General features: G+C 45.0%; 58 protein-coding genes, 9 tRNA genes and 1 other RNA gene (1 of these 68 running past the window's edge). 28 read left to right on the forward strand and 40 right to left on the reverse strand.

Translation table 11 applies throughout. From position 1 onward, the window contains the following. The 13 genes from R7093_RS09250 to mutY all read right to left on the reverse strand — a co-directional run bounded on the left by R7093_RS09250 (position 1) and on the right by mutY (position 5797). Positions 1 to 76 (reverse strand) — tRNA-Thr (locus tag R7093_RS09250). A gap of 52 nt (positions 77 to 128) precedes the next feature. Then, positions 129 to 204: transfer RNA gene (locus R7093_RS09255), tRNA-Phe, on the reverse strand. 233 nt (positions 205 to 437) lie between these two features. Beyond that, positions 438 to 2063 (reverse strand): methyl-accepting chemotaxis protein, encoded by a 1626-nt coding sequence (locus tag R7093_RS09260; protein ID WP_047104530.1) that lies wholly within the window; start codon positions 2061 to 2063, stop codon positions 438 to 440. A 275-nt stretch (positions 2064 to 2338) separates the two neighbouring features. Continuing rightward, a tRNA-Asn gene (locus tag R7093_RS09265) sits at positions 2339 to 2414 on the reverse strand. A gap of 45 nt (positions 2415 to 2459) precedes the next feature. Further along, positions 2460 to 2535 (reverse strand) — tRNA-Phe (locus R7093_RS09270). 7 nt (positions 2536 to 2542) lie between these two features. Beyond that, positions 2543 to 2618, reverse strand: a tRNA-Thr gene (locus R7093_RS09275). Positions 2619 to 2689: 71 nt separating this feature from the next. Further along, positions 2690 to 2765, reverse strand: a tRNA-Asn gene (locus tag R7093_RS09280). 45 nt (positions 2766 to 2810) lie between these two features. Continuing rightward, positions 2811 to 2886 (reverse strand) — tRNA-Phe (locus R7093_RS09285). Between the two features lie 7 nt (positions 2887 to 2893). After that, positions 2894 to 2969, reverse strand: a tRNA-Thr gene (locus R7093_RS09290). Between the two features lie 66 nt (positions 2970 to 3035). Further along, positions 3036 to 3111 (reverse strand) — tRNA-Phe (locus R7093_RS09295). A 100-nt stretch (positions 3112 to 3211) separates the two neighbouring features. Then, positions 3212 to 4351 (reverse strand): membrane-bound lytic murein transglycosylase MltC, encoded by a 1140-nt coding sequence (gene mltC / locus R7093_RS09300; protein WP_005381001.1) that lies wholly within the window; start codon positions 4349 to 4351, stop codon positions 3212 to 3214. Positions 4352 to 4428: 77 nt separating this feature from the next. Then, positions 4429 to 4701 carry an oxidative damage protection protein gene (locus R7093_RS09305; RefSeq protein WP_005381002.1) on the reverse strand — a complete coding sequence of 91 codons (273 nt, stop codon included), beginning with the start codon at positions 4699 to 4701 and terminating at the stop codon, positions 4429 to 4431. A gap of 19 nt (positions 4702 to 4720) precedes the next feature. Beyond that, positions 4721 to 5797 (reverse strand): A/G-specific adenine glycosylase, encoded by a 1077-nt coding sequence (gene mutY, locus R7093_RS09310; RefSeq protein WP_025768825.1) that lies wholly within the window; start codon positions 5795 to 5797, stop codon positions 4721 to 4723. Between the two features lie 203 nt (positions 5798 to 6000). Here mutY and trmB point away from each other — a divergent pair, with 203 nt between their 5' ends. The 3 genes from trmB (at position 6001) to glsB (ending at position 8785) form a co-directional block, all read left to right on the forward strand. After that, positions 6001 to 6720, forward strand: coding sequence for a tRNA (guanosine(46)-N7)-methyltransferase TrmB (gene trmB, locus R7093_RS09315; protein WP_005384506.1), 720 nt, complete (start codon positions 6001 to 6003; stop codon positions 6718 to 6720). 17 nt (positions 6721 to 6737) lie between these two features. After that, the gene (locus R7093_RS09320; RefSeq protein ID WP_005384509.1) at positions 6738 to 7766 is read left to right on the forward strand and encodes a TRM11 family SAM-dependent methyltransferase; all 1029 of its coding nucleotides are present in this window, start codon (positions 6738 to 6740) and stop codon (positions 7764 to 7766) included. A 98-nt stretch (positions 7767 to 7864) separates the two neighbouring features. Next, positions 7865 to 8785 carry a glutaminase B gene (gene glsB / locus R7093_RS09325; protein ID WP_005381007.1) on the forward strand — a complete coding sequence of 307 codons (921 nt, stop codon included), beginning with the start codon at positions 7865 to 7867 and terminating at the stop codon, positions 8783 to 8785. 90 nt (positions 8786 to 8875) lie between these two features. On the opposite strand, the gene hemW is transcribed toward glsB, so the two are convergent. From hemW to R7093_RS09360, 7 genes are all read right to left on the reverse strand, one after another. Then, entirely contained in the window at positions 8876 to 10054 is a 1179-nt protein-coding gene (gene hemW, locus R7093_RS09330; protein ID WP_005384511.1) for a radical SAM family heme chaperone HemW, read from the reverse strand. A gap of 18 nt (positions 10055 to 10072) precedes the next feature. Continuing rightward, positions 10073 to 10675: an XTP/dITP diphosphatase gene (locus R7093_RS09335; RefSeq protein WP_005381009.1), complete on the reverse strand. Its 603-nt coding sequence runs from the start codon at positions 10673 to 10675 to the stop codon at positions 10073 to 10075. Between the two features lie 118 nt (positions 10676 to 10793). Continuing rightward, the gene (locus tag R7093_RS09340) at positions 10794 to 11225 is read right to left on the reverse strand and encodes a DUF4426 domain-containing protein (RefSeq protein WP_005381010.1); all 432 of its coding nucleotides are present in this window, start codon (positions 11223 to 11225) and stop codon (positions 10794 to 10796) included. 128 nt (positions 11226 to 11353) lie between these two features. Further along, entirely contained in the window at positions 11354 to 11644 is a 291-nt protein-coding gene (gene yggU, locus R7093_RS09345) for a DUF167 family protein YggU (protein WP_005381011.1), read from the reverse strand. After that, positions 11644 to 12201 carry a YggT family protein gene (locus R7093_RS09350; RefSeq protein WP_005381012.1) on the reverse strand — a complete coding sequence of 186 codons (558 nt, stop codon included), beginning with the start codon at positions 12199 to 12201 and terminating at the stop codon, positions 11644 to 11646. Before R7093_RS09350 ends, yggU begins: the two co-directional genes overlap by 1 nt. A gap of 52 nt (positions 12202 to 12253) precedes the next feature. Continuing rightward, on the reverse strand, positions 12254 to 13072 hold the full coding sequence (gene proC / locus R7093_RS09355; protein ID WP_005381013.1) for a pyrroline-5-carboxylate reductase: 819 nt from the start codon (positions 13070 to 13072) through the stop codon (positions 12254 to 12256). Positions 13073 to 13231: 159 nt separating this feature from the next. After that, on the reverse strand, positions 13232 to 13933 hold the full coding sequence (locus R7093_RS09360; protein WP_042521292.1) for a YggS family pyridoxal phosphate-dependent enzyme: 702 nt from the start codon (positions 13931 to 13933) through the stop codon (positions 13232 to 13234). A gap of 28 nt (positions 13934 to 13961) precedes the next feature. Here R7093_RS09360 and R7093_RS09365 point away from each other — a divergent pair, with 28 nt between their 5' ends. Further along, entirely contained in the window at positions 13962 to 15002 is a 1041-nt protein-coding gene (locus R7093_RS09365) for a type IV pilus twitching motility protein PilT (RefSeq protein WP_005381015.1), read from the forward strand. Between the two features lie 30 nt (positions 15003 to 15032). After that, on the forward strand, positions 15033 to 16139 hold the full coding sequence (locus R7093_RS09370) for a PilT/PilU family type 4a pilus ATPase (protein ID WP_005381016.1): 1107 nt from the start codon (positions 15033 to 15035) through the stop codon (positions 16137 to 16139). A gap of 61 nt (positions 16140 to 16200) precedes the next feature. On the opposite strand, the gene ruvX is transcribed toward R7093_RS09370, so the two are convergent. From ruvX to metK, 8 genes are all read right to left on the reverse strand, one after another. Further along, positions 16201 to 16626 carry a Holliday junction resolvase RuvX gene (ruvX, locus tag R7093_RS09375; protein ID WP_005381017.1) on the reverse strand — a complete coding sequence of 142 codons (426 nt, stop codon included), beginning with the start codon at positions 16624 to 16626 and terminating at the stop codon, positions 16201 to 16203. A gap of 35 nt (positions 16627 to 16661) precedes the next feature. Next, on the reverse strand, positions 16662 to 17225 hold the full coding sequence (locus R7093_RS09380; RefSeq protein ID WP_005381020.1) for a YqgE/AlgH family protein: 564 nt from the start codon (positions 17223 to 17225) through the stop codon (positions 16662 to 16664). Between the two features lie 128 nt (positions 17226 to 17353). After that, positions 17354 to 18304, reverse strand: a complete 951-nt coding sequence (gene gshB, locus R7093_RS09385) for a glutathione synthase (protein ID WP_318108914.1) — start codon at positions 18302 to 18304, stop codon at positions 17354 to 17356. Positions 18305 to 18317: 13 nt separating this feature from the next. Continuing rightward, a complete protein-coding gene (gene rsmE, locus R7093_RS09390) occupies positions 18318 to 19049 on the reverse strand; it encodes a 16S rRNA (uracil(1498)-N(3))-methyltransferase (RefSeq protein ID WP_025768830.1) in 732 nt (243 codons plus the stop codon). A gap of 113 nt (positions 19050 to 19162) precedes the next feature. After that, a complete protein-coding gene (gene endA / locus R7093_RS09395; protein ID WP_053306786.1) occupies positions 19163 to 19858 on the reverse strand; it encodes a deoxyribonuclease I in 696 nt (231 codons plus the stop codon). A gap of 150 nt (positions 19859 to 20008) precedes the next feature. Continuing rightward, positions 20009 to 20506 carry a SprT family zinc-dependent metalloprotease gene (locus R7093_RS09400; RefSeq protein WP_005381025.1) on the reverse strand — a complete coding sequence of 166 codons (498 nt, stop codon included), beginning with the start codon at positions 20504 to 20506 and terminating at the stop codon, positions 20009 to 20011. Between the two features lie 68 nt (positions 20507 to 20574). Then, positions 20575 to 21372 (reverse strand): DUF2189 domain-containing protein, encoded by a 798-nt coding sequence (locus tag R7093_RS09405; protein ID WP_005381026.1) that lies wholly within the window; start codon positions 21370 to 21372, stop codon positions 20575 to 20577. Between the two features lie 402 nt (positions 21373 to 21774). Continuing rightward, complete coding sequence (gene metK, locus R7093_RS09410; protein WP_005381027.1) at positions 21775 to 22929, reverse strand: methionine adenosyltransferase; 1155 nt, start codon at positions 22927 to 22929, stop codon at positions 21775 to 21777. 315 nt (positions 22930 to 23244) lie between these two features. Between metK and tkt the strand changes: the two genes are divergently transcribed. Then, positions 23245 to 25239: a transketolase gene (tkt, locus tag R7093_RS09415; protein ID WP_171346186.1), complete on the forward strand. Its 1995-nt coding sequence runs from the start codon at positions 23245 to 23247 to the stop codon at positions 25237 to 25239. Positions 25240 to 25330: 91 nt separating this feature from the next. Here the strand turns inward: tkt and R7093_RS09420 are convergent, their stop codons facing one another. Further along, positions 25331 to 26224, reverse strand: coding sequence for a LysR family transcriptional regulator (locus R7093_RS09420; RefSeq protein ID WP_017633561.1), 894 nt, complete (start codon positions 26222 to 26224; stop codon positions 25331 to 25333). Between the two features lie 140 nt (positions 26225 to 26364). Here R7093_RS09420 and R7093_RS09425 point away from each other — a divergent pair, with 140 nt between their 5' ends. The 5 genes from R7093_RS09425 to mscS all read left to right on the forward strand — a co-directional run bounded on the left by R7093_RS09425 (position 26365) and on the right by mscS (position 33331). Next, the gene (locus tag R7093_RS09425; RefSeq protein ID WP_005380999.1) at positions 26365 to 28323 is read left to right on the forward strand and encodes a ligand-gated channel protein; all 1959 of its coding nucleotides are present in this window, start codon (positions 26365 to 26367) and stop codon (positions 28321 to 28323) included. A 135-nt stretch (positions 28324 to 28458) separates the two neighbouring features. Continuing rightward, the gene (epd, locus tag R7093_RS09430) at positions 28459 to 29496 is read left to right on the forward strand and encodes an erythrose-4-phosphate dehydrogenase (protein WP_053306782.1); all 1038 of its coding nucleotides are present in this window, start codon (positions 28459 to 28461) and stop codon (positions 29494 to 29496) included. A 151-nt stretch (positions 29497 to 29647) separates the two neighbouring features. After that, positions 29648 to 30808, forward strand: coding sequence for a phosphoglycerate kinase (locus tag R7093_RS09435; protein WP_005384547.1), 1161 nt, complete (start codon positions 29648 to 29650; stop codon positions 30806 to 30808). A 154-nt stretch (positions 30809 to 30962) separates the two neighbouring features. Then, on the forward strand, positions 30963 to 32039 hold the full coding sequence (gene fbaA, locus R7093_RS09440) for a class II fructose-bisphosphate aldolase (RefSeq protein ID WP_005380996.1): 1077 nt from the start codon (positions 30963 to 30965) through the stop codon (positions 32037 to 32039). A 425-nt stretch (positions 32040 to 32464) separates the two neighbouring features. Further along, positions 32465 to 33331, forward strand: coding sequence for a small-conductance mechanosensitive channel MscS (gene mscS, locus R7093_RS09445; protein ID WP_005384548.1), 867 nt, complete (start codon positions 32465 to 32467; stop codon positions 33329 to 33331). A gap of 46 nt (positions 33332 to 33377) precedes the next feature. Here mscS and R7093_RS09450 read toward each other — a convergent pair whose 3' ends face one another. Both R7093_RS09450 and R7093_RS09455 read right to left on the reverse strand, forming a co-directional pair. Continuing rightward, positions 33378 to 33860, reverse strand: coding sequence for a YbaK/EbsC family protein (locus tag R7093_RS09450; RefSeq protein ID WP_318146635.1), 483 nt, complete (start codon positions 33858 to 33860; stop codon positions 33378 to 33380). A gap of 26 nt (positions 33861 to 33886) precedes the next feature. Then, positions 33887 to 34516: a LysE/ArgO family amino acid transporter gene (locus R7093_RS09455; RefSeq protein WP_025998531.1), complete on the reverse strand. Its 630-nt coding sequence runs from the start codon at positions 34514 to 34516 to the stop codon at positions 33887 to 33889. A gap of 147 nt (positions 34517 to 34663) precedes the next feature. Here R7093_RS09455 and R7093_RS09460 point away from each other — a divergent pair, with 147 nt between their 5' ends. Together R7093_RS09460 and R7093_RS09465 are read left to right on the forward strand one after the other, a co-directional pair. Then, positions 34664 to 35560 carry a LysR family transcriptional regulator ArgP gene (locus R7093_RS09460; RefSeq protein WP_005380990.1) on the forward strand — a complete coding sequence of 299 codons (897 nt, stop codon included), beginning with the start codon at positions 34664 to 34666 and terminating at the stop codon, positions 35558 to 35560. 207 nt (positions 35561 to 35767) lie between these two features. Continuing rightward, positions 35768 to 36460: an oxidative stress defense protein gene (locus tag R7093_RS09465; RefSeq protein ID WP_005384550.1), complete on the forward strand. Its 693-nt coding sequence runs from the start codon at positions 35768 to 35770 to the stop codon at positions 36458 to 36460. Between the two features lie 71 nt (positions 36461 to 36531). On the opposite strand, the gene serA is transcribed toward R7093_RS09465, so the two are convergent. From serA to R7093_RS09490, 5 genes are all read right to left on the reverse strand, one after another. Continuing rightward, positions 36532 to 37764, reverse strand: a complete 1233-nt coding sequence (gene serA, locus R7093_RS09470; RefSeq protein WP_017821632.1) for a phosphoglycerate dehydrogenase — start codon at positions 37762 to 37764, stop codon at positions 36532 to 36534. Between the two features lie 274 nt (positions 37765 to 38038). Continuing rightward, positions 38039 to 38695, reverse strand: coding sequence for a ribose-5-phosphate isomerase RpiA (rpiA, locus tag R7093_RS09475; protein WP_005380982.1), 657 nt, complete (start codon positions 38693 to 38695; stop codon positions 38039 to 38041). A 53-nt stretch (positions 38696 to 38748) separates the two neighbouring features. Beyond that, positions 38749 to 39348, reverse strand: coding sequence for a 5-formyltetrahydrofolate cyclo-ligase (locus R7093_RS09480; protein WP_017633556.1), 600 nt, complete (start codon positions 39346 to 39348; stop codon positions 38749 to 38751). Between the two features lie 5 nt (positions 39349 to 39353). Continuing rightward, a non-coding RNA gene (gene ssrS / locus R7093_RS09485) (6S RNA) lies at positions 39354 to 39538 on the reverse strand. Between the two features lie 8 nt (positions 39539 to 39546). Further along, on the reverse strand, positions 39547 to 39855 hold the full coding sequence (locus R7093_RS09490; protein ID WP_005384553.1) for a cell division protein ZapA: 309 nt from the start codon (positions 39853 to 39855) through the stop codon (positions 39547 to 39549). 249 nt (positions 39856 to 40104) lie between these two features. On the opposite strand from R7093_RS09490, the gene R7093_RS09495 reads away from it, so the two are divergent. From R7093_RS09495 to R7093_RS09505, 3 genes are read left to right on the forward strand one after another with little or no spacing between them, the layout of a single operon-like run. Continuing rightward, positions 40105 to 40683: a YecA family protein gene (locus R7093_RS09495; RefSeq protein ID WP_033907447.1), complete on the forward strand. Its 579-nt coding sequence runs from the start codon at positions 40105 to 40107 to the stop codon at positions 40681 to 40683. 23 nt (positions 40684 to 40706) lie between these two features. Next, on the forward strand, positions 40707 to 41885 hold the full coding sequence (ubiH, locus tag R7093_RS09500) for a 2-octaprenyl-6-methoxyphenyl hydroxylase (RefSeq protein WP_005380974.1): 1179 nt from the start codon (positions 40707 to 40709) through the stop codon (positions 41883 to 41885). Between the two features lie 31 nt (positions 41886 to 41916). Further along, the gene (locus tag R7093_RS09505) at positions 41917 to 43125 is read left to right on the forward strand and encodes an FAD-dependent 2-octaprenylphenol hydroxylase (protein ID WP_047103183.1); all 1209 of its coding nucleotides are present in this window, start codon (positions 41917 to 41919) and stop codon (positions 43123 to 43125) included. 65 nt (positions 43126 to 43190) lie between these two features. Here R7093_RS09505 and R7093_RS09510 read toward each other — a convergent pair whose 3' ends face one another. The 3 genes from R7093_RS09510 to ygfZ form a co-directional block, all read right to left on the reverse strand. After that, positions 43191 to 43397, reverse strand: coding sequence for a DUF1107 domain-containing protein (locus R7093_RS09510; protein WP_005380970.1), 207 nt, complete (start codon positions 43395 to 43397; stop codon positions 43191 to 43193). 639 nt (positions 43398 to 44036) lie between these two features. Beyond that, a complete protein-coding gene (locus tag R7093_RS09515; RefSeq protein ID WP_047103194.1) occupies positions 44037 to 44510 on the reverse strand; it encodes an aminoacyl-tRNA deacylase in 474 nt (157 codons plus the stop codon). Continuing rightward, on the reverse strand, positions 44503 to 45471 hold the full coding sequence (ygfZ, locus tag R7093_RS09520) for a tRNA-modifying protein YgfZ (protein ID WP_047103180.1): 969 nt from the start codon (positions 45469 to 45471) through the stop codon (positions 44503 to 44505). The genes R7093_RS09515 and ygfZ overlap by 8 nt, the downstream gene beginning before the upstream one ends. 189 nt (positions 45472 to 45660) lie before the next feature. Here ygfZ and R7093_RS09525 point away from each other — a divergent pair, with 189 nt between their 5' ends. Next, positions 45661 to 45921: a succinate dehydrogenase assembly factor 2 gene (locus R7093_RS09525; RefSeq protein ID WP_005380951.1), complete on the forward strand. Its 261-nt coding sequence runs from the start codon at positions 45661 to 45663 to the stop codon at positions 45919 to 45921. Beyond that, complete coding sequence (locus tag R7093_RS09530) at positions 45890 to 46351, forward strand: protein YgfX (protein ID WP_235429224.1); 462 nt, start codon at positions 45890 to 45892, stop codon at positions 46349 to 46351. The genes R7093_RS09525 and R7093_RS09530 overlap by 32 nt, the downstream gene beginning before the upstream one ends. A 22-nt stretch (positions 46352 to 46373) precedes the next feature. On the opposite strand, the gene nadB is transcribed toward R7093_RS09530, so the two are convergent. Continuing rightward, positions 46374 to 47987 carry an L-aspartate oxidase gene (gene nadB / locus R7093_RS09535; protein ID WP_005380947.1) on the reverse strand — a complete coding sequence of 538 codons (1614 nt, stop codon included), beginning with the start codon at positions 47985 to 47987 and terminating at the stop codon, positions 46374 to 46376. A 554-nt stretch (positions 47988 to 48541) separates the two neighbouring features. Between nadB and rpoE the strand changes: the two genes are divergently transcribed. From rpoE to pdxJ, 10 genes are all read left to right on the forward strand, one after another. Next, a complete protein-coding gene (gene rpoE, locus R7093_RS09540; protein ID WP_005380946.1) occupies positions 48542 to 49120 on the forward strand; it encodes an RNA polymerase sigma factor RpoE in 579 nt (192 codons plus the stop codon). Positions 49121 to 49146: 26 nt separating this feature from the next. Beyond that, complete coding sequence (locus R7093_RS09545; protein ID WP_005380944.1) at positions 49147 to 49773, forward strand: sigma-E factor negative regulatory protein; 627 nt, start codon at positions 49147 to 49149, stop codon at positions 49771 to 49773. Further along, on the forward strand, positions 49770 to 50729 hold the full coding sequence (gene rseB / locus R7093_RS09550) for a sigma-E factor regulatory protein RseB (RefSeq protein WP_005380941.1): 960 nt from the start codon (positions 49770 to 49772) through the stop codon (positions 50727 to 50729). The genes R7093_RS09545 and rseB overlap by 4 nt, the downstream gene beginning before the upstream one ends. Before the next feature lie 2 nt (positions 50730 to 50731). After that, the gene (locus R7093_RS09555) at positions 50732 to 51202 is read left to right on the forward strand and encodes a SoxR reducing system RseC family protein (protein ID WP_005384575.1); all 471 of its coding nucleotides are present in this window, start codon (positions 50732 to 50734) and stop codon (positions 51200 to 51202) included. A gap of 158 nt (positions 51203 to 51360) precedes the next feature. Next, a complete protein-coding gene (gene lepA / locus R7093_RS09560; RefSeq protein ID WP_005380934.1) occupies positions 51361 to 53154 on the forward strand; it encodes a translation elongation factor 4 in 1794 nt (597 codons plus the stop codon). A 104-nt stretch (positions 53155 to 53258) separates the two neighbouring features. Then, positions 53259 to 54158: a signal peptidase I gene (gene lepB / locus R7093_RS09565; RefSeq protein ID WP_005380933.1), complete on the forward strand. Its 900-nt coding sequence runs from the start codon at positions 53259 to 53261 to the stop codon at positions 54156 to 54158. A 21-nt stretch (positions 54159 to 54179) separates the two neighbouring features. Next, positions 54180 to 54857, forward strand: a complete 678-nt coding sequence (gene rnc, locus R7093_RS09570) for a ribonuclease III (protein ID WP_005380932.1) — start codon at positions 54180 to 54182, stop codon at positions 54855 to 54857. After that, the gene (gene era / locus R7093_RS09575; RefSeq protein ID WP_005380931.1) at positions 54850 to 55812 is read left to right on the forward strand and encodes a GTPase Era; all 963 of its coding nucleotides are present in this window, start codon (positions 54850 to 54852) and stop codon (positions 55810 to 55812) included. Before rnc ends, era begins: the two co-directional genes overlap by 8 nt. Positions 55813 to 55927: 115 nt before the next feature. Continuing rightward, positions 55928 to 56659, forward strand: coding sequence for a DNA repair protein RecO (gene recO / locus R7093_RS09580; RefSeq protein ID WP_006743310.1), 732 nt, complete (start codon positions 55928 to 55930; stop codon positions 56657 to 56659). Beyond that, on the forward strand, positions 56656 to 56870 hold the start of the coding sequence (pdxJ, locus tag R7093_RS09585) for a pyridoxine 5'-phosphate synthase (RefSeq protein ID WP_318146636.1). The gene runs 520 nt beyond the window's last position; only the first 215 of its 735 coding nucleotides appear in the window; its start codon is at positions 56656 to 56658; the stop codon falls past the right edge of the window. Before recO ends, pdxJ begins: the two co-directional genes overlap by 4 nt.

Genomic DNA, 56870 nt, shown 5'->3' on the forward strand with positions numbered 1-56870 from the left:
TGGTGCCGACTACCGGAATCGAACTGGTGACCTACTGATTACAAGTCAGTTGCTCTACCTACTGAGCTAAGTCGGCACATTTTATTCTTTAACATTGTTCGTGCTAAGCACCAACAATTAATAAATTGTGGTGCCCGGAGGCGGAATCGAACCACCGACACGAGGATTTTCAATCCTCTGCTCTACCGACTGAGCTATCCGGGCGACGAGGTGTATTAAAAGGCTTTTCGGCTTTCAGGTCAACAATAAAATTAAAATAAAATATCGTTTGATGAATTTGTGCTCGGAGTGGGCTGTTTTTATGCGTTTTTAGCAGCAATGCGCCATGCTTTAAGCGATGTTTTAACATTGATAGTGTATTCACTTGCAAAATAAAGGCGATAAAAACAAAAAAGCACGTCTGAAAACGTGCTTTTTATTGAACAATTGACTTTAAACTAGTGCTTTACTGAGAACTTGTTTACCCAACCTTCTAGCTCATTCGCTAGTGAAGCTAAACTTTGAGTACTTGATTGACTCTCGGTTACGACAGAGTTTAGTTGGCCTCCGCTTTCATCGATAAGGTTTATGCGTAGCGCAATATCATCGCTAACCTGCGTCTGCTCAGCGGCAGCAGTAGCGATCTGCTGGCTCATTGTGGTGATAGATTCTAACGCCGTTACAATTTGCTGTAGAGCTTCAGAGGCATTCTTAGACTCTGTAACAGTGCTTTCACTGGTTTCTGCACATATTTCCATTGTGTGAATGGCATTGCGAGAGCCTTCTTGCAGATTGGAGATCATATACTGAATCTCTTTTGTGCTGTCTTGTGTGCGTCCTGCTAGGTTGCGTACCTCATCAGCAACGACTGCGAAGCCTCGGCCTTGTTCTCCAGCACGTGCTGCTTCAATGGCTGCATTGAGTGCCAATAGGTTTGTTTGCTCTGCGATATCACCAATCACATCGAGCACTTTTACAATATTATTTACATCCTGATCTAGATCGGCGACCGCTTTACTCGCAGTATTTAATTGAGAAGCTAAACCTTGAATGTTTTTAACCGTGTTATGAATGAGTTTCTGAGTATGTTGGCTTTGTTTGTCTGCCTCGTCCGTATTGTTTGCGGTGTCGCTTGCTGAATTGGCAACATGGTTGGCTGAAGATGCCATTTCAGTCATCGCAGTGGCAATCATCGCCGTTGATTGCTGCTGAGATACGGTAAGATCGGCAATCGTATTTGATCGAGCCTCTACGGCAAACAACTCTGCGCGCAGTGCATGCATAGACTTCTCTAGGTTTGTCACCATAGTAGCTAGTGATTGACTCATATCTTGCACGGCACGATAGATACTTCCTCTCGGTGCCACAGTATCAAAACTGGTCTGAATGTCTCCTTGAGCGACAGCTTGAACTGCTTTGCGCACGTCGTTAGGCTCTCCTCCAAGTAGATTAAGCATTTTGCGAATCGAAATGATCAGGCCACTTAGAATACTTCCCGCGATAATCAGACACAGCGCAAGCTGCCATTGTGCTGTCGACCAAAAACGTGCGTTAACTTCATTAAAGCCAATACCTGTACCGACAACCCAGCCCCAGTGTGGTGTTTTTTCTGCTATCGAGTGTTTTTCTTCAATGCTGCCATCTGCTTGTTTTTGGCTCCAGGTATATTCAACGATCTGACCTGTTTTGTGCCCCAATACATCTAGAATGAGTTGGCCTACGCTATTACCACTGCCATCTCTAAAGTCATGGAAGCTGGTTCCGTGCAGTTGAGGGTCTAGTGGTGCGGCGATGAACATCATATTTTCATCTGCGACATAAACGTATTCGTTGTCTTTGTAGATATTGTTACGAAGTAGGCGAGTGGCTAATGCTTTCGCTTCGTCTTCCGGCATTTTGCCTTCGATAGCCATCTTTTCTACTTCGGTAAGTATGCTGTACGCACTTTTAAATAGCTCAGTAACTCGAGCTTTGTTATCAAGGTTACTTGCGACGCGAAGTGTCCATAAGCCCGTTGCGGTCAGAGCTAGGAGAGCTAGCAATATGATCGCAGATAATAAATAGGCTTGAGTTTTTAGTTTCATATTTAGCTCACAAATAAAGTGTTATCACTATGCAAGGCATAGCTAAAAGAAGAAATGTAATAACTCGGGCATCTTAGTGAAGATAAATATGCTCGGATACTAATGCGTATTGAAATTACGATGAGGATTAAATTTTTAGCGTGAAATAAGTGTTTTTGAAGAAAGGATTTAATGTTCGCTGATGTTTAGAAATGAAGTGCAGATAAATGGGAAAGTGAGAAATGACGTATAAAGCAGATACAAAAAAGCCGCATCAAGTGATGCGGCTTTAAAAGTGGCTCCTCCTGCTGGGCTCGAACCAGCGACCTGCGGATTAACAGTCCGTCGCTCTACCGACTGAGCTAAGGAGGAATTATTCTTTTTTGTGTCTTGCTTATGAAGCAAGTGCACCAAATATGGTGCCTCGAGGCGGAATCGAACCACCGACACGAGGATTTTCAATCCTCTGCTCTACCGACTGAGCTATCGAGGCAAAAGAATGGTGCCGACTACCGGAATCGAACTGGTGACCTACTGATTACAAGTCAGTTGCTCTACCTACTGAGCTAAGTCGGCACACTGTATTCTTTCTAGAAGAGATTATCTCTTCAGTTTTTAAAATCTCACTTAAGTAAGATTCTAGAAATTGGCTCCTCCTGCTGGGCTCGAACCAGCGACCTGCGGATTAACAGTCCGTCGCTCTACCAACTGAGCTAAGGAGGAACTATTCTTTTTTGTGTCTTGCTTATGAAGCAAGTGCACCAAATATGGTGCCTCGAGGCGGAATCGAACCACCGACACGAGGATTTTCAATCCTCTGCTCTACCGACTGAGCTATCGAGGCAAAAGAATGGTGCCGACTACCGGAATCGAACTGGTGACCTACTGATTACAAGTCAGTTGCTCTACCTACTGAGCTAAGTCGGCACACTTTATTCTTTGTGCTTTTGTCCGTGTTATAACATTTCGTTAAGACACCAACAAATCAAATTGTGGTGCCCGGAGGCGGAATCGAACCACCGACACGAGGATTTTCAATCCTCTGCTCTACCGACTGAGCTATCCGGGCAACGGAGCGCTATTAAACGGATTTTCCCGCGTTGCGTCAACCACTTTTTTTAAATAATTTCAAAAAAGTGGTTGTTCGAACGCTTTTTATTCAACTGTCACTACAAAGTTTGCTTCGAGTTAAATTCCTTTTTGAAATTTGTAACTTTTTCTAGGTAGCGACGCGCTTCTGCGTTCGGGTGTTTCTTGGTTAACGCCCAATAAACTTGGTTGGGTTGCAATGAATTAAGATCTTGCATTGCGCGTTTGCGATCACTGCGATGAAATGTGTTTAAAACTCCTCCAGTACCGCCATTGTAAGCTGAAATCATGCTGTACTCGAGAGAGGTAGGGTGGCGGACTTCTCTTAAATAACGATTTTTTAAGATATAGAAATACGCAGTACCAGTATCTATGTTGTTTTCTGGATTAAACAAATATTCAGGGCTTGGTTGGCCCGAGCGCTTTTTCACGAGTTTGAACACATCTCGTCCCGCTGTTTTAGGTACAACTTGCATTAGGCCATATGCATTTGCCCAACTTACCGCGTATGGGTTGAAACTGCTCTCGGTTTTAATAATGGCGTATATCAAGTCTTCTGGAATGTCGTATTTCTTGGAAGCTCGACGCACGATATCGGCGTATTGGTAGCTGCGAGTTGAAAAGTGGTCTTCAACCATGGGAATTTCGACGTAATACGCTTTCTTGAAATCTACATTTTTGGTTTTTATTTTATTTGCGATGAGGTATTCCGCAAATCGGTTTGCCCGCCAAGACCATTGAATTGGCTTATTGTCTTGGTCGACAACTTGTTTATACAGGAATGGTTGCCCCTCTAACGTGATACCTTTAGAGGAGAATAAGTCGACGTGAGCGGGATCGTCTGGTGTTAATAAGGTGGTGACAATCGCGTCTTTTAGGTGTTTTTGGGGCTCTGTCGGTGATACGGTCTCTATCGTGATCACGCCTTTGCGAAAGTCGACCTCGGCGCGGCTAAGGTAGTTATCGATGTACTTAACGTAATTACTCTTGCCAGCGTACTTGATTTCTTTTTTACCCCAGCGCTTTTGAATATTGCCTGAAAAGCTATTGATTAAGGCATCTAGCGCCGCAGTATCTTTTTCAAATTGTCCTGGTAGCTCAGCTAAGTTATTGGCAAAACGGTTTGTTGGCTCGTAGTTGACGTCATAAATCTTTTCGACGAATTCACGGCTACAGCCTGCCATTAAAAGTGCGGCAGCAATAAAGACAATTTTTTTCATAAGTATCAGAGTTATTGAAGGTAATAGAAAAATGACACCACAAATGGTTGTGATGTCATTGTTTAACTCAAGCGACTTTATTCGCTCGGCGGTGTGTAACCTTCGATATGAACGTCTTTTCCTTCGAAGAGGAAATTTACCATTTCTGTTTCGATCAGTTTGCGGTGTTCTGGATCCATCATGTTGAGTTTCTTCTCGTTGATCAACATGGTTTGTTTGTGTTGCCACTGAGCCCACGCTTCTTTCGAGATGTTGTCGAAAATGCGTTTACCTAGTTCACCAGGGTAAAGTTGAAAGTCTAGACCTTCGCCTTCTTTCTTTAGTCGAGCACAAAATACAGTGCGGCTCATAATGACTCCTTGTATTCAATTAACGAAGTTCGTGGGGTAGCGTTTCCAGCAATAGTTTTACTGGCGCGGCTAAACCGACTTCTTCAGGTTTAGATAAGTTATACCAAAGACCTTTGTTGCCTTCCATTATCACGTCCGGTTGCTTTGATAAATCAAACAAAATTGGCGTGATATCTAGGTGGTAATGGCTGAATGTATGACGAAAGGTAATCAGTGTTTGCTTCTGTTTGATATTGCTGGCTTGAATGCCGCGTTGATCCAGTAGCAATTCAATGTCGCTTTCTGCATCCACATGTTCGGTTTGTGGGAAGCAGAATAAGCCACCCCAAATGCCTGTTTGTGGTCTTTGCTCCAACCACACCTCATGACCATTTTCGGTGTTGTGGTGAAGCATCACGAAACGAGTTTGCTTGATTGGCTTATCTTTCTTCGGTTTTTTGCCCGGGTAGTCGAGCACATTACCTTGTTGCTTTGCCACACACAGATCAGCAACAGGGCAGAGGCTACATTTGGGTTTGCTGCGAGTGCAGACCATTGCGCCCATGTCCATCATTGCCTGGTTATACTTATCTACATCCGTTTGTGGGGTATGCGTTTCGGCAATTTCCCACAGCTGGTTTTCAACCTTTTTTTGTCCTGGCCATCCTTCGACTGCGAAACAGCGGGATAGGGTGCGCTTCACGTTACCATCAAGAATCGCGTGTGGTTGTTTATACACAGACGATAAAATGGCGGCAGCAGTAGAGCGACCAATCCCCGGTAGGGCGTTCATTTTCTCTATATCAAGAGGAAACTCACCATTGTATGTAGAGGCGACCTCTTGTGCTGCTTTGTGAAGGTTACGGGCTCGGGCGTAATACCCTAAGCCAGTCCAAAGGTGTAGGACTTCATCTTGCTCAGCATTGGCAAGATCGATCACGGTTGGAAAGCGCTCCAAAAAACGTTGGTAATACGGAATAACCGTAGTGACCTGAGTTTGCTGAAGCATAATTTCAGACAACCAGACACTGTATGCGGTCTTATTTTGTTGCCACGGAAGATCTTTTCTTCCATATGCGTCATACCATTCTAGGATGGCACTGGCGAAAGGTGTCACGACTTGCTCTGTATTCTATTATTGGTTAGGTGCAAAATTGCACCACATAATGGGCAAGAAGTACAACGGATAAACAGTAGGGATATAAAGAGGTGTGTCGTTGCTTTTGGGTTGCCATAGACCAAGAGCTCAACAAATACTTGCACCTAAGTAAATTCTTTGGATAATCCCCGCTTTGATTAATCAATGTGCAGGCAAAATCAATGAGTGAAGTAACCACTAACGAATACAACGAAGACGGAAAGCTGATCCGCAAAATCCGCAGCTTTGTACGCCGTGAAGGGCGTTTGACTAAAGGTCAAGAGAGCGCGATGAATGAATGCTGGCCTACGATGGGTATTGACTTCAAAGCTGAACTTCTCGATTGGAAAGAGGTGTTTGGCAACGATAACCCAGTAGTGCTTGAGATCGGTTTTGGTATGGGTGCTTCATTGGTTGAAATGGCAAAGAACGCGCCAGAGAAAAACTTCATCGGTATCGAAGTTCATAGCCCAGGCGTTGGTGCTTGTCTTGCCGATGCTCGCGAAGCGGGAATTACTAACCTGCGTGTAATGTGTCACGATGCGGTAGAAGTATTCGAACACATGATCCCAAATGGCAGCTTATCGACACTGCAATTGTTCTTCCCAGACCCTTGGCATAAGAAGCGTCACCACAAGCGTCGTATTGTTCAATTAGGTTTTGCGGAAATGGTGCGTGAGAAGCTTATCCCTAATGAAGGTATTTTCCACATGGCGACCGACTGGGAAAACTACGCAGAGCACATGATTGAAGTGATGAACCAAGCGCCAGGTTTCGAAAACATTGCTAAAGATGGTGATTTCGTTCCTCGTCCAGACGATCGCCCGCTAACGAAGTTTGAAGCTCGTGGTCACCGTCTTGGTCACGGTGTTTGGGATATCAAATATAAGCGTATTGCGTAACCAGAGGAGTTCATGGGATGTACCATTACGCGATATTAGCGAATCCGGGTCATAACCGAATTTACTTTGATAGCGCAATGACCATTGCCTGTTCTGAACTAAAAGCAATTTTAGCTTCACAAGGCGTGGATGTGACAGAAATTGGTAGTAAAGACGTTGGCTTACCTGCTGCGTTGGTGTTTTCTTGTCAGGAAGCGCTAACCGATGAGCAGGCGCGAAGAATCGCAGCCTCTTCGATTTACTATGCGCTATTTGAAGTGCGCGAAGATGGTTTACTTCGACCAGTTCAAGCGCCCGTATTTAACACTTTCCCGGAAAGCATGAGCCAGATTTTGCGCTACACCGGGAAAACAAATGAGCAGTTTACCCGTTTGATGGTGAATATCGGCATTAGTGCGTCCAATACGGGAAGTGAACAACTGACCTTAATGGATCCAATGTGTGGTAAAGGTACAACCTTATTTGAAGGCTTGATCCACGGTTTGAACGTGGTAGGGGTTGAGATCAACGCCAAGTGGGTGCAAGAGATCCAGACCTTTATTGTTAAGTTCATGAAGAATGGCCGCTTTAAGCACAAAGTGAGCAAAGAAAAGCGCACTGCGGGTGGCAAGAAAGTGGCGGATGGTTTCGTGGTTGAAGCTGCAGCAAATAAAGAAGATTACAACCAAGGCAATCTTCAGTTTATGAAGCTGTATTCGGCTGATACTCGTATCGCTGATCAAGTCGTGAAAAAGAACTCAGTTGATGTGATGGTGTCTGATCTGCCTTATGGCGTGCAGCACGGCAGCAAAAATGCCAAGGACAGCAAACTGAACCGTAGTCCACTAGAGCTTTTAAAAGAGGCTCTGCCTGCATGGAAAGTGGTATTGAAAAAGCAAGGTTCAGTGGTGTTGTCTTTCAATGAATTCACATTGAAATGGAAAGATGTCGCGGCATTATTTGAAGAGCAAGGTTGGAAGGTACTTTCAGAAGAGCCTTACATCGGTTATCTTCACCGTGTTGATCAATCTATCAACCGCAATATTATTGTGGCAGTAAAACCATAATCGACTTGAGTCGAACGAACCCTATGGAAAAGCCAACGACACGTTGGCTTTTTTTACCTCTGAGCTCAACGAGTTCTCTTGTAAATAGAAGGTAGAGAATGAAACCGACAGTGGAAATTTTGACAGATATTTTGGCGGAAGTACGCCCTTTAATCGGCCAAGGTAAAGTGGCTGATTACATTCCTGCTCTGGCAAAAGTACCCAGCAACAAGTTAGGTATTGCGGTATACACCAACGAAGGTGAGGTTATTAAGGCGGGTGATGCCGATGAACCTTTCTCTATCCAATCTATTTCAAAAGCATTGAGCTTGACGTTAGCGATGTGCTTGTACAAGCAAGAAGAAATTTGGTCTCGAGTGGGAAAAGAGCCTTCGGGGCAGGCATTTAATTCGCTAATCCAGCTAGAAATGGAGCAAGGTATTCCTCGTAATCCATTTATAAATGCTGGAGCGATAGTAGTGGCAGATTTGTTACAAACTCGCTTATCTGCACCTCGTCAGCGCCTGTTGGAATTTGTGCGTCAGCTTTCTGGTGATACCCATATTGTGTATGACAAAGTCGTTGCGGCATCCGAAATGATGCATGGTGATCGTAATGCGGCGATTGCATATCTCATGCGTTCGTTTGGCAACTTCGAAAATGAAGTGATTCCAGTACTACAAAACTACTTCCACGCTTGTGCGCTGAAGATGAGTTGCGTCGATTTGGCTAAAACGTTTAGCTATTTAGCAAACAAGGGCACATCGGTACAAACGGGTAAGCCTGTAGTTTCTCCTGTGCAAACCAAACAACTTAATGCACTGTTAGCAACGTGTGGCTTGTATGATGGCGCGGGCGAGTTTGCTTATCGCGTTGGTATGCCTGGTAAGTCTGGTGTTGGTGGTGGCATTATCGCGGTAGTACCTGGTGAAATGACCATTTCAGTATGGTCTCCAGAGCTTGATCCTTCAGGTAACTCGCTTGCGGGTACTAAGGCGCTTGAGCTGCTCTCAGAGCGAATTGGCCGTTCAATTTTCTAATGTTAGAAATGTGTCAACCTTATTTAGGACGGCACAGTTTCTAAATAAAAAGCCTCTCAATTGAGAGGCTTTTTTTGTTTTTGGGTTGCGTTACTCTTCGCTTTCTTCGGCCATAAAGGCTTCGAGCAAATCATTAAGGAAGAGCTTCCCTTTTTCAGTAATTTGCCAGTGGGTAGGCGTTTCACTCAGGTAGCCCATTTCTATCGCCCAGTTGATGGTTTCTTGAATCGTACTAAGCGGTAAGCCCGTGGTGTCCACGTAATCTTGCTTCGGACAGGCTTCAATTAAGCGGAATCGGTTCATAAAGAACTCGAATGGACGATCTTCATCCGCGACGACATGTTCCGTATGCAGATAAGGTTTGACCATATTTTGATAAGCCGCTAAATAGCCTCGCGGGTGTTTTACCTTTGTCGTTCGAATAATACGTCCGTCGGTAAAACTGAGTTTGCCATGAGAGCCACAACCGATACCAAGGTAATCACCAAAGCGCCAGTAGTTGAGGTTGTGCTGACACTGATAGCCCGGCTTACTGTAACCGGAGATTTCATATTGCACATAACCCGCGGCTGCAAGTTTTTGGTGTCCGAGCTCGAAAATATCCCACAAGTCATCATCGTCAGGTAGCGTTGGTGGCTTGTAGTAGAACATGGTGTTTGGTTCGATGGTCAGCTGATACCAAGACAAGTGCGGCGGTGCCAACTCAATCGCTTTGTCCAAATCTGCCAAGGCTTGTTCGATGCTTTGATCAGGTAAGCCGTGCATGAGATCGAGGTTAAAGCTGTTCAAACCGATTTGGTGCGCCAGCTTAGCAGCATTGACGGCTTCGTCTTGGCCGTGAATGCGCCCCAAACGCTCAAGCTTCTGCTGCTCAAAGCTTTGTACGCCGATAGAGATACGCGTTACACCAGCTTTGCGGTAGCCAACAAAACGCTCTGCTTCGATGGTGCCTGGATTCGCTTCCATGGTGATTTCGATTTCAGGCTTGAACGGAATACGCGCTTCAATGCCCTTAAGTAGACGCTCGATGCCTTCTGCCGAAATCAAACTCGGCGTACCACCACCAATGAAGATTGAATGCAGTGGACGTGGCGCTTCGTTAAGTCGGTATTTCTCAATGTCGGTATCCAAATCTTCTAAAAGGGCACTGATGTACTCTTCTTCTGGAATCTCGGTTTTGAGCGCGTGAGAGTTAAAGTCGCAATACGGGCACTTTTGCACACACCAAGGGATGTGTACATACAAGCTGAGTGCTGGGGGCGTTAACATGGTCTAATTCGCTCGTGATTACTGAGACACTTGCTCAGACAGTTGAGCAAACAACGACTTGAGCGCTTTACCGCGGTGAGACAGTTGTTTCTTACGTGCAGGTTCAAGTTCGGCTGACGCACAGTTGTCTTCAGGAACAAAGAAGATAGGGTCGTAGCCAAAGCCATTTTCACCGTGAGCTTCAGTTAGAATTCGGCCTTCCCATTTACCGTGACAGACGATAGGCGTTGGGTCGTTCTCGTGACGCATGAGGACTAATACGCAGTGGAAACGTGCTGTACGCTCTGCTTCTGGTACGCCTTCCATTGCCGCTAGCAATTTTTCTAGATTCTCTTGATCAGATGCGCTCTCGCCTGCGTAACGTGCAGAGTAAATGCCCGGAGCGCCTTTTAAGAAATCGACTTCTAATCCAGAGTCGTCTGCAATGGCAGGAAGCCCTGTTTCTTGTGCGGCATGGCGAGCTTTAATGATTGCGTTTTCAATGAAAGTTGTACCCGTTTCAGCTACTTCCGATACATTGAATTCACTTTGCGCTAATACTTCAAAGCCGAAGTCAGACAATAAATCTGCCATTTCACGAACTTTGCCTTGGTTACCAGTTGCTAGCACAATTTTTTTCATGGGAATCTCTTTTAATAGTGATAGAGGAGAACAAATCGTTCTCCTCTAGATATTCTTTAACTAATAAGTGGTTTTTAGCCTGCTAAGATCCAAAAGCTTTTGGAACATCACAACCCAATTACTCTTCAACATAAAACTTCTGGGTGAATTTAAGCTTACCTGAGCCTTTGTTTCCAGCTTTTACGTCAATATCGAAAGTAAAAGTTTCTTCGTGGGTAATTGGTAGTTCGGCTAAATAGTATATCGCATTGCCTTCTTTGACTTCACGAAAGGTCAAGGTCTGAGTTTGGCCGATAAGGTTCTTCGCGCGTCCAGCAATTTTTGCTTCTAATGCTGGTTTACCCAATGAAGCTCTATCTAACACGCTAATATTAACCACAGCGAGGTATCCATTACGTTTGATATCGTAGCTACGTGCGACTTTGGGTGTTAGGAATGTTGAGTTAAACGCGACATAGTGTACTTCGATATCTTTCATATTTTTAAACTGATCGGCGAAGCTTGGTAACGACAACAGGCTAATCAGTAATGCGGTAATCCATTTGCTCATTGTTACTTCCTCAAAGCACTTGTTATAAAACAACCATAGCTGCAATTTTACCTTGGTCAGGGGGTAAAAAATGCGTACTCAGTCGTTGGTATTAGTAAGTGTGGTACAAAATCGTAAATAAAAAGCCATCATATGATGGCTTTAATTTCTGTCGGTATCTGGGTAGGCGATTCTATCCGAATTTGTTTGTGCCGTCCTAATTCACCTTTTTCTATGTGAACCAAACCCTTAGCGATTTTAAACTGCTTGGCTAAGAACTTAGTTAGGTGTGCATTAGCTTTGCCATCGACAGGTGGAGCAGTAATGGCGATTTTTAGCTCTTCACCATGCAAGCCAACGATTTTATCGCGGCTAGCTTTAGGTTGAATATAGAGCTTCAGGATGATGTCCTCACCATCTTGCCAAACTGCAGCTGACATTATAGCTGGAACCAAATTGGACCAATGATATCGCCCATTAAGAAGTTCGCGAACTGCAAGCCGATAAATAACACCAGTACGCTTAAATCAAGACCACCAATAGCCGGAAGAATACGACGGATTGGAGCGCACATTGGCTCGGTCAGTTGATGGAATACGTACTCGATAGGGCTGCGGCCTTGGCTTACCCAGCTCAAAATTGCACGGATCAATAGTACCCAGAACAATAGGCCACCTGCGGCTTTGATTAATGATAGTAAGCCCAAGAATAAGAAGTCAGCGCTGAAAGAGACGGAACCGTTCGAAGCTATTAGGATAAGCACGACAAATTTAAGCACACACAACACGTAGGCAAACAACACGGTTGCTAGGTCAATATTCCCCACGGAAGGGATAACGCGGCGCAATGGACCAATGACCGGCTGAGTCGCTTTTACTATGAATTGCGAGAATGGGTTGTAGAAGTCTGCGCGCGCAGCTTGCAACCAAATTCGCAAAATTACGACCATGATGTACAGGTCAAATAGGGTTGAGATGAGAAAACTCATTGAATTCATAAGGTACCCTTAACAAGTGATGGATGATACTAAACGGAGTTCATCCAAATAATTAAAACAGTTTTTCCATTTCTTCCGCGCGAGCCACAGCCGCTTGCATGGCTTTAGCGACAATATCTGAAAGTTGATGTTCGTTGAATGTACGCAGTGCTTCTGCCGTTGTCCCACCTTTCGATGTTACGTTCTCACGCAGGGTCGATAGCTCAGTTTCTGGGTTGCTAACCACCATACTAGCCGCGCCCAGTGCAGCTTGCTGAACCAATAGTCGAGCGGTCTCTTTATCAAAGCCTTGCGCAATCGCTTCTGCTTGCATCGCTTCCATAAACAGGAAGAAGTATGCTGGAGCACTGCCCGCTGCGGCAATCACATTATTGATACCTGACTCTTGCTCAACCCAACATACTTTACCGACCGCTTCCATTAACTCTGCGGCAAAAGCTTTGTCGTGCTCGGTTACATGAGTTGGTGCGAATAACCCACTCATACCCAACCCAAGTTGTGATGGCGTATTTGGCATAACACGAACCAAGTTCAATTTGGTGGCTAGCATATCATCCAATCGAGAACAGTTGATGCCTGCGGCAATAGAAATCACCAGTTTATTAGTGAAATCGATCGATTGCAGTGGTTTACAGACATCAGCCATCATTTGCGGTTTTACAGACAATACCACCACATCCGCCTCGGTCGCAGCTTGGATGTTATCGCTGGTGGTACGGATGCCAAAATCTTGTTCTAGCAGAAGGCGGCGAGCCTCTGAAGGAGCTGTCGCGGTAATGTTTTGCGCTGGGTATCCGTTAGCAACCAAGCCTGAAACAATGGCTCTCACCATGTTGCCAGCACCAATGAAGGCGATTTTTTTATGTTCCATTTGTCTGATTTCCATCATGATATTTAGAATTTGTTGTGCGCCCAGGTGTATAATGGCGCCGCTGTTACTTACTGCTCCTATTGGCGAGTAAGATGATTGCGCATTTACGCTCTAACGATTGACGACATAACTTATGTCGCGAGTGAGCGTTTTGTTGATTTAGCTGTAGTCTCGTGCGCCGAAAATAGCGGTTCCAATACGAACCATTGTACTACCAGCTTCGATTGCAGCGGTCATATCACCACTCATTCCCATTGATAATGTATCGATTTCTGGGAACTGTGCTTCGAGTGTTTGCTTCAACGTAGCCAACTTCTGAAATTCACGGAGTTGTGATTCGTAGTCAGACACGTTGGCAGGAATCGACATCAACCCTCTTAAAGTGAGGTTGGGTAGGCGAGAAATCAACTCCGCCAGCTCGAATACTTCCGCTTCAGTGACGCCAGATTTAGATACCTCACCACTGGTGTTAACCTGAATCAGAACTTGTAGCGGTTTAAGTTCGCTTGGCCGCTGATCATTCAGGCGTTGAGCAATCTTGGTTCGATCGATGGTGTGAACCCAATCGAAATGTTCAGCAACAAGTCGCGATTTATTCGATTGAATCGGGCCAATGAAGTGCCATTCGATTCGATTATCTGGATAATGCTCGGCAAAGTGCTGAACTTTACTGACGCCCTCTTGAACGTAGTTTTCACCAAAGGCGGTTTGTCCCGCTTGGTAGGCTTCGAGAATTGCCTCGACAGGTTTAGTTTTGCTTACCGCTAGAAGTTGCACTGACTCTGGAGTTCGACCACATTTTTGCTCGTCATATCGAATTTGAGAGGTGATATGTTCAATATTTTGTTGAATACTACTCATAGCTGTACTTTAGACTTAAGGATTTTAAATGGATATCACTGAGTTACTGGATTTTAGTGTAAAACATAATGCCTCGGATCTACATCTTTCTGCAGGTGTCCCACCAATGGTTCGTATTGATGGGGATGTAAGAAAACTAGGCATTCCAGCGTTTACACACCAAGAAGTGCATCGTTTGGTTTTCGAAATCATGAACGATGCCCAGCGCAGTGAGTTCGAAGAAAAACTCGAAGTCGATTTCTCTTTTGAGTTGCATAACGTTGGCCGTTTCCGTGTCAACGCTTTCAACCAATCTCGCGGTTGTGCGGCAGTATTCCGTACCATTCCAAGTAGCATTCCAACTCTGGAAGAGCTAGAAGCGCCAGAGATCTTCAAAAAAATTGCGAACGCTGAAAAAGGCTTAGTTCTGGTCACTGGCCCAACAGGTTCAGGTAAATCGACGACCTTAGCAGCCATTGTTGACTACATTAACCGTAATCACAACAAGCACGTACTCACAATTGAAGATCCGATTGAATTTGTTCACAACAACAATAAATGTTTGATTAACCAGCGTGAAGTTCACCGTGACACCCATAGTTTCCAAAACGCACTGCGCAGCGCATTGCGCGAAGACCCAGACGTTATTCTGGTTGGTGAGATGCGTGACAAAGAAACCATCAGCCTTGCCTTAACGGCGGCAGAAACGGGTCACTTAGTTTTCGGGACGTTGCACACCAGCTCGGCGGCAAAAACCATTGACCGTATTATCGATGTGTTTCCTGGTAGTGATAAAGATATGGTTCGCTCGATGCTATCTGAGTCCCTTCGTTCGGTTATCGCGCAAAAGCTTCTGAAGCGTAATGGTGGTGGCCGTATTGCATGCCATGAAATTATGATGGCAACGCCTGCGATTCGCAACTTGATCCGCGAAGACAAAGTCGCGCAGATGTATTCGATCATTCAAACAGGTGCGGCTCACGGCATGCAAACCATGGAGCAAAATGCTCGTCAGTTAATGGCGCAAGGCATGGTTGCTCGTGAAGAGGTCGATAGTAAGATCGGATTAGAAGTGCAGCAATTCTCGTAACGTTCATACAGATAATGGTGAATACGGAAGATGGATCTAGATAAATTTCTCGAAGGCATGCTGGCGCTGAAAGCGTCGGATCTTTACATCACGGTTGGAGCGCCAATTCTATTTCGTGTGGATGGCGAATTGCGTCCGCAAGGGGAAAAACTCACCGAGAGCGATGTGGCTGCATTACTCGACAGCGCTATGGAACCAGATCGGCGTCAGGAATTTCGTAAAAGTCGCGAGTCGAATTTTGCCATTGTGAGAGATTGTGGTCGCTTCCGTGTGAGTGCCTTTTTTCAACGCGAGTTACCAGGCGCAGTGATTCGTCGTATTGAAACTAATATTCCTACTTTTGAGCAGTTAAAGTTACCGTTAGTGTTGCAAGATTTGGCGATAGCTAAGCGTGGTTTGGTGCTGGTGGTCGGTGCTACTGGTTCGGGTAAATCGACCACTATGGCGGCGATGACAGGCTATCGAAACAGTAATAAAACCGGGCACATTTTGACGGTCGAAGATCCGATCGAGTTCGTGCATGAACACAAGCGCTGTATCGTGACTCAACGTGAAGTTGGGTTAGATACGGAAAGCTATGAAGTTGCGCTTAAAAACTCGCTGCGCCAAGCACCAGATATGATTTTGATTGGTGAGATCCGTAGCCGTGAAACAATGGAATACGCGATGACCTTCGCCGAAACGGGTCACCTGTGTATGGCAACGTTGCACGCCAACAATGCAAACCAAGCTTTAGAGCGCATTCTTCACTTGGTACCGAAAGATCAAAAAGAACAATTCTTGTTCGACTTGTCGATGAATCTGAAAGGCGTGGTTGGTCAGCAGCTGATCCGAGATAAAAATGGGCAGGGACGTCATGGTGTATTTGAGATCTTGCTAAATAGCCCACGTGTGTCGGATTTGATTCGTCGCGGAGATTTACATGAGTTGAAGTCAACCATGGCTCGCTCAAATGAGTTTGGTATGCTGACGTTCGATCAATCTCTTTATAAGTTAGTGATGCAAGGTAAGATCAGCGAAGAGGATGCACTACATAGTGCCGACTCGGCAAATGATCTGCGCTTGATGTTGAAAACGCAGCGTGGTGAAGCATTCTCTACGGGCAGTTTGGCGAACGTTAAGATCGATATGGATTAATCCAATCCAGAAACAAAAAAGGTTGGCAGGAGCCAACCTTTTTTCATTGTGCTTGAAGTGTTTACTCACCCCAAAGGGCTTCAAACCAGCTTTCTAGAATCACCACCGCTGACTGGCAGTCAACATTACCTTTCGATAGGGCTTTGTAGCCGCCCATGCTGAACAACTCCGCACGAGCTTCTGCTGTAGATAAACGCTCATCATGCAGTTCAACTGGCAATCCGTATCGGCCTTGCAGACGCTTAGCAAATTTTCGTGCACGAGGGGTTATGGTCTCAAGGTCTTTACCATGCAGATCGGTCGGTAAACCGACCACTAGCAAATCTGGTTGCCACTCTTTGATTTGCTTTTCGATATCGTCCCAGTTTGGAATACCGTCATTGGCTTTAAAGGCTTTTAATGGGGAAGCTGTACCAGTAATTTCTTGGCCAATAGCGCTACCAATGCTTTTGGTTCCAAAGTCAAAAGCCATAATTGTGCGTGACATAAGGTGTCTCTATCTAATGTAACTGTATATTTGGACTAAGCATGTCCAGAGTCTGCTGAAAGGTGACTTGGGTCGATGCCCAGCTTTTCGACCGCTTTCTTCCAACGCTCGTTGATTGGTGTATTAAAGATAATTTCAGGCGTCGCTTCAATGGTGAGCCAAGAGTTTTCGACCAGCTCACTTTCTAATTGGCCTGCACTCCAACCGGAGTAGCCAAGTGCCACTAAGTAATCACTTGGTTCTGCTTCTGTTCCTAACACCGACAGAATATCACGCGAAGTGGTTACCGCGAGGTCATCGGTCATTTGGACGCTGGACTCGTAGTAATCTTTGGGTTTATGCAAAATAAAGCCACGATCTTCCGAGATTGGGCCGCCATTGTAAACTGGTCTATCTAGACTGGCTTCAAATAGGCGCGGGTGTACTGGCTGAACTTCCACCTGCTTGAGCATGTTGCCGACGGTGATATCAACAGGAGCATTGATCATCAGCCCCATAGCGCCGTCTTCGTTGTGCTCACAAACGTAGATCACGCTGTTTTGAAAGTACGGATCTTTCATCCCAGGCATGGCAACCAAAAAGTGATTTGTGAGATTCATACTCATACTGACCCTTAACTCTCGTAAATGTCCTTAAGCAAACATCATACAGTTTACCATCTAGGTATGTGCATGAGTTTGCTTAAGTTAATGTACTACGCTCTCTATTAACTGTAATACAGTTTGAGTTATTCGCCTTTTACTCGACGCTCAATCGCATCCATCAGCTTGCCTGTGATTGAGATATCAAAAGCTGCTTCAATTTCGCGAATACAGGTTGGGCTGGTGACGTTGATTTCTGTTAGCTTGTCGCCAATTACGTCAATGCCAACAAAGATAAGGCCTTTTTCTTTCAGTGTCGGAGCAACGGTTTGCGCAATTTTGAGGTCGGTTTCGCTTAGCGGACGAGCTTCACCAGTACCACCAGCGGCTAGGTTGCCGCGCGTTTCGCCTTTAGCAGGAATGCGTGCTAGACAGTAAGGCATAGGTTCGCCATCTACTACTAGGATACGTTTGTCACCGTTGCTGATGTCTGGCACGAAGGTTTGTGCCATTGCGTAGTTTTGACCGTGGTTAGTCAATGTCTCGATGATCACAGAGACGTTTGGATCGTTTTCCTTCACACGGAAGATGGACGCGCCACCCATACCATCAAGCGGTTTCAGGATGACATCACCATGTTTTTCACGAAATTCTTTAATTTTTTCTGCTTTTCGCGTCACGATCGTTGTAGGTGTCAGCTCTGGGAACCATGCTGTAAACAGCTTTTCGTTACAATCACGTAAGCTTTGAGGCTTGTTAACGATCAGTGCACCTTGTTCTTCTGCACGCTCAAGGATGTAAGTCGCGTAGATGTATTCAGTATCAAACGGAGGGTCTTTACGCATTAGCACCGCGTCTAGCTCAGACAGTTCGATAGTTTGCTCTGATTTGAACTCGTACCAACCGTTTGGATCTTCTTTTAGTTCTACCACTTTAGTATCTGCAATGGCAACGCCTTGATCGAGATGTAGATCATTCATTTCCATGTAGTGGATTTCATAGCCGCGTCGTTGCGCTTCAAGCATCATGGCAAAGCTAGAGTCTTTTTTGATGTTAATGGACGAAATTGGGTCCATTACGATACCGAGTTTGATCATTATTTTTCTCCGTTTAACCAAGATCGCCGAAACGAACTTGTAAGGCTGTAATTGCTGTCAGAGCCGCTGTTTCGGTACGCAGAACGCGAGGGCCGAGTAGCGTTTCTTCAAATTGGTATTCTCGAGTCATCTCGATTTCTTCAGACGATAAACCGCCTTCAGGACCGATCAGTAGGCGCACTTTTTCAACCGGGGTTGGCAAAGTGTTGATTGAGTATTTAGCACGAGGGTGAAGGTTAAGCTTTAAACCATCGTACTCTTCTTTACACCACTCTTCCAAGCTCATAATTGGACGAATTTCGGGCACGACATTACGCCCACATTGCTCACAGGCACTGATGGCGATTTTCTGCCATTGCGCGAGTTTTTTCTCAAAACGCTTTTGGTCAAGCTTGACACCACAACGTTCAGAAATCAGAGGAGTGATGGTATTGACGCCAAGTTCAACAGACTTTTGGATGGTGAACTCCATCTTATCGCCACGTGAAATGACTTGACCAAGGTGCAGATCTAAAGGGGATTCAATACTGTTTTCTACGCGCTCGGTGATGTTAACCAAAACTGATTTCTTGCTGACTTCACTGATAACCGCTGGGAACTCTGCGCCACTGCCGTCAAAAAGGAGAACGTCTTGGCCTTCTTTCATGCGCAAAACACGACCGATATGGCCTGCTGCGTCGTCACTTAAAGCAAGTGAGCCAAGTTGATGAATGGTTTCTGGATGATAAATTCGAGGGGTACGCATGAGATTTCCAGCAAGAGAATAAACTTAAACCCTAACATGGATGCTTTGCACCGAAAAAACAAGGGGCAAGAAGCGTTTCAATATCAGTAATTGAAACGCTTCGAGGTCGGAGGTTACAGTGCGCGGCAGGCTTCTTGAACAAATGGGTTGTGATTGCCCTGTACTTTTGCAATGCGCTCGTCACGCTCACATTCCCATTTATCGACAGGATAGGTTTTGTTCCAAGCACTCATTAATTGCGTTTGCTGCTTCGACAGTTTGAAACCGTACTCTTTGCTCATGTATAGATAGGTACGAGCAATTGAGCCACGCGCACGGTCTGGTGGCATGACTTTACGCTGCTTAAAGTTCACTTGCATCTCACAGCGACCATAACTCACGCCATCCATACCGTTCCATTGGCTGAAGTTGTAGTTCGAACGGTCACCGTTTACTTCACCAATAGCAGGAGTTAGGTTGTGCAAGTCTGCTTCCATCAAACGAAAAGTTTTGTCTTTTTTCTTACAGTTTTTACGTCCGCCATCTTGCCAGCATTGACGCTGGTGGCCAAATTGCCACGCAGGAACCACGTGCTCCCATTCGATTCGTGCAGCCCGTTTTTCTTGTTTACGGACTTGGTAGCCGCAAGAGGCTAAATCGGGTAAGCCTTTCTTGCCTTGCCATTGAATGTTACAGCCACAGTAGAAGCTTGTTGGATGGTCTTGATAAATTTTGACCGCCTCACGTTTGGCAGCTGAGAATGAGCTCGGTGGCGCGGCAATCGCAGTGCTAGAAAGCGCGATAAGCAACAGAGAGAGTAAGTATTTCATGATAAAAGTCTTTATAAAGTATGACTTTATTCATGATAACACGCATAAAATAGCTTTAGTGATGAGTAAGTTAACAATAAGTGGCGAAGGGAAGGTTTTGATCAACTCGATCTTTATTTTGGGAACGCAAGTAACACTATGAGGTAAGGGCTACGATAATTGAATGCCGGTGAAGTTAAGTGGTTGGCGGCATTTTTGACAAGAGTACGTCGCCTCTTTGCGCAGCACTTTATTATGACGGCGAATCGATAGAGGGTAGGTCATACAACCACAACGATACTCAAAGGTTTTACCTTGAACGGATTTTACTTCAAAGCTGTGAGTGGTTTTGGCTGGTACGTTAAATACGGCTTCCATGACGCCTTTCCATTCTTTGCCGTGAGGCCTAACTCGCCCGTAAACCTGATAAGTAATCAGGTGTGCTACTTCATGAGGAATGACTTCATCTAAGAATGCTTGGGTGTTCTCGCGAAATAAAACAGGGTTTAGGCGTACTTGATTTAATTGAAGGTAGGCTTTTCCTGCCGCTTTCCCACGGACGTCGAAGGTGATTGTTGGAATTGGGAAAGAACGTTTGAAAGCTTGTTCCGCCATCGCGATACAGCCCGCCATCACTTGCTTGGCTTTATAGCTGAGTTCTATATCCACAATTCACCTCGATAAATCAAATAAAAAAGCCCCCGCATTTGCGAGGGCCAGATCATAGCATCAGTTAATTATGGTGTGTGTTTTTTCTTGATGGTGGCATGGTAAGCGTGCCATGTACCGTAGCCTAGAATTGGCATGGTAAACAACATTCCGATCCCGTAGGTCGCAAAGCCGATAAGAATACCGCCACAGATGATCGCTGCCCAAACAATCATTGCTGGAATGTTGGATTTCACTGCATTAAAGCTGGTAAATACAGCGGTCATCATGTCTACGCGACGCTCCATCATGAGCGGAATAGAAAAGGCTGAAATACTAAACACCACACAAGCCAAAACAAAGCCAACTAAAGAGCCGATGACAAGGAAGGGTAGAAACTCACTTAAAGGTGCCCCTTGAACAGAAGGGTAGAGCGCATGAAGTAGAGCGGCAATGCGCATCCAAAATATCATACACACTGCGAGTAACACGGCGAACGCCCATTGAGATGTTGAGTTACGACCGATCGCTTTCATTGAATGGAACAAGCTTGCTTTGTGTCCGCGCTCTCTCTCCCAACTGGCATCATACAAGCCGAGCGCGAGAAACGGACCGATTAACATGTAAACAATCAAACTGGGCATGACGACCAAGTGTGTGCCTTGCCACTGTACGAGCAAAACAATGCCTATGGCTGCTGCCATAAAACAGATGCCATAGAAAGCACTAATAAGCGGCATTCGCACGAAATCATGCAGACCTAATGCGAGCCAATGAAAAGGTGCAGAAAGATTGACCGTATTGCACGGTATGGTTCTGGCGTATTCGTTGTCTGGCACTTCCTTTCGCTTGTTGTGGAAGTCCGATGGATTAACAGTTCGAGGCATAACTCCTCCTTGATTTATTCCCACATTATCAGCTTATACCAACTGACAGCGGTTTTTGTTCAGTCAAACTTGAAGCGACTTTTTCAAGTTTACATCTGAGCATTGGCTTAGTTTGGTATCGGCCATAAAGATGCCTGACTCATGTCTTTACTTAAGTGTTGCTTCCACAGTCGCCAGCATCCGACGTCTCTATTTAAATTGGAGTTAACAATATTTTAACTATTGGCGGAGATGGGATAATTTACAAATAATTGCTTAAAATTTATTCGGTATAAAAATGAGGGAGAAACAGGACTGCTTTGTGGGGCAGGGCGGTATGAGCCGAAATGGCTAGATAAAAGTTGCTGAAAATAAAAAGCCCCCACCATAGGCGAGGGCTTGATTGATTCTTGCTTGGCTTGATTATTTGATGCCAGCGAAATCGCGTAGAAGTGCAGCTTTGTCTGTCGCTTCCCACGGGAATTCTTCACGACCGAAGTGACCGTAAGCCGCTGTCTTTTTGTAGATAGGTTGAAGAAGGTTAAGCATTTCTTGTAGACCGTATGGACGTAGGTCGAAGAATTGACGAACCGCTTCAATGATGATGTCGTGAGATACTTTCTCAGTACCGAACGTTTCCACCATGATAGACGTTGGATCAGCAACACCGATTGCGTAAGAAAGTTGGATCTCACAACGGTCAGCCATGCCTGCGGCTACGATGTTTTTCGCTACGTAGCGTGCTGCGTATGCTGCACTACGGTCAACTTTTGATGGATCTTTACCAGAAAACGCACCGCCACCGTGACGAGCTGCGCCGCCGTAGGTATCTACGATGATCTTACGACCAGTTAGACCACAGTCACCCATAGGACCACCGATTACGAAGCGACCGGTTGGATTAATGAAGAAGTTTGTTTCTTTGTTGATCCACTCAGAAGGTAGCACTGGCTTAATGATCTCTTCCATTACCGCTTCACGCAGGTCTGAAGTTGAGATTGAATCACAGTGTTGAGTTGAAAGAACAACCGCGTCGATACCAACGATGTTACCTTGATCGTATTGGAATGTTACCTGAGATTTTGCATCAGGACGCAACCAAGGTAGTGTGCCGTTTTTACGAACTTCTGCTTGCTTTTGAACAAGACGGTGAGAGTAAGTAATTGGCGCTGGCATTAGTACTTCAGTTTCGTTACAAGCGTAACCAAACATGATGCCTTGGTCGCCTGCACCTTGTTCTTTAGGGTCAGCTTTATCAACACCTTGGTTGATATCTGGCGACTGTTTACCGATTGTGTTTAGTACCGCACAAGAATCTGCGTCAAAGCCCATATCTGAATGTACGTAGCCGATTTCACGAACGGTTTCACGAGTTAACTCTTCGATGTCTACCCATGCTGAAGTCGTGATTTCACCACCCACCATTACCATACCGGTTTTAACGTAAGTCTCACATGCAACACGAGCCTTTGGATCTTGCTCTAGAATCGCGTCAAGAACCGCATCAGAAATCTGGTCTGCAATTTTATCTGGATGACCTTCTGATACTGACTCAGAAGTAAACAGGTGCTTAGCCATGTTAGCTCCACTATATCTGGTTTAAAACTGGGGAATGATAAACTCTCCAGCGCAAATTAATACTAATTTTTGTAGGTGTATCTACATCTAGACGTCTATTCTAAATTTGATTGCTCGAATTACAAGCTCTTTTTTGGTTTTTGTTATAACCAAACGTTTGCCTGATTTATTGATAATTTTAAGAACTTCGAACGATTTGGCGCGAAAGGTGCAATATTTGTGAGGTTTTGGACTGGAAAACGTTTGCACACCCAACAGGGCTTTGAGAGAATTATGACCTACTTTTCGTTTCGCTTAATGTACTCAGGAGCAGACATGTCGTCTCGTAAACATCTTGCCAATGCAATTCGTGCTCTAAGCATGGATGGTGTTCAACAAGCTAACTCAGGCCACCCAGGCGCACCAATGGGTATGGCTGATATCGCTGAAGTTCTTTGGCGCTCTCACCTAAACCATAACCCTTCAAACCCAGAGTGGGCCGACCGCGATCGCTTTGTGCTGTCAAACGGTCATGGGTCAATGCTTATTTACTCTCTACTGCACTTAAGCGGTTACGAGCTATCTATTGACGATCTGAAAAACTTCCGTCAATTGCACTCAAAAACCCCAGGTCACCCAGAGTACGGCTACGCGCCTGGTATCGAGACAACAACGGGTCCTCTAGGTCAAGGCATCACTAACGCTGTTGGTATGGCGATCGCAGAGAAAGCACTAGCGGCACAGTTCAACAAAGAAGGTCACGATATCGTTGACCACTTTACGTATGTGTTCATGGGTGACGGCTGTCTAATGGAAGGCATCTCGCATGAAGCATGCTCTCTTGCAGGTACTCTTGGTCTAGGCAAGCTGATTGCATTCTGGGATGACAACGGCATCTCTATCGACGGTCACGTTGATGGTTGGTTCTCTGACGATACACCTAAGCGTTTTGAAGCGTACGGCTGGCATGTAATCCCAGCAGTCGATGGTCACGACTCAGACGCGATCAACGCAGCAATTGAAGCAGCAAAAGCGGACCCACGTCCTACGCTTATCTGTACCAAAACAATTATCGGTTTCGGTTCTCCTAACAAGTCTGGTTCGCACGACTGTCACGGTGCACCACTAGGTCACGATGAAATCCAAGCGGCTCGCGAATACCTAGGTTGGGAGTACGGCCCATTTGAGATCCCGGCAGATGTTTACGCTGAGTGGGATGCAAAAGAAGCGGGCGCCGCGAAAGAAGCAGCTTGGAATGAAAAATTCGAAGCATACGCTGCAGCTTACCCTGCTGAAGCGGCAGAGCTTAAACGTCGTCTAAACGGCGAACTTCCTGCACAATGGGAAGAAAAAGCGAACCAAATCATTGCCGATCTTCAAGCAAACCCAGCGAACATTGCATCACGTAAAGCATCGCAAAATGCACTAGAAGCGTTTGGTCAAATGCTTCCTGAGTTTATGGGTGGTTCTGCTGACCTAGCGCCTTCTAACCTGACCATGTGGTCTGGTTCTAAGTCTCTAGAAACGGAGGACTTCTCTGGCAACTACATCCACTACGGTGTACGCGAATTCGGTATGACTGCTATCATCAACGGTATCGCATTGCACGGTGGTTTCGTTCCTTACGGCGCAACATTCCTAATGTTCATGGAATACGCTCGTAACGCAATGCGTATGGCTGCGCTGATGAAAATTCAGAACATCCAAGTTTACACGCATGATTCGATCGGTCTTGGCGAAGATGGCCCAACTCACCAACCTGTTGAGCAAATGGCGTCTCTACGTGTAACTCCAAACATGAGCACATGGCGCCCATGTGACCAAGTTGAGTCTGCAGTTGCATGGAAACTAGCGATTGAACGTAAAGATGCACCAACTGCACTTATCTTCTCTCGTCAAAACCTAGCGCAACAAGAGCGTACTGCTGAACAAGTCGCAGACATCGCGAAAGGTGCTTACATCCTGAAAGATAGCGAAGGTAAGCCTGAGCTAATCCTTATCGCAACAGGTTCTGAGGTTGAGCTTGCAGTGAAAGCCGCTGAGCAACTAACTTCAGAAGGCAAGAAAGTACGCGTTGTTTCAATGCCATCAACAGACGCATTCGACAAACAAGACGCTGCTTACCGTGAATCTGTACTGCCATCAGACGTAACGGCACGTATCGCTATTGAAGCGGGCATTGCGGATTTCTGGTACAAGTACGTAGGCTTCGACGGTCGCATCATCGGTATGACAACATTCGGTGAATCAGCACCTGCTGGTCAGCTATTCGAGATGTTTGGCTTCACGACTGAAAACGTAGTGAACACAGCTAAAGAATTGCTAGCGTAATTGCAGGACCATCTAAACAGTCGAACGTAAACGACAACTGTTAGATGCTAAAGTTAGAAAGGCCATCATTATGATGGCCTTTTTATTTTTGTCAGGTTTTCCAACCTTGTGGAATGCTTTGGTGAATGCAGTCTAAAAGTACGGATAAGCGCAGTGGTGGTCGTCCTGCTGGTGTATAGCAGTTAATGGAAATAGGCTCAGAAAGCCAACCTTCTAAGCATGGTGTGATTCGCCCTGGGTGATGTTTCTCATAGCCGCATGCTGTCCAAGTCGGCAGCAGTCCAATACCATGACCATTCGCGATACTGTCTATTTGCATTGCTATGTTGTCGCTGTATAAGCGACTAACAAAGGGTTCTAAAAAGAACTCACCGTGTTGAGGGTGTGCTAGCATCAATCCATTTTCTTGCACTGAACCAAAATCGATCCATGGATGTGCTTCAAGTTCTTTGGGGTGCGGTATAGGCCCATGTTGTTTTAGATAATTTGGAGAGGCAAAAGGCGTATAGCGAAATACCCCCAGCACTTCTTTTCGCCAGTCTAGCTCTTTACGTTCACCGAGCCAGATGAACAAATCTGGGTCATGATGCGCCTCAGAAAAGTCACTGGTAAGTTGAACTCTAACATCGGGATTATCAGCAAGAAAACGATTGAGTACGCCGCCGAGCCAGCTTCTAACTAAGGCAGTGTGACAAACAATATGCAGTGGCCCTGAAACTTGGTTCGTTAAACCTTGAAGTGCATCATAACTCTCTTCACTTAACTCAAGAATCTGGCGGCTGTAGTGGGCAAAGATCTCTCCAGCTCTTGTCAGAACTAATCGATTACCTTGTCTGGCGGTTAGAGCCTGACCGAAGTCTTCTTCTAATTGTGCCAAGCGACGACTTAGCGTTGATTTTGGCTGATTAAGGGCTTTAGCAGCGGCTGTCAAACTTTTATGCTGATTGAGCGCATCAAAGGCTCTAATTGATGCTAAGTCGTGCATATTTCTTTTACTCCTTACTGCGTTATGTACGAGTTCCATAAATGGAAAGAACCGTTCCATAACTCTCACTATGCATCTCATTCTATTTGTGAATAATTCACTTTCGAAAATAATAATCATTATCAATTATGGAGATGTAGATGTCTACTCTTAGACTGCCAGTTATTACCGCAACTGGTATTTTAGCCTTCGTCAGTGTCCCTCATGTTTTTGCCAATGATGCAGTTTCTAAAATGGAAACAGTGGTTGTAACTGCATCAAGCTACGAGCAATCTCAAGCGGACGCGCCTGCAAGTATTAGTGTTATTTCACGTGAGGAGTTGGACTCCCGTTATTACCGCGATGTGACTGATGCACTAAAAAGTGTGCCAGGTGTTGTCGTGACAGGTGGTGGTGATACCACCGACATTAGTATCCGTGGTATGGGTTCTAAATACACTTTGATACTGGTCGACGGTAAACGTCAAAGCACGCGTGAAACTCGTCCAAATAGTGACGGTCCTGGTATCGAACAAGGTTGGTTACCTCCTCTTCAAGCGATTGAGCGAATCGAAGTTATTCGTGGCCCAATGTCGACGCTTTACGGTTCTGATGCGATTGGTGGTGTGATTAACGTCATCACACGAAAAGATGCGCTAGAGTGGACAGGTAATGTTCAACTGGGCACGGTACTACAAGAGAATAGCCGCTCAGGGGGAGAGCAGAGCGCGAACTTTTTCGTTAATGGTCCGTTGGCTGAAAATTTATCTCTCCAAGTATATGGTCAGTACACAACCAGAGAAGAAGATGACATCGAATACGGTTATGAAGATAAAGATATGCAGAGTATCTCTTCAAAACTGACTTACCAGATTAATGAGCGCCATTCGGTGCAATTAGAAGGTGGCACGTCGGCACAAAGTCGTCGTGGTAATGTGGGCCTTTCAGTGCCGACCACTGGGTGTCGTGGTGGGTGTGAAGACTCACTGAATGAATATCGTCGTAATTACGTAACGGTAAGCCACAACGGTGATTGGGATTCGATTGGCATTTCAGATACTTACTTACAGCGAGAAGAGAGCGAGAACAAATCTCGTGAGATGACGATCACCAACACCACGTTCAAATCGAGCTTGGTGACTGGTATCGGAAACCATACGTTGACGACGGGTGTGGACGCCACTCATGCAGAGCTTGAGGATTTCACCTCCAACAAAGCGTCATCGAAGACTGAAACATCGAATACGCAGTGGGCTGTTTTCATTGAAGATGAATGGAGAATCGCCGATCCGTTTAGCGTTACGCTTGGTGGTCGTCTAGATCATGACGAAAACTATGGCGCGCACTTTAGTCCGCGTGTTTACGGTGTATGGCGAGTTGATCCGTCTTGGACGGTGAAAGGCGGTGTGGCAACAGGTTTCCGTTCTCCACAATTACGTGAAATTACTCCTGGCTGGGCGCAAGTCAGTGGTGGCGGTAATATCTACGGTAACCCAGATCTTGACCCTGAAACGTCGCTAAACAAAGAAATCAGCGTCTTGTATCAAGGTGATTCTGGCTTAGATGTCTCTTTGACAGCGTTCCATAACGAATTCAAAGACAAGATCACACGTGTTGTTTGTCCAGACACTATCTGTACTGATGGTCCAAACCAATGGGGCGCAGATCCAACGTACCGTATTAACGTGGATGAAGCCGTCACACAAGGTATTGAAGCGACCTTAGCATCGCCGTTAACGGAAACCATTTACCTTAGCTCGAGCTACACATTTACCGACTCAGAGCAAAAAACAGGTGAATACAAAGGCATGCCGCTGCAGCAGTTACCAAAGCATCTGTTTAATGTGGATGTGACTTGGCAAACGACAACAGATCTAGAGAGCTGGGCGAAAGTCACGTACCGAGGTAAAGAAATGGATCCGGTTACTGGCCCATCAAGAAACAGTATTGTAGAACCAGCTTATACCTTTGTGGACGCCGGTGTGACATACCAGTTAACCGACAATACTCGTATTAAAGGCGCTATCTATAACTTGCTGGACGAGGAAATCAGTTACGAAGAATACGGATATATTGAAGATGGTCGTCGCTACTGGTTAGGTTTAGACGTCGCATTTTAATTATCTATCGTTGTAATAAGGTCGAGCATAGTCTCGACCTTTTTTAATCCTGCTTTACTTTGATTCAACAGGTGCGTTTGTCAGCCTGATCAGGTAGTATCTGTGACACGAAATTTTTGGTAGGGCGAAGGATAAATGCTAAAGGTTGCGATCAATGGATTTGGACGTATAGGTCGTAATGTTCTGCGAGCGGTGTATGAAAGTGGAAAACACCAGCAGATCAAGGTTGTGGTGGTTAACGAACTAGCTCAGCCAGAGGCGATGGCACACCTACTGCAATATGACACCAGTCATGGTCGCTTTGGTAAAAAAATTTCCCATGACCAAGAACATTTGCATGTTCATCATGACAGCGGTGAATATGATTCCATTCGCATTCTCCACCTCTCCGAAATCGAATTACTTCCTTGGCGTGATTTAGAAGTTGATATCGTCTTGGATTGCACTGGCGTATTTGGTTCGCAAGCCGATGGGCAAGCGCATATAGAAGCTGGCGCTAAGAAAGTACTGTTTTCGCACCCGGGCGCAAACGACCTAGATAATACGATTATCTATGGCGTGAACCACGAAACTCTGAAAGACGAGCACCGTGTTGTCTCCAATGGCTCTTGCACCACCAACTGTATCGTTCCCATCATTAAAGTATTAGACGAAGCCTTCGGCATAGAGTCTGGCACCATTACCACAATTCATTCGTCCATGAACGATCAACAAGTAATTGATGCGTATCATAACGACTTACGCCGTACCCGCGCTGCAAGCCAATCTATTATTCCGGTGGACACTAAGTTGCATAAGGGGATTGAAAGAATCTTCCCGAAATTTTCCAACAAATTCGAAGCAATTTCTGTTCGTGTTCCAACGGTTAACGTCACTGCAATGGATTTAAGTGTCACAATTAGTACAAATGTGAAAGTTAATGACGTAAATCAAACCATTGTTAACGCATCTCAGTGTACATTACGTAACATTGTTGACTATACTGAATCGCCACTCGTTTCCATCGACTTTAACCACGACCCCCATAGTGCGATTGTGGATGGAAGCCAGACTAGAGTGAGTAACGGGCAACTCGTAAAAATGCTCGTTTGGTGCGACAACGAATGGGGCTTTGCTAACCGGATGCTGGATACTGCCTTAGCAATGCAAGCTTCTTCGCAAGTGGAACAGTAATGACGAAGAAGTGATGGAGAATTTTTATTTCAAGCCTTGAAATAAATCCATAATATCTCCATATCTATAACCAGTTTGAAGAATTAACAGGCTTGGCAGGGTTGCCGAGTTTTCAAAAACTTTAATTATTAAATATTTGAGAGGACACATCATGTCTGTAATCAAGATGACTGACCTGGATCTTGCAGGTAAACGTGTATTTATCCGTGCTGACCTAAACGTGCCAGTAAAAGACGGTAAAGTAACTTCGGATGCACGTATCATCGCATCTCTTCCAACTATTAAGCACTGCCTAGAAGCAGGCGCTAAAGTAATGGTTACGTCTCACCTAGGTCGCCCAACTGAAGGTGAATACGCTGAAGAGTTCTCTCTACAACCAGTTGTTAACTACCTAAACGACGCACTAGATTGCGAAGTGAAGCTAGCAAAAGACTACCTAGATGGCCTAGAGCTAAATGCGGGTGAACTTGTTGTTCTTGAAAACGTTCGCTTCAACAAAGGCGAAAAGAAAAACGACGAAGAGCTATCTAAGAAATATGCAGCACTATGTGACGTATTCGTAATGGACGCATTCGGTACGGCTCACCGTGCTCAAGCATCTACTCACGGCGTTGGCATGCACGCAGACGTAGCATGTGCTGGTCCTCTACTAGCAAACGAACTAGAAGCGCTAGGCAAAGCAATGGACAAGCCAGCTCGTCCAATGGTTGCTATCGTAGGTGGTTCAAAAGTTTCTACTAAGCTAACTGTTCTTGAGTCTCTATCTAAAATCGCTGACCAACTCGTTGTTGGTGGTGGTATTGCTAACACATTCATCGCAGCTGCTGGCCACAACGTTGGTAAGTCTCTATACGAAGCAGACCTAGTTGAAACAGCTAAGAAGCTAATGGACGAGTGTGCAATTCCAGTAGCAACTGACGTTGCATGTGCGAAAGCATTTGACGAGAACGCAGAAGCTGAAATCAAGCACGTTTCTGAAGTACAAGACGACGACATGATCTTCGACCTTGGTCCAGATTCAACTGCTGAACTAGCTGAAATCCTTAAAAACGCTAAGACTATCCTATGGAACGGTCCAGTAGGCGTATTCGAATTCAAGAACTTCGAAGCAGGTACTAAAGGTATCTCTGAAGCTATCGCAGCTTCTGAAGGCTTCTCTGTTGCAGGCGGTGGTGACACGCTAGCGGCTATCGACAAGTTCGGTATCAAAGCGGATGTATCTTACATCTCTACTGGCGGCGGCGCTTTCCTTGAGTTCGTAGAAGGTAAAGTTCTTCCAGCAGTAGAAATGCTAGAAGCACGCGCTAAGTAATTAAAGCAAAGCGGGGGAGTGATTCTCCCGCTTTCTTGTTTGCTGCAACGTGTGAGGAACTCTGCTAGAATAGCCTCAGTTGTGAGCAAACGTTTGCAAGATTTTCAACTTAACAAGTTTTGTTTAAAAACGACAGATAAATAGGATTACATCCATGTCTAAGATCTTCGACTTCGTAAAACCAGGTGTTATCTCTGGCGATGACGTTCAGAAAGTATTTGAAGTTGCAAAAGAAAACAGCTTTGCACTTCCAGCAGTAAACTGTGTGGGTACTGACTCTGTAAACGCAGTACTTGAAGCAGCTGCAAAAGTTAAAGCTCCAGTTATCGTTCAGTTCTCTAACGGTGGCGCTGCTTTCTTTGCTGGTAAAGGTCTAAAACTTGAAGGTCAAGAAGCTCAAATCCTAGGTGCTGTTGCTGGTGCGAAATACGTTCACGCTGTAGCTGAAGCTTACGGTGTTCCAGTAATCCTACACACTGACCACGCAGCTAAGAAACTACTTCCTTGGATCGACGGTCTACTAGACGCTGGTGAAGAGTACTTCGCGCAAACTGGTAAGCCACTATTCTCTTCTCACATGATCGACCTTTCTGAAGAGTCTCTAGAAGAGAACATCGAAATTTCTGCTAAGTACCTAGAGCGCATGGCTAAAATGAACATGACTCTAGAAATCGAACTAGGTTGTACTGGTGGTGAAGAAGACGGCGTTGACAACTCTGATATGGATGCGTCTGAGCTATACACTTCTCCAGAAGACGTTGCATACGCATACGAGAAACTAAGCGCAATCAGCCACCGTTTCACTATCGCAGCATCTTTCGGTAACGTACACGGCGTATACAAGCCAGGTAACGTTGTACTAACTCCAACTATCCTACGTGATTCTCAAGCGCACGTTTCTGAGAAATTCGGTCTTCCAGCGAACTCTCTAAACTTCGTATTCCACGGTGGTTCAGGTTCTTCTCTAGAAGAAATCCGTGAATCTATCGGCTACGGTGTAATCAAAATGAACATCGATACTGATACACAGTGGGCTACTTGGGATGGTATCCGTAAGTTCGAAGCTGAAAACCACGATTACCTACAAGGTCAGATCGGTAACCCAACTGGTGAAGATGCACCAAACAAGAAGTACTACGATCCACGCGTATGGCTACGTGCAGGCCAAGCTTCAATGGTTACTCGTCTAGAGCAAGCATTTGCTGACCTTAACGCAGTTGACGTACTATAATCGTTACTGATTAAGTTACTTAAAAACCCGCTCTTTGAGCGGGTTTTTTTATATCTATCATTTTCTTCCCCTCTGCTTTCTCCCGATATTTTTATGCGTTAGGTTGTATTTGCTAGTGAGATATCTCACCTTTAACGTTTTTTTTAAAGAAAACATGGGAATATCAGTCTTAAGAGTGGCGAAATCAGAGTGCATTGCGTAACCTGTAACAAGTCAGTGTCAGAAAGCTCTGATAAAGTCTTGTTTTGCATATCTTTGCGAAACTCTGACTTTGAAAAAAGTCAGAGTTGGGATATTGTGCCAAAAATCTGACACTGTTCAGTGGAGCAATAGGGATGTTGTTTTAGAAAAGAGCCTTTAAAAAACAAGGTTCATAAATTAACGGCAATTGGATTTATATCTCTTTATTTTTGAGGATAAGAATTATGGCAGGTGAATCGGTGGGTATCGATACCACTTTAACGGATGGTCTAACTCAGGCTGAAACTTGGCTGACAAACAATTCAGATCTACTGGTTCAGTACGGTGTGAACATTATCTCTGCGGTGCTTATTCTGTTTATCGGTAATCTTATCGTTAAGGCAGTCGCTGGTAGTGTTTCTAAAGTACTAGAAAAGAAAAACATGGATAAGGCCGTCGTTGAATTTATTCACGGTCTTGTTCGTTACTTGCTATTTGTAATCGTGCTAATCGCGGCTCTTGGTCGATTAGGAGTTCAAACCGCTTCTGTTGTTGCTGTGATTGGTGCGGCAGGTCTTGCTGTTGGTCTTGCACTACAAGGTTCACTATCAAACTTTGCAGCAGGCGTACTTATTGTTGCGTTCCGTCCATTCAAATCAGGCGACTACGTAGAAATCGGTGGTGTAGCGGGTAGTGTTGAAGCAATTCAAATCTTCCAAACCGTTCTAAAAACACCAGATAACAAAATGGTTGTTGTGCCTAACTCTTCAGTTATCGGCGGTGCCATTACTAACTACTCTCGCCATGCGACACGACGTGTCGACCTAGTGATTGGTGTTTCATACAAAGCAGACCTTAAACTAACCAAGAAAGTGATTCGTGAGACGCTAGAGAAAGATCCACGTATCTTGAAAGACCCAGATATCACAATTGGTGTACTTACGTTAGCAGACTCTTCAGTTAACTTTGTGGTTCGTCCATGGGTGAAAACTGCAGATTACTGGGGCGTATACTTTGATGCAATGCAAGGTATTAAAGAAGCATTGGATGAAAATGGTATCGAGATTCCATTCCCACAAATGGATGTTCACCTGAACAAAGTCGACGCTTAATCAAAAGCAGTCGATATTCAAAAGCGAGGCCAATAGCCTCGCTTTTTTATATTTCGTAAAGGGTGTGATGACCAGCAAGTAAGAGGCGTTTTAGATGTTTACCTGCAAATCCAAATGTGAACTCAGGTAAGCCAGGCGTATAGAGCAACTCTTGATGTTGATAGAGATTGGTATCAACAATGATAGTGATGTATTCCGGTAAGCCTATTGGGCAAACCGCGCCGGGTACGCAACCTAACACTTCGACCATTTCATCGTCATTACAAATAGAGGGACGTTTACCTGTAATCGCTTTAATCTGCTTGGCATCGAGGCGCGAGTCCTTATCTGTCAGATAAACCGCGTAACCTTGTCCTTTGAGTGTTAAAAAGAGGCTTTTGGTATGCGTACCCTTCCAACCAAGCTCTCTCGCAATGCGTATATCTGTCTCAAAGTCTAAGATGGCTTCGTGCTGCCATTCCCGAACAGGAATAGAGAGCGCGTTGAATCGCTCTCTATTGTTGTTATAAATACGTTTTAGTGACTCCATGTCTTTGCTGCCTTACTACCTGGTGATTACCAATACTTATCAATAAGCTCACTCGCTAAGATATATGCGATTGTGAACATCATCATTGCGATTGCAATGTCGATGGTTTTTTTCACTTTTGGTTTAGAGAGTGTTGGACCTAGTTTGGCTGCTCCTATCGATAAAGTGTAGAACCAAACAAAGGAAGCCATAATCGTACCTAGTGCAAAAGCAATGCGATCATGGCCTTCAAATTGTCCACCGATCGAACCTAGAATAACGACAGTATCTAAATATAAGTGCGGATTAAGCACAGTGACGGCTAACGCACCTAGAATAACCGTTCGACGACCTCGAGCTACGATCTCCCCTTTTGATTCCGATTCACTCTCTGGCTTAAAAGCACTTTTTAGTGAGAGCAGTCCATAGAAGCTCAAGAAAGCAATACCACCAAGTGTCACCGACGTCAGTAAGATTTCATTTTGAGACAGAATTGCACCACCACCAAAAATACCTAGAGAGATGAAAATCATATCTAGCACGCTACAAATAGTGGCGGTTGTTAGGTGGTGGTTACGCTTTATGCCTTGATTCAAAACATACGCATTTTGCGCGCCGATCGGAATGATCATTGATGCTCCTAAACCAAAACCTTGCAATAGAACCCACAAGCTCACACTTCACCTCACTTCAAAATAACAAATACATTTACAGAAAAGGGAAAGATAAAGCGTTTATCTAAATAAGTATAATTAATGATTTTAATCTTACATTAGATAGACTAATTTAACGGGAGGCGTTTGATCAAGAGTGAGAGGAAAGGTATGCGAGGGTTAGATTACAAATGGATTGAGGCATTAGACGCTATAGTTTATCAGGGTAGCTTTGAGCGTGCTGCCGAGCATTTATTTGTTTCTCAATCCGCCATTTCTCAACGTATCAAGCAGTTAGAGAAGTTTCTCGCGCAGCCTGTTTTAATTCGAAGCCAGCCACCTAAGCCAACGCCAATTGGTAAAAAATTGTTGGGTCTTTATCGGCGAGTACGCTTGCTAGAGCATGAAATTCTCCCCGAACTAAAAAATGATACCAGTACGCGACCTGTGCAACTCTCTTTAGCGACTAATGCAGATAGCCTTGCAACATGGCTACTGCCAGCGCTGCAAAATGTTATGAAGCAGCGTCAAGTTGAACTAAAACTGACTATCTATGGTGAATACCGCTCTATTGAAAAACTCAAAAGTGGCGAAGTGACAGGAGCGATCAGCTTGGAGTCCCAGCCAATCCCCGGATGCAGAGCAGACTATTTAGGTCGCATCGATTATGTTTGTGTCGCGAGCCCAGAGTTCTATCAGCGTTATTTTTCTAAAGGCGTAAATAATCAGACATTGGCAAAAGCACCGGCCGTTTCATATGACCAATATGATGATCTACATAAAACATTTCTTACCGAGCATTTTAACGTCAATCCTGACAGCGTTATTCATCACAACATCAGTAGTTCTGAAGCGTTTCTAAAAGTGGCGTTAGCTGGTGTTGCTTATTGCTTGATCCCCCGCTTGCAAATTACCGACGAATTAGACAGAGGTGTGTTGGTTGATGTGACTCCAGGTTTTTTAATGTCCCATCGGATTTATTGGCACCACTGGCAGTTAGAAACTGGGGTATTACAAGAAATCTCACACGCGATAGTGGGGTATGCGCAGCAGCATCTACCTCAATAAGTTTGTCAGAGCTGCATATCGTTAACTTAGTGTGTTTTGTTTAAAAATTACGCCAATGTTACATAGTCAAAGTTGTGTTAGAAGTCACTATGGGTGCTTGGATAATCGGCGGAAGTTTCTATTATGAAACCACACGCTTTCTCAGCCATGATAGTGATGTTGGAATCTGAGATTAAGTACTTAATTTTGTATGGATGGATTTATTGAATGAAATTGTATTCATTTTTGCTGGCTTCAGCACTCAGCCTTACCAGTGCTTCAGTTTTGGCGAATACGCCAGAGTTTGCTCATGTTACGACAACGGGGTATGGCGAAGTGACGGCCACACCTGATATGGCTACGTTTTCTGTAAAAGTAGTCGATACGACAATGACGGCTGAACAAGCGAAATTGTCCGTAGATAAAACCGTTGAAGAGTTTCTAAAAAGCTTGTCGGATGCCGGCTTGTCAAAAGACAATATTACTAGCTCGAATTTATACCTTGCTCCTCAGTACCATTACCCTAAATCAGGAAAAGCAGAACTTGTTGGGTATCGAGCATCTCGCAGTATTGATGTCACGGTGACGGATCTGAAAAACCTTAACCAATACCTAGATATGGCGTTAGAAGCGGGAATTAATCAGGTTGATAATATTCAACTTAAGGTAAGCAACCAAGCCGAGTATCAGCAAAAGGCACGAATGGCTGCGATTAAGGACGCAAGAGAAAAAGCAGGGTCATTAGCGACTGGTTTTGAGAAAAAGTTGGGCGATGTATGGCAGATCAATTACAGACAGATGCACGTTCAGCCTGTGTTAATGCGTTCAATGGCGATGGATAGTAAAGAAGGAGCGAATAGCTACCAAGATTCAACCATGATCATTCGCGATCAAGTCGATGTCATTTATAAGCTAAAGTAAGGCTTAGCAAACAGTAAAAAGCAAAAGGCAGGGAGTTACAACCCCTGCCTTTGTCGTTTCTGTTTCACTGTTTAGTGAAGGATACGAGCACGGATTGTGCCTTCAATGTTTTTGAGCTTTGTTAGAGCTTCTTCTGCTCGTTCAGTTTCAACGTCGATCACTACGTAGCCTATTTCAGCGGCTGTTTGTAGGTACTGCGCGGCAATGTTAATGCCTTCTTCAGCAAAGATGGTGTTGATCTGAGTTAGAATACCAGGACGGTTCTTGTGGATATGAAGCAGACGAGAGCACTCACCACTGTGTTCTGGCAATGACACTTCAGGGAAGTTTACGCTTGAAAGTGTCGAGCCGTTATCAGAGTACTTAGCCAGTTTGCCCGCCACTTCTAAGCCGATATTCTCTTGTGCTTCTTGCGTTGAACCACCAACGTGTGGAGTGAGAATGACGTTATCGAATTTTTGTAAAGGAGACTCGAACGGGTCAGCATTTGTTTTTGGTTCAGTTGGGAATACATCAATTGCAGCGCCGGCAAGGTGACCAGCTTCTAAGCTATGGCAAAGTGCAGGAATATCCACAACGGTGCCACGTGCCGCGTTGATAAAGATGGAACCTGGTTTCATTCGAGCAAATTCAGCTTCACCCATCATGTTTTTCGTTTCCGGTGTTTCGGGAACGTGCAAAGAAATCACATCACATTTGTTCAATAGTTCACTCATGGTATGTACTTGCGTCGCATTACCAAGGGACAGTTTGTTCTCAATATCGTAGTAGTAAACGCGCATACCTAAGTTTTCGGCAATAATACCAAGCTGCGTACCAATGTGACCGTATCCGATAATGCCAAGGCACTTACCACGAGCTTCGTAAGAGTTGTCTGCACTTTTCTTCCAAATACCGCGATGTGCAAGTGCATTCTTTTCAGGAATACCACGCACTAGTAAAAGGATTTGCCCAAGTACAAGCTCTGCCACGCTTCGAGTGTTAGAGAATGGTGCATTAAAGACAGGAATACCGCGTTTTGCTGCTGCATCTAGGTTTACTTGGTTAGTACCAATACAAAAACAGCCAATTGCAACCAGCTTGTTCGCCGCATTGATTACCTCTTCGGATAGGTTCGTACGGGAGCGGATACCAATGAAGTGCACGTCTTTTACCGCTTCAATTAGTTCTTCTTCCGGAAGGGAACCTTTATGGTATTCAATGTTGGTATAACCAGCTGCTTGAAGAACTTCAACTGAAGAAGGGTGGAGTCCCTCTAACAAGAGGATCTTAATCTTTTCTTTTTCCAGTGAAACTTTGGCCATTTTTTCTCGTCCTTAAAATGGAAAGGTGGGCTAATGTGGCGCACATTGGGCAAAACTATTAAAAAGGGGATAATTAACAGTTTTGTAGGAAGACAAACGTTTCCCTGTGCGTCTTCTGTTCAATAAAGTAACAAAAAAAAATTGCTTTGGGTAAGAAAATTACGGAATAAGAGATAATTTTCTTATAGAAAGGAATAAAAAACGGTGCCTTGCAGCACCGTATGTAATGAAATAACAGAAAAGTGAACCAGATAGGTTCATTTTGGGCTGTTATTTATTCTTCAATTTTTGCACCTTCTGGTGTGCCAGTGATCACTACGTCAGCACCACGATGAGCGAAAAGACCCACAGTCACCACACCAGCGATGCCGTTTATTTTGTCTTCCATTTCTTTCGGGTTGGTAATTTGCATATTGTGCACATCCAGAATCACGTTGCCGTTGTCAGTCACAACGCCTTCACGGTAAGCTGGATCACCACCTAGTTTTACCAATTCACGAGCCACGTAAGAGCGTGCCATTGGGATTACTTCAACAGGCAATGGGAACTGGCCAAGTACGTCAACTGCTTTAGTGCCGTCAACGATACATACGAACTTATCAGAGATTGCTGCGACAATTTTCTCACGAGTCAGAGCCGCGCCGCCGCCTTTGATCATTTCACGTGCTGGGTTGATCTCATCTGCGCCATCAACATACACATCCAGCTTCATTACATCGTTACACTCGTATACTTCAATACCAAGCTCTTTAAGGCGCTCAGTTGAAGCGACAGAGCTAGACACTGCACCTTTAATATCATCTTTGATAGTGCCTAGTGCATCGATGAAGTGATTCACGGTAGAGCCAGTACCAACACCGACAATGCTGCCTTTCTCAACATATTTTAGTGCTGCCCAACCAGCCGCTTTTTTCATTTCATCTTGAGTCATGCCAATCTCCTGAATAGATGTTCGTTAACGTTTGCGGGCGTGATTATAGCGGCTTACTTGTCACTTTCCCATTGCCATATTTGGCTTGGGGTCACGATCTTAGGTAATGGAATGTCCCAGCTTTCAATTGGTAAGCGTTCTACATGTTGGCAGTCATGAGCGATACCAACAGGTTTAGCTCCCTCTCCAGTTATAAACCAACGTGACAGAGTACGATCGTAGTACCCTCCTCCCATGCCTAAGCGGTGTCCGATACTGTCGAACCCAACTAAAGGCGTGCAGATTAAATCAAGCTGGCGAACGGGTTTGAGGTGTCTGATATCGAGCTTGGGCTCTAAGATGCCGTACTTGTTGTAGACGAGCTGTTCATCACTTACATACTGAAGAAACAGTAACTGACCTTTAGAAAAGGGATGGATGACGGGCAGATAAACCGATTTTCCCTGTTGCCATAACCATTCAATGAGCGGTTTAGTATCAAGCTCACCGTCTGCAGAAAGGTAGATGGCAATATGTTGCGCCTGATCGATTTCAGGAAGTTGGGAAAATTGAGTAATAAGGTCGATTCCCGCTTGGTATTGCGTATCACTGCACAGAGCGTTGCGCTTTTCACGAATCAGTTTGCGGAAGTCTTGTCGAGAGAGGTCTGACATAGAGAGAATACCCCAGGGTGCCGTTGAGGATTGTGGCCCTTGAACCAGCTGGTTCAAGGCGGATCAGCAATGACAACCGTAGGCTTCTCGGTGCATGCCGAGCTTGCTCAATAGTTACCAAATACTAACCCTTAGGTATTGCTTATCGGCTCAGGGACTTAAATCCTGCTGACGCACACCCCAGGGTAAATTTTGTATTTACTGCTGTCCTTGCGTAACTTTGCTTAGTGCGTTCTCTAAAGACGCGGTGAGCTTTTCCATTCGCTCAGTAATTTCTTGCTGTTGACCATTGGATTCGTATGACTTGGTGTGCAACTCATAGCAAATATTCAATGCAGCAAAGGTCAGCAGTTGGATTTCATTGGTTACCTTAGTACGTTCGCTCATTTCTTTCAATCGGCGATCCAGATCTTTTGCCGCTGCAACAAGAGACTCTTCTTGTCCTGTCGGACAATTCACTCGTGTAAGTTTGCCTAATATTTCAACGTCGATCGCTTGATTGCTCATGATGAATAAACTCTATATTCGCGCTATCTAAGGTGTTGCTTCATACAACTACCGAGGAGCAAACTATAGGAAAACCGCTATTAAGATTCAAGCATTTCCCATCACAGAAAGAGAAATGATGACGAGATCACACAGGAATTGGGCAAATTGAACAAATGCTGTCCAAAATTGAATTTGATAGCCGTTTCAGACCACTAACCTTGATGGTAGGATATACCAATACATTATTACGCAAGAATGAGCCAAGTTATGAGTGAAATCACCCTTCCTGAATACCAATCTATTGCTGCTGAACTGCAATCTGCAAGCCTAGCAGTAACACCGGCGGAGTTACATGGCTTATTTGTCGGCATGTTAAGTGGTGGATTGGCGATCAATGATCAAACTTGGCAGCCTATTCTGTTTGACTACACCAATGATGGTATGGGTTGGCCTTCTACCGCACTAGCTTTTGCTCAAAGCGTATTCACTGTTACTGTCAATGAACTAACTGGCACGTCGATGGAGCTGTCTTTATTATTGCCAGATGAGCCGGGCGAAGAAGGCTTATTCGCATTAGCCGACAGTGTGTCCGACTTTGTAAACCACTTTATTTCTGGGCTAGGTCTAGCAGGCGTTGCGCTTAATAAAGCATCTGATGACGCTAAAGAAGCACTGGCTGACCTAGAAGAGATTGCCAAATTAGGCATCGATGAAGATGACGATCTTGGTGAACAAGCGCAATTGCTAGAGCAAGTGATTGAGCACATCAAAGCTTGCGTACTAACGATCCATGCTGAATTTGGTGTTCGTCCTGAAAGCAGCGACAAAAAACCTACTATTCACTAATCGTAGACCGTCCAGAGGTTAGTATGAAGCAATATGATGTAGTCATTGCTGGTGGTGCCATGGCTGGTGCAACGTTAGCATTGGCGATTGACCATTTGTCTCAGGGAAAGCTCCGCATTGCCGTCGTTGAGCCTTTTAAAGCACAATCAGATATGCACCCTGGTTTTGACTCTCGCTCAATCGCATTGTCTTACGGTACTGTCAATCTGTTGCGTCAACTACAGCTCTGGACGTCAGTAGAACCGTTTGTCACACCCATTGAACATATCCACGTTTCTGACCGTTCTCATGCTGGGATGACGGAGATTACCAAGCAAGAGGTTGGGGTTGAAGCTCTAGGGTATGTTGTAGAATTAGCCGATGTTGGGCGTGTATATCAAGAATTATTAGACAGCAGCGAGTCAATTACGCTGTTTTGTCCTGACTCCGTTACCGATATCGAGCGCGAGCAAAACTGTACCCATGTGACGTTGAAAAGTGGTGAGCAACTTGAAGCAAAACTGCTGGTGGCTGCAGATGGTGCTGTTTCGACCTGTTGTCAGAAAATTGGTCTAGAACTTTCTGAGCAAGATTTTGAACAAGTGGCTGTCATTGCCAATATTGTGACTCAAGAACCTCATCAAGGTAGAGCCTTTGAACGTTTTACTGAGAATGGCCCTGTTGCTTTATTGCCAATGAGTGACAATCGAATGTCCTTAGTTTGGTGTTTGCACCCTGAAGAAGCCCAAGCCGTTCTTGAGTTATCTGATCAAGCATTTCTCCAGCGTTTACAGAACGATTTTGGTTGGCGTTTAGGCGCGATGAAAAAAGTGGGGCGCCGTGCAAGTTACCCATTGCTTCTTCGCCATCGAAAGCAAAATATTTCACATCGCTTTGCGATTGTTGGAAATGCGGCGCAAACGCTGCACCCGATAGCTGGACAAGGCTTTAATCTCGGTATTCGCGATGTAGTCTCACTAGCAGAAGAAATTGTGCAGCAAAGTGAGGATGTGGGTCTTTATCAAGGCCTGATGCGCTTTAGTCAACGTAGAGAAGCAGATCGAAGCGAAACTATTTGGCTAACCAGTGCCTTAGTGCATGTTTTTTCAAATGATTTACCCGCGATGCGAATTGGCCGAAATACTGCCTTAGCAGCGATGGATAACCTTTCTATTTTTAAGCAGCCGCTACTACGCCATACACTTGGCTTGGTAAAACGATGAACGGCCGCACTGAATTAGGTAATAAAAAGCAATGATGCAAAGTGTAGATATCGCCATCATCGGCGGAGGGATGGTTGGGTTGGCACTTGCTGCCGCGTTCAAAGACAGTGATCTGCGTGTCGCCATTATTGAAGGTAAAGTGCCAGATGATTCGTTGAAAGAATTACCCGATGTTCGTGTGTCTGCGTTGAGCCGCTCTAGTGAGACGATTTTGCGTAAACTTGGTGCTTGGCAGGGCATAGAACAGCGCCGAGTTTCGCCTTACCATGGCATGGAAGTATGGGAACAAGATAGCTTTGCCAGCATTGAATTTAATGCACAAAGTATGGCACAACCTGATTTAGGGCATATTGTTGAGAATCGTGTGATTCAACTTGCACTGCTTGAACAAGTCCAAAAGCTCGATAACGTCACTATGTTTATGCCTGCACGTTGCGCGACTCTCGCGGTCGGTGAGCAAGAAAGCTGGCTGACGCTCGATAATGGCCAAGCCATGACCGCTAAATTAGTGGTCGGAGCCGATGGGGCGAATTCGTGGCTTCGCCATCAAATGGATATTCCATTAACGCATTGGGACTATGGTCATCATGCTTTGGTCGCGAATGTCAAAACTGCCATGCCACACAACAGCATTGCGCGCCAGATATTTACTCCTCACGGACCGTTGGCATTTTTGCCAATGTCGCAACCAGATATGTGCTCTATTGTTTGGTCCACGGAGCCAAATCGAGCAGAGCAGTTAGTGGCAATGAGTGAACATGATTTCAATAAAGCGTTGACGAGTGAGTTTGATGCTCGACTTGGTCTATGTGAAGTAGTGGGAGAGCGTGCTGCGTTTCCTTTGAAAATGCGCTATGCGCGAGATTTTGTTGTCGAGCGAGTCGCGCTGGTTGGTGATGCAGCTCATACCATTCATCCATTAGCGGGGCAGGGTGTGAATTTAGGTTTATTAGATGCGGCCAGTCTTGCTCAAGAGGTGTTAGCACTTTGGAAGCAGGGACAAGATATCGGTAGTAAACGCAACCTAAGAAGCTACGAGCGTTGGCGAAAAGCGGAAGCGGCAAAGATGATCGCTACTATGCAAGGGTTTCGAGATTTGTTCTCTGGCGAGAACCCAGCTAAGAAGCTCGTTCGTGGCATTGGCTTAAGTTTAGCGGGGCAACTGCCGGGAGCGAAAGATGAGATCATGAAGCGCGCGCTTGGTTTAAAGGGACACTTGCCGGATCTGGCGCGTCAGTAAGTGCAAAGCGAACTTCAAATACACAAAAGGCTGGTTAATCCAGCCTTTGTTTTATCAACATTTTGCTAAGCATATGCGCATCGGAGTTTCATTATTTCTTGATTGATCTCTTTGACCGCTCGGAAATGGCGTTGCTCTGCTTTCTCCGGCAGTATTAACTTACCGTTATCAAACTCGAATCTACCGACCCCGTAAATATAAATTCTTCCTTTAAAAAGACGACTTATATGTTTAGCAATCATACTTGGTGTATAGCGCTTAAACAGTCTCATATTTACTTTCCTTTTATCTAACCTAGCCTAGGTATTCTACGTTCTGGACGCGAAAATTATTGTGACAGCAATAGTATTAAATACAGATGTAGGGTGTTGCGTCAGAGAATTGTGTTGTCTTAGACAATTTGACAGTGTCATCTCTTAAATAGCGTGAGGATTACCCCAAAAATAACCTCTCTAAAGGAACCCTTATGCCAATACACTCCTTTTTACGTGACGCATTAAGCAATAGTTTTGTTACAGAATTAAGAATAGAACGAAAACGGTTGTTTGCTAGTTGTTTCTATTAAGGCCGTGCTTCGCGTAACACACTTTACGTTCTAACGATTAGAGGAAATGAAAGAGAAAAAGTTCCACGTAAAAAAAAGCCCGCTTCAGCGGGCGAATAGTCACAGATGCATTACACAAAAGTGGATAACTAACTGCATGAATGCTGTCACTCAGCTAGCTGACTCACTTTATATCGGTTAAGTGCTTGTTTGAAACTTAACCAACAAATTCAGCATATACGAGTTTTATTCCTGTGACTATTTATGTTTTATATGTGATTAAAAATTCTAATGTCTATTTTTGTAGATATGAGCGAGATCACGCAGTGATAGAAACACTACGTGTTATTACATTGTTTTTAGACGATTAACGACAGATCTCAGCTACGGTCGGCTGGCACAATTGGATAAGATCTTGAATAGAAAGCGCCAGCCCAGCCATTCGATCGCCACTGCTGATCGTGACTTCCTGTTCTTCTAGTAAGCTAGGGTCGAACACGATTGGCATATGACGTTTGAGTAACAGAGGAGTGACAGTACCAATTTTGTAACCAGTGATGGACTCAACGTCGGCTTGATCAACACAAGTCATCCGGCGACATTTCAGTAACGAGCGCACTTTTTTGGGATCAACGCTACGATCACCTGGCGCACAGGCGAGTGCATATTGATTACCCATGTCTCGTAGCAAGATTGCTTTCACCATTTGAGAAGGGCGAATGCCGCGTTGGTGCGCGGCATCCTCAATGGTGGTTGCTGGTCTTTGATGCGGTAACAGACGAAACGGAATGTGTTGGTCTGTGAGAAATTGCATCAAAGGAGTATGGATTGTATTACTCATCATCAAGACTGTAAGGCAGTGATTCGATTGTCCATTCACACTCTGGTTGCGCAACCAAACGAAGACGAGTGTCCTCATCGAGATTATTAGGCAGCACGATCAGGCCAATCGCATGATTGTCACTGAACTGGTAGTGATTTAATAAAGCACCTACTGAACGCCAGTTTTCACCTACGCTGCGTTCGAGCTCAATTGGTTCGTCACTGAATGGAGCAGAAGTTGCACCTTTTACGATATACATCGCACGTTTATTGGTACCGCGATACTTCGCTCGTGCTACCGTTTCTTGTCCCGTGTAGCAGCCCTTTGTGAAGCTTATGCCTCCTAAAGCTTGCACGTTAAGTGCTTGTGGAATGTGAGCATTCTGCGCGGATGCAGAGACAAATGGTAAACCTGCCTTAATATCGAAACGATTCCAAAGCTCATTTGTCGTAAAGACAGCGTCGGTAGTTTCAACGATTTGCTGTGCTTCTGGCGCACTTAATATCAGTAACCAGCGATCTTGGGCAACTTGTACTGCTGTGCCACCGTTAACTGGGCGAACGCTGCCAGTTGTCTTGCTCATTGTTGAAATGAATTCGTCGGCTTTGACGCCAGCAACGCCTAAGATAACGTCATCAGAAGCTTCAATCGTTACTTTAGAGAAAATAGCGTATTTCTTTATTTCACTAAGTTCTACGTCAATCGCCGATTTTGGTTGGATCATGCCGTAGCCATCATGATGATGGAAAAGGCGGAACACGCTCCACACTTTTCCTTTTGCATCACAATGTGCGCCCAGTGTTGATTGGTCTTGTTCTAAAGAAACAACATCGCAGGTAACCTGACCTTGTAAGTATGATTTTTTATCGTCACCGATCATGGTGATCATGCCGAAGTTATCCAGCAGTGAGATAGATAACTCTGGAAGTGCGTCTTGAGTTGAGAGAGGTAATGCTGAAAAACGAGTTTGCCATTCCATAATTACAATGCCTTTTGAAGATATTTTTCCGCTATGTTATACCCAAATAACCTTGAGATACTAGGGGAGCGATTTACGAATCAACATTTGTCTGCTTTCACTATCGTATTGTGACCCGCACACTAGTGACGTAGCACATCCCTTGTTACACTCCGCACTAACAACAAGACATCTATGAAGGAATAGTGAATGTACACTCCGGAAGAAAAAGCGCGTATTAAATGGGCTTGTCGTCGAGGCATGCTTGAGCTTGACGTAGTAATTATGCCGTTTTTTGAAGAGTGCTTTGATACTCTGAGTGAACAAGAGCAGCGTGACTTTGTTTCTTTACTTGAATGCGATGATCCTGATCTGTTTACTTGGGTAATGGGGCATGGCCGTAGCGAAAATTTAGGTCATGCAGCAATGGTTGATAAAATTGTCGCCCATAACCTCAGCAAAGTTCGTTAATTTTACTGCTTCTCCCTCTCTGACTGCCCGAGTCTTCAATGTTGTACTTTTCTTATTGATGACTTGGGCTGTTATCCTCTCTAGCATTCCGCTCGTATTATCGACTTATTTGTTATTACTGATTGTGAAGGCTTTCTCAAACCAAAGTCTTGTTCAACCTACAAGTCATGGGCATTGGTATGTGCACTGCGATGGCTCGGTTAGGTTTGATGCCCTTGAGTGTGGCGAATACTCGGAAGATATTGAGTCCGAAAAGGGTCATTTACAGCGAGTTGATACATCGGCATCACCATTCAAGATAACATTCCAATTGCAATCTGGCCGTAGTGTTACGATTTGGCGTGATAGCTGTGACGATGAGCAGTATCGTCAATTATCTTTGGTATTACGCCAATGGGAAATGAAACAGGGAGCTAATGCTCCCTGCTGATGTAATAGTTTACTTGGTAAAGTTAAAGCTGTTTAGCTGGAACCAAAATCGTTGGGCCGCTGTTTTCCAGTTGGTTCGGATAGTCAAGCGTGTAGTGCAAACCTCGACTCTCTTTACGCTGCATCGCACAACGAACCATCAACTCTGCTACTTGTAAAAGGTTACGCAGTTCTAATAAGTTGTTCGACACTCGGAAATTGCTGTAGTACTCGTGTGTTTCTTGTTGCAACAGTTGGATACGGCGTAAGGCGCGCTCTAAACGCTTGTCAGTTCGCACAATGCCCATGTAGTCCCACATAAACAGACGAAGCTCGTGCCAGTTGTGCTGAATAATCACTTCTTCATCACTATTGGTTACTTTGCTTTCATCCCAACATGGCACCTGTGAAGGTAGCTCAACGTTAGTGTGATGTTTTAGAATATCTTTTGCCGCAGACCAAGCATAAACCACGCATTCGAGAAGTGAGTTTGATGCCATGCGGTTAGCACCATGCAGCCCGGTGTAGCTAACTTCACCAATCGCATACAAATTTTTCAGATCGGTGCAGCCATTTCTATCCACCATGACACCGCCACAAGTGTAGTGTGCAGCAGGTACGATTGGGATTGGCTCTTTAGTCATGTCAATGCCCAAGTCCATCAAACGTGAATAAATGGTTGGGAAGTGTTTCGTAATAAAGTCAGCAGGCTTATGGCTGATGTCGAGATACATACAGTCGGCACCTAAACGCTTCATTTCGAAGTCGATAGCACGAGCCACGACGTCACGCGGAGCAAGCTCTTTACGTTCATCGAAATCCGGCATAAAGCGAGAGCCATCTGGACGACGCAGGTAAGCACCTTCGCCACGCAACGCTTCAGTCAGCAAGAAGTTACGTGCTTCTGGGTGATATAAACACGTAGGGTGGAACTGGTTAAATTCCATATTCGCCACACGACACCCTGCACGCCAAGCAATCGCAATACCATCACCAGACGACACATCTGGGTTAGAGGTGTATTGATAAACCTTTGAAGCACCACCTGTAGCGAGAACCACAAATTTGGCTCGCACGGTTTCGACATGCTCTTCGTTGCGGTTCCAAATATAAGCACCGATAACTTTGTTTTTATCACCGCCAATTTTGTCTTCGGTGATTAAGTCCAGAGCATTGTGACGTTCGAGAACATGAATGTTTGGATGGTTATGAGCGTTATCTTGCAGGGAGGTTTGCATCGCCATACCTGTCGCATCTGCCGCGTGAAGAATACGACGACGGCTATGACCACCTTCACGAGTTAAGTGGTAGCGAGGTTCATCGTCAGAGTCATCTTCTTCACGATCAAATGGGACACCACCGTCAATCAACCACTGTACACACTCTTTTGAATGCTCAGCAATGAACCTTACGGTCTCCTCATCGCAAATACCATCCCCGGCGATTTGCGTGTCTTCAACGTGTGAATCAATGGTGTCTGACTCATCAAATACGGCAGCGATACCGCCTTGAGCATAGTAGGTTGCCCCTTCGCTGCGTGGTCCTTTACTCAGCACCATCACCTTACAGTGGTTAGCAACGCGCAAAGCCAACGACAAACCTGCCGCGCCACTCCCTACCACTAATACATCACACTCATGTTCACGATTTGTGTTCATATAACTTTTATAATCCCAAGCTAAAGTAACAAAGTTACCTTGTGTATTATTTGCACACCATGTGCATTCCATTATCGCGACATCTGTCGCTAAGGGCTAAGTTGGGAGACCTATCGACGTCCGTGTTACGGCGGTGACTGAGCCACTCTTCTTTTTCATGCAGAGCATGAGCATGCTTCCTAAGTTATAATTTGTAACGCGGTGTTCAGATAGCCATTAGCCATGCAAATGAAAAGTAATAGTTTGTCAATGCCATTGCTTTTCCATGCCCGACCCAGCACAATCTGGGACAGAGATCATTCATTATACCCATTTCCCTCCAAGATGCTCGCTTGTCAAACTTAGACTAAAGTCAGGCAGCGGTGGTCATTTGGGTATAGACATCACATTGTGAAAAAACAATGACAAAAAACTTGAGAAACCATGGAACTTTCTCATTCACGTTAGGGTCACAATAGTGCTCAAGTAAGCAGTGGTGTCAATACTACGTTTTGCATAATTAGTACCCATATCTGAGAAGAGTAGGGGCATAACAAATAGGAGTATCCGCTCGAATGAACGAGCAGCTGACCGATCAAGTATTGATTGAGCGAGTTCAGAATGGCGATAAGCAAGCATTCAACCTGTTGGTAACAAAGTACCAGAATAAGGTATGTAATCTTATTTCCAGATACGTTAGTAATCCTGGCGATGTACCAGATGTAGCACAAGAAGCGTTTATTAAAGCTTACCGAGCTATCCCTAGCTTTCGTGGGGAAAGTGCGTTTTATACGTGGCTGTATCGCATTGCAGTGAATACTGCGAAAAATCACATTGTTGCTCAAGGGCGTAGACCTCCAGCGACAGATGTCGATGCTGAAGATGCTGAATTTTACGAAACAGGTAGTGCACTTAAAGAAATATCGAACCCTGAGAACTTAACGTTGTCCAAAGAATTGCAACGGGTGGTGTTCAGTGCAATCGAAGCTTTACCTGAAGATTTAAAAACCGCAATGACATTACGAGAGCTCGATGGCTTGAGTTATGAAGAAATTGCAGAAGTGATGGATTGCCCGGTAGGAACGGTACGATCGCGTATCTTCCGTGCTCGTGAGGCGGTGGAAAAGAAAATCAGACCTCTTTTGCAACGCTAGTACAAGTAATAACTATGGTGAAAATAATGGCTGACAAAGAAAAACTTTCAGCTCTCATGGATGGAGAATTGGTCGATAAGGCTTTAATTCAAGAGTTAGAGCAAGACCAAGAGAGCCGTGATGCTTGGCAGAACTATCACCTGATTGGTGATGTGATGCGAGGCGAAGCGCCAGCAAAACCTGAGTGGAATATTGCTGAAAGCGTGGCGTTAGCGTTAGAAGATGAACCTGCACACCGTGCGTTTGATTCGCACAGTGCAAATGTTATCTCAATTGCGGATACGCCAAAAGAGTCGCAACCAGAACCGCAAAAAGCAAAACGTCAGTTGCCAGGTTGGTTGACGCAGTTTGGTCAAGTTGCTGTTGCTGCATGTGTATCGCTTGTTGTTATTTTAGGTGTACAGCAGTACGGTGGTAGCGATTCAATGTCGCCGCAAACAGATCAATTACCTGTATTGCAGACGGTTCCGTTTGCTGGCAGCGCAGAACCAGTGAGTTTGACTCGTGAGTCTGTAGAACGTTCTGTAGGCGAGGCAAATATGCAAGAGCAGCGCAAGCGTGTTCATGCTATGCTGCGAGACTACGAATTGCAGTTACGAATTAACAGTGATGCATCTCAACAAGATGCAAATCTGAATCCGGATATTGAATGAAAAAATTTCTGATCAGCGCTTGCGCTCTGTTCAGTATGATGTCTTCTCAAGCCTTTGCTGGTGATAAGCCAGCGGAGGCTTTATTGCATCAAATGAGCGAGGCGAGTAAGAATTTAAGTTACGAACTCTCTTATATCCTTATCAAAAAGAACAGCATTGAGCCGTTGCTGTATCGTCATGCCACGCATGGTGACGATCAATATGCTCATCTTGTCTACTTAAGTGGCCCTGTGCGTGAAGTGATTCGTCGCGGAACTGAAGTAAGTTATATCGAAACGGGTTTAGAACCGTTCACCATCGAGTCAGGTAAAATGGTCGCTCCGACTATGCCTATGCTCAACACCAATATCGATGAGCTAAACTTGTATTACGACTATGTAAAAGTGGGCAGAGCTCGTGAAGCTGGTGTGGCAACACAAGTGCTGCGTATTGTTCCTAAAGACGGTCTGCGCTATTCATACGTACTATGGATCGATGAAAAGAGTAAATTGCCGTTACGTGCCGACCTTGTGGACCGCGATGGTGAAATGCTTGAACAATATCGCACTATTTCTTACACGGTAAACCCAAAAATCGCAGAGTTAATGAGTGGCCTGCAAGATGTTCAATTACCTGCTGTTCTCACCATGCCAAAAGGCGATATTGGGACCAGTAATTGGCAGGTTGGTTGGATCCCTGAGGGTTTCGAGCCGAACGAGCTCAACCGCTATCGTATGGCCGTTACTAACCAAATGGTGGAGAGCCAGCTGTATTCTGATGGTCTGTTTAGCTTCTCTGTTTACGTAGCAAACAAGGATGAGCATTCGTTAAAAGGGCAGTTGGTTCGCCAAGGCAGAAGAACGCTACACAGTTTTGTGAGCGGTCAACATGAAATCTCTGTTGTAGGAGACATTCCACCGACCACAGCACAGCGTATCGCCCAATCAGTCACATTTAATGTAACAAAGAGTAAATAACAATGATGACCGCGTTGGCTACCGTGACAGACGTGCATCGTCGCGGCAAGCAATACGAAATTGATTTAAGTTGCGAACAGCAGACCAGTTGCAGTAGTTGCTCTTCACAGAAAAGCTGTGGAACGGGCGTTGTTACTAAAGCCATTGGTAACAAGAGTTTATCTTGGCACCTGCGCACGGATAAATCGGTGAAAATAGGTCAAGTCGTCGAGATTGGTTTTCCTGAGTCGAGCCTAATAAAATCAGCAATGGCGGTTTATTTACTGCCATTGTTTGGTTTGATTATCGGTGCGATGTTTGGTCACTTCCTATTAGCGCCGCTGACAGCCGGCGGGGAAGGCATCATCATATTGGCATCGGTATTGTTTGCCGCTGGTGGAATGTGGATCGCAAAACGTGTTTCTCGTCCGTTAGAAGATGAATCCAAGCGCCAAGTTACCCTCGTTCGGGTACTTGGAGAGCCAATCCAGTAAGTGCTGTCCCCCTCCACTAAAGGTTATTTGGGTATGTACTTTAAATTACGTGCGCCCGTTAACGAAATTCGGTAGAATCTGCCAACTTGATTGAAATGCCGTCAGTAGATGGCGTTTCTTACTGTCCCTATTTGTAAAGAGTTAGTCACCCTAAATCTATGAAGCACATTCGTAACTTTTCGATTATCGCCCACATCGACCATGGTAAGTCGACCCTATCAGACCGTCTAATCCAAGTTTGTGGCGGGTTAACCGATCGTGAAATGGCCGCACAGGTTCTGGATTCTATGGATCTTGAACGTGAGCGTGGCATCACCATCAAATCTCAGAGTGTGACGCTAAACTACACCGCTAAAGACGGTGAGACGTATCAGCTGAACTTCATCGATACTCCGGGGCACGTTGACTTTGCATATGAAGTATCACGTTCTCTAGCGGCTTGTGAAGGTGCGCTATTGGTTGTGGATGCGGGTCAAGGTGTTGAAGCTCAAACACTGGCTAACTGTTACACCGCGATCGAAATGGATCTAGAGGTTGTGCCAATCTTGAACAAGATTGACCTACCAGCAGCCGATCCTGAGCGTGTAGCGGAAGAAATTGAAGAAATCGTTGGTATCGATGCAATGGAAGCAACCCGCTGTTCTGCGAAGACAGGCATTGGTGTTGATGACGTTCTAGAGAACATTGTGTCAGCGATTCCAGCACCGGAAGGTGATCCAGATGCGCCACTACAAGCGCTGATCATTGACTCATGGTTTGATAACTACCTTGGCGTTGTTTCTCTAGTGCGTATTAAAAACGGCGAACTGAAGAAGAACGATAAGATCAAAGTGATGAGTACGGGCCAAGTTTGGGGTGTAGACCGCCTTGGTATCTTTACGCCAAAACAAGTAGATACCGATACCCTTCGTACTGGTGAAGTAGGTTGGGTTGTTTGTGGCATCAAAGACATTCTTGGTGCCCCTGTTGGTGATACGCTGACTCTAGCGAAGAATGGTTGTGATAAACCGCTACCAGGCTTTAAGAAAGTTAAACCTCAGGTTTACGCAGGTCTGTTCCCTGTATCTTCCGACGATTACGAAAACTTCCGTGACGCACTAGGCAAACTAAGCCTTAACGACGCATCGCTATTCTACGAGCCAGAAAACTCTGCGGCACTTGGCTTTGGTTTCCGTTGTGGTTTCCTTGGCATGTTGCACATGGAAATCATCCAAGAGCGTCTAGAGCGTGAATACGACTTGGATCTTATTACCACAGCACCAACGGTAGTTTACGAAGTTGAGAAGACGGATGGCGATCTGCTGTATGTTGATAGCCCAGCAAAACTACCAGCGATCAATGATATTGAAGAAATTCGTGAACCGATTGCGCGTTGTAACATCCTTGTGCCTTCAGAGTACCTAGGTAACGTAATCACACTGTGTGTTGAAAAGCGAGGCAGTCAAGTTGATATGGTTTACCACGGTAACCAAGTCGCTGTGACTTACGATATTCCAATGGCTGAAGTGGTACTGGATTTCTTCGATCGTCTGAAATCAACATCACGCGGTTACGCATCTTTGGATTACAACTTCCAGCGTTTTGAAGCTTCGAACATGGTACGTGTAGACGTTCTTCTTAACGGTGACACTGTTGATGCATTGGCGATGATCACACACAAAGATCAGTCTCAGACTCGCGGTCGTCAGTTGGTAGAGAAGATGAAAGAATTCATCCCTCGCCAAATGTTTGATATCGCAATCCAAGCGGCAATTGGTAACCACATTATCGCTCGTTCAACGGTAAAACAGTTGCGTAAGAACGTTATTGCGAAATGTTACGGCGGTGACGTAAGTCGTAAGAAGAAACTTCTGAAGAAACAGAAAGAAGGTAAGAAACGCATGAAGCAGATCGGTAACGTTGAGCTGCCTCAAGAAGCGTTCCTAGCCATCCTTCACGTAGGTAAAGACTAAAGTTGAACTTTGTCTCACACTTGTCGGTCTTAAGACGTTAGATATTAAAATAAGTGAAAGGGTTTCGGCTCTTTCACTTTCGTATTTTTAGATAAGGGAATTTAATGGCGAATACATTCTCACTGATGTTGGTTATTGCGACTTTGGTAACTGGCGTGGTTTGGCTATTGGAAAAGCTGGTTTTCGCGAAAAAGCGTCAGGAAAAACTGGCTGAGATTCAAGCTCAGACGTCTAATGGTTTGGATGCAGTGACCTTGCAAAAAGTTGAGCGTCAGCCTTGGTGGGTTGAAAATAGCGTCTCTATTTTCCCTGTGATCGCGTTCGTTTTAGTATTACGTTCTTTTATCTACGAACCATTTCAAATCCCATCAGGCTCAATGATGCCTACCTTGCTGGTTGGCGATTTCATTTTAGTTGAGAAGTACGCGTACGGTCTAAAAGACCCAGTATGGCGTACTCAGCTAGTGGAAACTGGTAAGCCTGAGCGTGGTGATATCGTGGTATTCAAATACCCACCACAACCAAGTGTGGACTACATTAAGCGTGTAGTTGGTTTACCTGGTGATATCGTGCGTTATTCAAGTGATAAGCAGCTTTGCGTGCAAAGCCAAGGCGAATCGGCATGTAAGCCAGTTAAACTGAGCAATGTTGAAGAAAGTCAGTTTAGCTCGAACGGTATTCCAATGATCCAACTGGATGAAAAATTGGGTAACGTTGAGCACAATATTTTGGTTAACCCTCTTGTGCGTAACCGCGTGGAGCAATATTTCCCACGCAGCGGAACGACAGAGTGGGTTGTACCACAAGGTCAGTATTTTGTGATGGGTGATAACCGTGACAACAGTGCTGACAGCCGTTACTGGGGCTTTGTTCCAGAAGCAAACTTAGTCGGTAAAGCTGTCGCGATCTGGATCAGCTTCGAGTTTGATCGTGGCGCAGATAGTGTTCTACCTTCATGGATTCCAACTGGTGTGCGTTTTAACCGCATCGGTGGCATTCACTAACCATTCAAATATCGAGAGAGTATGAATTCTCCAATTGATAAACTAGAGAGAAAGCTCGGCTACCAGTTTCAAGATGCCGGGCTTATCAATTTGGCGCTGACGCACCGCAGCGCCAACAGTAAGCACAATGAACGTCTTGAGTTTCTGGGCGATTCAATTTTAAGTTTTGTCATCGCTGATGATCTGTACCATCGTTTCCCAAAAGTGAACGAAGGTGACATGAGCCGCATGCGTGCTACTTTGGTTCGCGGACATACATTGGCGGAACTGGGTCGTGAATTCGATCTAGGAGATTATTTAAAATTAGGTCCAGGTGAATTGAAGAGTGGCGGTTTTCGCCGAGACTCTATTTTAGCCGATGCGGTTGAAGCCATTATTGGCGCAATTTACCTAGACAGTGATCTTGAAGTTGTGCGAGGCATTGTACTGAGTTGGTATCAGTCACGCCTTGAAGCCATTAAACCAGGCGTTTCACAGAAAGATCCGAAAACTCGCCTACAAGAGTTCCTACAAGGCAGAAGAAAACCGCTGCCTGTCTACACAGTGACTAATATTAAAGGTGAAGCGCACAACCAAGAGTTCACGGTTGAGTGCGAAGTAGCAGGTGTGGATAAGCCTGTAATCGGTAAAGGCACCAGCCGCCGCAAGGCAGAACAAGCGGCTGCTGAAACAGCACTTGAGCAATTAACAAATGGCTGATAACGAATTCGATATCGATGCGTTTTTCGCATCACAAGGTGAGCCAAGCTCGCCAGAAAACCAACACTGTGGCTTTATTGCTATTGTTGGTCGTCCAAACGTAGGTAAGTCGACACTTTTGAACAAGATTTTGGGTCAGAAGATTTCGATCACCTCTCGTAAGCCGCAAACGACACGCCACCGTATTATGGGTGTGGATACGGACGGCGATTACCAAGCGATTTACGTCGACACGCCTGGACTTCACATTGAAGAAAAGCGTGCGATCAACCGTTTGATGAACCGTGCTGCTAACTCGTCATTGAGTGATGTAAACCTTGTGTTCTTCTTAGTCGATGGTACGCATTGGACTAAAGACGATGAGATGGTACTGACCAAACTTCAAAAATCGAACTTCCCAGTTGTGCTTTGTGTAAACAAAGTCGACAACGTACAAGATCGTAACGACGTGATGCTACACATGGCGGAGATGTCGAAGAAGATGGACTTCGTGGATGTTGTGCCAATCTCTGCCAAGCAAGGTAAGAACATTGACGTACTACGTAAGCACGTGCGTAATCACTTACCTAAAGCAACGCATCACTTCCCAGAAGAATACGTGACTGACCGTTCTCAGCGGTTTATGGCGTCTGAGATTGTGCGTGAAAAGCTGATGCGCTTTACTGGTGAAGAGCTGCCATACTCAGTAACGGTTGAGATTGAACGTTTTGATTACAACCCAGAAACCGACGGTTTCCACATCAATGCCTTGATTCTTGTTGAGCGTAATGGCCAGAAGAAAATGGTGATTGGCAAAGGTGGCGAGAAGATTAAAACCATTGGTCGCGAAGCGCGTTTAGATATGGAAGAATTGTTCGGTCGTAAGGTTTACCTAGAAACTTGGGTAAAAGTGAAATCTGGCTGGGCAGACGACGAACGAGCGTTGCGATCGTTGGGTTATATAGACGATTTATAATCTTGGCTGCGAAGGTGCTTCGCTCCAACATCGATGAAAAATCAGTATCGATTAAAATAAGGAGCCGCTCGGCTCCTTATTTTTTATTTCACACTTTTTAGGCACAATGACTTAGATGAGTAATCTGTCTTCCGAAGGTTTACAGCGCTGTTTTGTATTGCACCGACGCCCTTACAGTGAATCGAGCTTAATCCTTGATGTATTTAGTGAGGAATATGGCCGAATGACTTTAATGGCCAAAGGCGCGCGCAGTAAGCGTTCGAACTTAAAAGGCGCATTGCAACCTTTTACCCCGCTATTACTTAAATGGTCGGGGAAAGGCTCAATGAAAACTTTGCGTCAAGCCGAGCCGATAAGTCTAGGTTTGCCGTTAACGGGCATTAATCTCTACTCAGCCATGTACGTCAATGAACTGATTGGCCGTATTTTGATGGCTGAAGTGCCGATGCCAGCACTATTTCATGATTATTTGCATGCGTTAACCGAGTTGGCGCACAACGAGAACCCTGAGCCTGCACTGCGTCGTTTTGAGTTAGCCTTGCTGTCTTCGATGGGGTATGGCGTGGATTTTTTGCATTGTGCAGGTACCGGCGAGCCCGTCGACCCAGAAATGACCTATCGTTACCGGGAACAGAAAGGGTTTATTGCTTCTGTTAGGCGCGATAACCTCACGTTTTTAGGGAATGAACTGATTGCTATCAGTGAGCGGCGGTTCGTCACTAAAGAGCAGCTAAAAGCGGCAAAACGCTTTACACGTATAGCCTTAAAGCCGTATCTTGGCGGCAAACCTTTAAAAAGTCGTGAATTTTTCATTCAGACCCCCAGAGCACGGAGTAACGGAAAATGAGCTCAATTTATTTAGGCGTCAATATCGACCATATTGCCACTCTACGTAATGCACGTGGTACAAAATACCCAGATCCTGTTCACGCTGCTGAAATTGCTGAGCGTGCAGGCGCGGACGGTATCACTATCCACTTACGTGAAGACCGTCGCCATATTTTGGATCGTGATGTACGTATTCTGCGTGAAACCATTCAAACGCGTATGAATCTAGA

The organism is Vibrio sp. 1580 (assembly GCF_033340055.1).

Excerpts from the sequence above, each read along its gene's own strand:
- gshB (WP_318108914.1), bottom strand. The coding sequence starts at position 18,304 with ATGATCAAACTCGGTATCGTAATGGACCCAATTTCGTCCATTAACATC.
- R7093_RS09405 (WP_005381026.1), bottom strand. The coding sequence starts at position 21,372 with ATGCCTCGAACTGTTAATCCATCGGACTTCCACAACAAGCGAAAGGAA.
- endA (WP_053306786.1), bottom strand. The coding sequence starts at position 19,858 with ATGAAATACTTACTCTCTCTGTTGCTTATCGCGCTTTCTAGCACTGCG.
- serA (WP_017821632.1), bottom strand. The coding sequence starts at position 37,764 with ATGGCCAAAGTTTCACTGGAAAAAGAAAAGATTAAGATCCTCTTGTTA.
- R7093_RS09420 (WP_017633561.1), bottom strand. The coding sequence starts at position 26,224 with ATGCACGACTTAGCATCAATTAGAGCCTTTGATGCGCTCAATCAGCAT.
- era (WP_005380931.1), top strand. The coding sequence starts at position 54,850 with ATGGCTGATAACGAATTCGATATCGATGCGTTTTTCGCATCACAAGGT.
- trmB (WP_005384506.1), top strand. The coding sequence starts at position 6,001 with ATGAGTGAAGTAACCACTAACGAATACAACGAAGACGGAAAGCTGATC.
- fbaA (WP_005380996.1), top strand. The coding sequence starts at position 30,963 with ATGTCTAAGATCTTCGACTTCGTAAAACCAGGTGTTATCTCTGGCGAT.
- R7093_RS09545 (WP_005380944.1), top strand. The coding sequence starts at position 49,147 with ATGGCTGACAAAGAAAAACTTTCAGCTCTCATGGATGGAGAATTGGTC.
- ubiH (WP_005380974.1), top strand. The coding sequence starts at position 40,707 with ATGAAGCAATATGATGTAGTCATTGCTGGTGGTGCCATGGCTGGTGCA.
- rpiA (WP_005380982.1), bottom strand. The coding sequence starts at position 38,695 with ATGACTCAAGATGAAATGAAAAAAGCGGCTGGTTGGGCAGCACTAAAA.
- ygfZ (WP_047103180.1), bottom strand. The coding sequence starts at position 45,471 with ATGGAATGGCAAACTCGTTTTTCAGCATTACCTCTCTCAACTCAAGAC.
- R7093_RS09365 (WP_005381015.1), top strand. The coding sequence starts at position 13,962 with ATGGATATCACTGAGTTACTGGATTTTAGTGTAAAACATAATGCCTCG.
- R7093_RS09480 (WP_017633556.1), bottom strand. The coding sequence starts at position 39,348 with ATGTCAGACCTCTCTCGACAAGACTTCCGCAAACTGATTCGTGAAAAG.
- nadB (WP_005380947.1), bottom strand. The coding sequence starts at position 47,987 with ATGAACACAAATCGTGAACATGAGTGTGATGTATTAGTGGTAGGGAGT.
- R7093_RS09350 (WP_005381012.1), bottom strand. The coding sequence starts at position 12,201 with ATGAATTCAATGAGTTTTCTCATCTCAACCCTATTTGACCTGTACATC.
- rseB (WP_005380941.1), top strand. The coding sequence starts at position 49,770 with ATGAAAAAATTTCTGATCAGCGCTTGCGCTCTGTTCAGTATGATGTCT.
- rsmE (WP_025768830.1), bottom strand. The coding sequence starts at position 19,049 with ATGCGTACCCCTCGAATTTATCATCCAGAAACCATTCATCAACTTGGC.
- R7093_RS09465 (WP_005384550.1), top strand. The coding sequence starts at position 35,768 with ATGAAATTGTATTCATTTTTGCTGGCTTCAGCACTCAGCCTTACCAGT.
- glsB (WP_005381007.1), top strand. The coding sequence starts at position 7,865 with ATGAAACCGACAGTGGAAATTTTGACAGATATTTTGGCGGAAGTACGC.
- mscS (WP_005384548.1), top strand. The coding sequence starts at position 32,465 with ATGGCAGGTGAATCGGTGGGTATCGATACCACTTTAACGGATGGTCTA.
- tkt (WP_171346186.1), top strand. The coding sequence starts at position 23,245 with ATGTCGTCTCGTAAACATCTTGCCAATGCAATTCGTGCTCTAAGCATG.
- lepB (WP_005380933.1), top strand. The coding sequence starts at position 53,259 with ATGGCGAATACATTCTCACTGATGTTGGTTATTGCGACTTTGGTAACT.
- epd (WP_053306782.1), top strand. The coding sequence starts at position 28,459 with ATGCTAAAGGTTGCGATCAATGGATTTGGACGTATAGGTCGTAATGTT.
- recO (WP_006743310.1), top strand. The coding sequence starts at position 55,928 with ATGAGTAATCTGTCTTCCGAAGGTTTACAGCGCTGTTTTGTATTGCAC.
- R7093_RS09555 (WP_005384575.1), top strand. The coding sequence starts at position 50,732 with ATGATGACCGCGTTGGCTACCGTGACAGACGTGCATCGTCGCGGCAAG.
- R7093_RS09305 (WP_005381002.1), bottom strand. The coding sequence starts at position 4,701 with ATGAGCCGCACTGTATTTTGTGCTCGACTAAAGAAAGAAGGCGAAGGT.
- R7093_RS09340 (WP_005381010.1), bottom strand. The coding sequence starts at position 11,225 with ATGAGCAAATGGATTACCGCATTACTGATTAGCCTGTTGTCGTTACCA.
- lepA (WP_005380934.1), top strand. The coding sequence starts at position 51,361 with ATGAAGCACATTCGTAACTTTTCGATTATCGCCCACATCGACCATGGT.
- R7093_RS09515 (WP_047103194.1), bottom strand. The coding sequence starts at position 44,510 with ATGAGTAATACAATCCATACTCCTTTGATGCAATTTCTCACAGACCAA.
- R7093_RS09505 (WP_047103183.1), top strand. The coding sequence starts at position 41,917 with ATGATGCAAAGTGTAGATATCGCCATCATCGGCGGAGGGATGGTTGGG.
- R7093_RS09360 (WP_042521292.1), bottom strand. The coding sequence starts at position 13,933 with ATGAGTAGTATTCAACAAAATATTGAACATATCACCTCTCAAATTCGA.
- R7093_RS09435 (WP_005384547.1), top strand. The coding sequence starts at position 29,648 with ATGTCTGTAATCAAGATGACTGACCTGGATCTTGCAGGTAAACGTGTA.
- yggU (WP_005381011.1), bottom strand. The coding sequence starts at position 11,644 with ATGTCAGCTGCAGTTTGGCAAGATGGTGAGGACATCATCCTGAAGCTC.
- R7093_RS09525 (WP_005380951.1), top strand. The coding sequence starts at position 45,661 with ATGTACACTCCGGAAGAAAAAGCGCGTATTAAATGGGCTTGTCGTCGA.
- mltC (WP_005381001.1), bottom strand. The coding sequence starts at position 4,351 with ATGAAAAAAATTGTCTTTATTGCTGCCGCACTTTTAATGGCAGGCTGT.
- proC (WP_005381013.1), bottom strand. The coding sequence starts at position 13,072 with ATGGAACATAAAAAAATCGCCTTCATTGGTGCTGGCAACATGGTGAGA.
- R7093_RS09320 (WP_005384509.1), top strand. The coding sequence starts at position 6,738 with ATGTACCATTACGCGATATTAGCGAATCCGGGTCATAACCGAATTTAC.
- metK (WP_005381027.1), bottom strand. The coding sequence starts at position 22,929 with ATGGCTAAGCACCTGTTTACTTCTGAGTCAGTATCAGAAGGTCATCCA.
- R7093_RS09450 (WP_318146635.1), bottom strand. The coding sequence starts at position 33,860 with ATGGAGTCACTAAAACGTATTTATAACAACAATAGAGAGCGATTCAAC.
- R7093_RS09490 (WP_005384553.1), bottom strand. The coding sequence starts at position 39,855 with ATGAGCAATCAAGCGATCGACGTTGAAATATTAGGCAAACTTACACGA.
- R7093_RS09370 (WP_005381016.1), top strand. The coding sequence starts at position 15,033 with ATGGATCTAGATAAATTTCTCGAAGGCATGCTGGCGCTGAAAGCGTCG.
- R7093_RS09335 (WP_005381009.1), bottom strand. The coding sequence starts at position 10,675 with ATGAAAAAAATTGTGCTAGCAACTGGTAACCAAGGCAAAGTTCGTGAA.
- R7093_RS09380 (WP_005381020.1), bottom strand. The coding sequence starts at position 17,225 with ATGAATCTCACAAATCACTTTTTGGTTGCCATGCCTGGGATGAAAGAT.
- R7093_RS09495 (WP_033907447.1), top strand. The coding sequence starts at position 40,105 with ATGAGTGAAATCACCCTTCCTGAATACCAATCTATTGCTGCTGAACTG.
- rnc (WP_005380932.1), top strand. The coding sequence starts at position 54,180 with ATGAATTCTCCAATTGATAAACTAGAGAGAAAGCTCGGCTACCAGTTT.
- hemW (WP_005384511.1), bottom strand. The coding sequence starts at position 10,054 with ATGTTAACGCCCCCAGCACTCAGCTTGTATGTACACATCCCTTGGTGT.
- R7093_RS09260 (WP_047104530.1), bottom strand. The coding sequence starts at position 2,063 with ATGAAACTAAAAACTCAAGCCTATTTATTATCTGCGATCATATTGCTA.
- R7093_RS09510 (WP_005380970.1), bottom strand. The coding sequence starts at position 43,397 with ATGAGACTGTTTAAGCGCTATACACCAAGTATGATTGCTAAACATATA.
- R7093_RS09460 (WP_005380990.1), top strand. The coding sequence starts at position 34,664 with ATGCGAGGGTTAGATTACAAATGGATTGAGGCATTAGACGCTATAGTT.
- ruvX (WP_005381017.1), bottom strand. The coding sequence starts at position 16,626 with ATGTCACGCACAATTATGGCTTTTGACTTTGGAACCAAAAGCATTGGT.
- R7093_RS09425 (WP_005380999.1), top strand. The coding sequence starts at position 26,365 with ATGTCTACTCTTAGACTGCCAGTTATTACCGCAACTGGTATTTTAGCC.
- rpoE (WP_005380946.1), top strand. The coding sequence starts at position 48,542 with ATGAACGAGCAGCTGACCGATCAAGTATTGATTGAGCGAGTTCAGAAT.